Here is a 57671-nt window from a genome sequence, read left to right as displayed (position 1 = left end):
CAACCATAATAACGCACGCGGCCTTTTTTACCGTTCTGTTCCAGCCAGTCTTTCACAGCCGTTGCTGCGAGAAGCGCTGCGGAACCAAGCATATTATGGCCGCAGCCATGGCCGTGGCCTGTGCCCGGAATCGGACGAGGTTCAGCAATACCGGCTTCCTGTGACAGGCCCGGCAATGCATCATATTCACCGAGGATAGCGATAACAGGCCCGCCTTCACCGGCTTCACCGATCACGGCAGTCGGAATACCGGCCACATTTTCCGTGATTTTAAAACCCTGATCGCGCAGCATCTGTGTATGCTCGGCGCAGGATTTATATTCCGTATAGGCAATTTCCGGCATACCCCAGACGCGGTCGCTAAGTTCCTCGAACTCACGCTTTTTCGCATCAACCAGATCCCAGATCACCTCACCATTTTTCATGGTGTTCCTCCCGATTATCATGTCATTTGAATACAGTTTCAGGAGCGAGCCTCCACCCGCACCTGAAACCGTGTTGTCTTTACAGGTTTTCGTCGATGAAGCGTCCCAGCGCGTCAAACACTGTGTGGCGGTTTTCAATCCGTGCAAAACCATGGCCTTCATGCGCAATACGCAGAATTTCCACCGGCTTGCCCAAACCACGCAGGCAGGAATAAACCATCTCACTTTCGCAAGGCGTTACGCGTGGATCTTCCAGCCCGTGCACCACCATCAGCGGTGCCTGTATTGCTGCCATTTTATGAATTGGCGAGAAGCGCTCCAGCGCATCTTTCATCGTCGCCACATCACCATATTCCACTTCGCGCAGGACTTTACGCCACGGACCGGTGGTTTCCATCAAAGTCAGGAAATTGGCAATGCCGTAATATTCGACGCCGAGTTTCCACAAATCCGGATATTCAGTGAGAGCAGCCAGCACCATGAAACCGCCATAGGAACGGCCAAACACGCCGATACGGCTGCCATCAACATCCGCACGATTGCCGACGGCCAGACGCACCGCTTTAAGATCAGCCACGCTGTCCATACGCAATTCGCGGTCATCAAGATGCTGATAAGGGCGGCCATAGCCGGTGCTGCCGCGAATATTCGGCGCAATCACCATGATGCCGCGTGCCAGCATATATTGAATGTCAGCGCGGAAATCAGGCTTCCACTGGGCTTCAGGGCCGCCATGGACAATGATCATCACCGGATAGCCGCTCGCAGGCGCAGCAACAGTCGGCTGGTAGACAAAGTAAGGAACATCCAATCCGTCAAAGCTCGCAACACTGGTCACAGTCGGCTCAATAAAGTGCGGCAGAGCGGTTTTTGCCTTTGGCGCATCGGTCAGGCGGCTATAGGTGCCTGTAGCCACATCACAGCGCCAGATATCACCGGAGGTTGCCGCACCTTCCGCAGGCATCACCAGTGCCGCACCATCCTGTGTCCATGTCACAGATGCAATTACACAAGGCATCGGGGTTGGCAGAGATTTCTGCACTTGGCCCTGACGATCAATGATAACGATCTCGCTCCAGCCCTGACGGTTGAGCACCAGCGCCACGCTCTGCTGATCCGGCGCAATGGCCAGAGCTTCCACATCCTGTTTTTCAAAACCAGCAATTTCAACAAGTTCATTGCTGTCATAGGCTTTGAACATCACGCTGGAGTAGTCTCGTCCCTGATCGGAAATTAGCAAAATGCCGGAATCATCCTTGAGGAATTTCGCAGCCTGATAGGAAGCGCGTCCCTGATGCGGCAGCATATCTTCATAAGCACCAGTTGCCAGATCGAGACGGCAGAAATTCTGATCCGTCATAGCGCGGGTACAGTCATTGACCAGCAGCGCTGCACCATCCGGTGTGAAAGCTGCCGGAGTGCGCCAGCCGATGCCCTGATAGACACATTTGGCTTCACCTGTCGCGACCGTCATCACATAGAGATCCATGTGCGTGCGGTCACGGTAATTGGCGGAATAGGCAATCTGCGTGCCGGCCGGCGACCAGCAGCCCCAGCCATGCACCACGGTTGCATCCGTAGTTAGCTTACGCGGTTCGCCTTCCGCATTTTCAACCAGCCAGAACTGGTGACGCTCATCACCACCCCAATCGGTGCTGATCAGCAGGTCACGGCTTTTTGGATTGAAAGACAGCGTGCCGACAGGCTCCGGCAGATTGGTCAGCTGCTTCGCTTCGCCACCGGCCAGCGGCTTGATCCAGACCTGTGCGGTGCCGCTTGCATCGCTCAAAAATGCCAGCAATTCGCCATCCGGTGAGATGGCCGGTTTTACGGCTTTGCGGATCTCCGTATAGGAGGACATTGCAACGGCGGAAGGATCGGATTTCAGTGTATCAAACATGAAGCTGCCCGTTATTTTAAAAGAAGTTATGCGTGAACCGGTGCTTTGACGGCCTTAGCCAGACGCTCGGAAGCATCCGCAAGAGCGCCAGCCATAGGGCCGGTTGTCGACTGATGATTAGACAGAGTAACAATGGTGAAATTGGCTTCCGGCCATGCGGTTTTCAGCTTCCATGCTGTCACCATCGGGGTCACGGTATCATAACGCCCCTGCACAATTTCTGCAGGCAGATGGCGGATACGGTCGAGATTATCCAGCAGTGCATTGGCAGGCATGAAGGCACCGTTCATGCAATAATGCGTAAAAATACGAGAAACAGCTAAAGCCGCATCACTCTGCAACAATGTCGAGACGTGCTCGGCGCTTGGTTCCAAAGTCTGAGTGCGCGCAGAGAAACCGCGCAGGCTCTGTGCCGCTGCATGTTCTACCGCCGGATCACCGCAGGTCAGACGCTTATAATAGGCGCTCAAGAGATCGCCGCGTTCATCCTCTGGCACAAATTCTGCAAATTCCTGCCAGTAATCAGGAAAAATCGTTCGTGAACCGTGGAACCACCAGTCACTGTCTTCGCGATCACCAAGGAAAATCCCGTGAATGCAGAAACCGAGGCAGCGTTCAGGATGTGCCTGCCCATAGGCCAGTGACAGGCAGGAGCCCCACGAACCGCCGGCAACCAGCCAGCGCTCAATGCCAAAATGCTCGCGAATGCGTTCAATATCTTCAATCAGATGCTGCGTGGTATTTTCGCGCAATTCTGCAACAGGGGTCGATTGTCCGGCACCGCGCTGATCAAGTGTAATCACGCGATAGGTATCGAGATCAAAGCTGGCAATCTGCTTGGCCGATACACCGGCGCCCGGCCCGCCATGCAAAAATATCGCCGGAATCCCATTAGGGTTCCCATAATCATAAACCGCAATTTCATGAATATCGCTGACTTTCAGACGAAAGCTGTCACGCGCCTGACGCAACTCTGCCACGGCCCATCCTCCTGCTGCTGTTTATTGAAACAGCACTTCGTTCACCACTCTTGCGTCTGAATTGATTTGCCTCTTTGCGGCATTTATTTTTTAATTTCAGACGTGAAATTTATAGGCAGCGAACAGCTTTCAAGGCCAATGCAATTTCCGACTACCTATACCAAAACGGAATAGTTTTGTTCAACATCGCATAAAAATCCTCAAAACCACTCTTTTCGATAGCTATTCATCCGAAGAAAGCTATTGAAATTTATGGGGAAATAAAAAACTCCGGCATTGCTGCCGGAGTTTTCAATCAACCTGAAGTCTCAGATTTAGCGGAACAGGATCAGAGATTTTTCAAAGGTTGTCCACACACCCCAGAGTATCGGGATACCCACAGCGGCCCATGCAAGAGCAGCTTTGGCATCCAGCCCGCCTGTGCCGATGCCGAAGGAACCGCTCGGCCCTGTCGCTTCCGCTTTTGTGGCTGCTTGCAGTTTGGCAACTTCCGCATCCGACATGAACCATTTATCGCCCAGCGGTCTGATGAAGAAATTTGCAATCAGACCAAGCGCTAACATACCGGCCAGAATATACATCGTATAATCATAGACCTGCGCGCGCGGCACTCCGGCAGCAATCTGGAACTCACGAATATAATTCACCACAACCGGTCCGACGATCCCCGCCGTTGCCCATGCGGTCAGCAAGCGTCCGTGGATTGCACCCACAAATTGCGTGCCGAAAATATCCGCCAGATAGGCAGGCACAGTCGCAAAACCACCGCCATACATCGACAGGATGATACAGACCATTACCACAAACAGTGTGACCGAGCCCATATGCGCAGCTGTCGGCAACAGGGTGTAGAGAGCAATGCCAAGGGCGAAAAAGGTAAAGTAAGTCGCCTTACGGCCAAGACGATCAGACAGAGAAGCCCAGAAGAAACGCCCACCAATATTAAACAGCGAGATCAGACCGGTAAAACCGGCTGCAATCGCTGCAATCGCAGCCTTTTGCTCGGTGCTCAGTTCGGTAAATGTCAGTCCTGCCTCACCGATCAATTTGCCGCCGAAAATTTCCTGCAACATTGGCGATGCCATACCGATCACACCGATACCGGCAGACACATTCAGGCACAGCACTGCCCAGATCAGCCAGAACTGTGGGGTCTTATGCGCATCACGCAAATGCACATGACGGCTGGTAATCATCGCTTTTTTGGCCTGCGGTGCGACCCAGCCTTCCGGTTTCCAGCCTGCAGGCGGAATACGGTAGCCAAAGGCACCGCCCATCATGAATACGAAATAGCCTGCTGCCATCACCAGAAATGTCTGCCAGACACCAATGGAATCCGGTGTTTTAAAATGTTCCATCAGCAGGTCAGCCAATGGCGCACCAATCATAGCACCGCCACCAAAACCCATAATCGCCATGCCAGTCGCCATACCGCGGCGATCCGGAAACCATTTAATCAATGTCGAAACCGGTGAAATATAACCAAGGCCAAGGCCGATACCGCCAATGAAACCGGCACCGATCCACATCAGCCAGAGCTGATGGGTCATCACACCGATAGCGGCAATCACCATGCCGCCGCACCAGCAAAGTGCCGATACAAAACCTGCTTTACGCGGCCCTACACGCTCCAGCCAACCGCCCCAGATGGCAGCAGAACAGCCAAGCAGCACAAAAAACAGCGTATAAATCCAGCCGAGATCTGCCACACGCCAGTCGCAACTGGTGGTGAACAAGGCAGTTAAAAGGCTCATATCCGCACAGGCAGCGGCGGTTTCACCACCCAAAGCACGGCTCAGCGGCAGCCAGAACACGCTGAAACCATAGGCCATGCCGATACACAGATGTATCGCTAGCGCCGCCGGCGGCACCAGCCAGCGGTTAAATCCGGGTTTGGCGATAATCCGCTCGCGGTCGAGAATCCCCGGCCCGCTCAAACCTCCCAGGGTTTGATCTGTTGCACTCATGTCAAAATCCTCCCTTCTGCGAACGCGCCGCAGCCTGCCCATCTCCCGTGAGCATCCCTTAATTGTCAGAATGAAATTATTTAAATGCTGAATCATTTCAGCCGGATACTGGACTGTATCCGGCTGAAATTGCGTATTATGAGACCGGACGTTTAATCAGTGGCGCGGCCTCAAGCACCAGAGGATGCAGCCCCTCTCCGCCTGCATCAATCAGATTAAATAATTGCGTACGCATACGCGGCTCCCAGAACATATTGATATGTTTGGCGACACCCGCCGCCTGATCAATCTGCGTCTGCGAACTGAAAAATGTGGCAATCTGTGATGCCATCATCGGAATGCGGCTGTGATAAGTATGTTCACTCATAGCTTAGCTCACCGTATCCAAAGCTGTTTCAATATGGCGGCTGGCATCGGAATGTTCGCGATATTCCTGCTGCCATTGTGTCGGGCCATTGGATGCGCTGATCTGCACCGCAGTCACCTTATATTCTGGACAGTTGGTCGCCCAGTCCGAGAAATCAGTGGTCACCACATTGGCCTGTGTGGTCGGGTGGTGGAAGGTCGTATAGACCACACCCGGTGTCACACGGTCTGTAACCAGCGCCCGCAAGGTTGTTTCACCGGCACGGCTGGCAATTTTCACCCAGTCACCATCACGCAAACCACGCACTTCCGCATCATGCGGATGGATTTCCAGACGGTCTTCCGCATGCCATGCCACATTCTCGGTACGTCGGGTCTGTGCACCCACATTATATTGCGAGAGAATACGCCCTGTGGTGAGCAGCAGCGGGAAGCGCGGGCCCGAACGCTCATCGGTTGCCACATATTCCGTGCGCATAAATTTGCCTTTGCCGCGCACAAAATGGTCAATATGCATCACCGGCGTGCCGAGCGGTGCTTTGGCATTACATGGCCACTGCACGGAACCTTCACGTTCCAGCAGTTCATAGGACACATTGGCAAATGTCGGTGTGGTCAGGGCGATTTCGTCCATGATCTGCGACGGATGCGTATAGTTCCAGTTCAGCCCCATTGCACGGGCAAGATTTTGCGTCACTTCCCAGTCGGCATAGCCGTTGGTTGGTGTCATCACCTTGCGCACGCGGTTGATACGGCGTTCCGCATTGGTGAATGTGCCATCCTTTTCGAGGAAGGTCGAACCCGGCAGGAAAACATGGGCGAAATTGGCGGTCTCATTGAGGAACAGGTCCTGCACCACCACACATTCCATAGCCTCCAGTCCCGCGGCCACATGGCGGGTATCCGGATCGGACTGCAGAATATCCTCACCCTGAATATAAATGCCCTTGAAGGTGCCTTCTACCGCCGCATCCAGCATATTCGGAATACGCAGACCCGGCTCATCCTGAAGAATTACGCCCCAGATATTTTCATAAATCTCGCGGGTTGCGGGATCAGAGATATGACGATAGCCCGGCAATTCATGCGGGAATGAGCCCATATCGCAAGAACCCTGCACGTTATTCTGACCACGCAGCGGGTTCACACCCACGCCCTTGCGGCCGATATTACCGGTGACCATCGCAAGATTGGCAATCGCCATCACGGTCGTGGAACCCTGACTATGCTCGGTTACACCAAGACCGTAATAGATTGCACCATTGCCACCGGTTGCAAACAGACGGGCAGCGCCGCGTACTTCTTGCGCCGGAACACCGGTCAGCAGTTCCACAGCCTCAGGGCTGTATTGCGGCTGGGAGACGAATTCCACCCAATCGCGGAACTCTTCATTCTCGCAACGCTCACGAATGAAAGCATCATCCTGCAGACCTTCGGTTACAATCACATGCGCCAGCGCCGTCATGATTGCCACATTGGTACCCGGACGCAGTGCCAGATGATGTGCCGCCTCAATATGCGGTGAGCGCACCAGATCAATACGACGCGGATCAATCACAATCAGCTTGGCACCTTGGCGCAAACGCTTACGCAGACGCGAGCCGAACACCGGATGGCCATCGGTCGGATTGGCGCCGATCACCATCACCACATCAGTATGTTCAACACTGTCGAAATCCTGCGTCCCCGCAGAGGTACCGAAAGTCTGGTTCAGACCATAGCCGGTCGGCGAGTGGCAGACACGCGCACAGGTATCAACATTGTTATTGCCGAAACCCGCGCGGATCAGTTTCTGCACAAGGAAGGTTTCTTCATTGGTGCAGCGTGACGAGGTAATACCGCCGATGGAGTTGCGTCCGTACTGAGCCTGCAAGCGTTTAAACTCACTGGCCACACGGCCATAGGCTTCTTCCCATGACACTTCGCGCCAAGGGTCGGTGATCTTTTCACGGATCATCGGTTTAAGAATACGGTCTTTATGATGGGCGTAGCCGTAAGCAAAACGGCCTTTAACGCAGGAGTGGCCGCGGTTGGCCTTACCGTCTTTATACGGAACCATACGTACCAGTTCTTCACCGCGCATTTCCGCTTTGAAAGAACAGCCGACACCGCAATAAGCACAGGTCGTGACTTTGGAATGTTCAGGCTGACCGATTTCGATCACCGATTTTTCTGTCAGCGTCGCCGTCGGACAAGCCTGTACACAGGCACCGCAGGACACACATTCCGAGCCTAAGAAGCTCTCATGCATCCCCGGTGAGACGCGGGAATTGAAACCGCGTCCTTCAATGGTCAGCGCAAAAGTACCCTGCACTTCCTCACAGGCACGCACGCAGCGTGAGCAGACAATACATTTGGACGGATCATAGGTGAAATACGGATTGCTCTCGTCTTTCGGCATCCATTTTGCATTCAGCGCACCGTCATTGCGGCCTTGTTTGAAAACATGGTTCGCGCCGTCCTGACCGTAGCGCACATCACGCAAGCCCACAGCACCGGCCATATCCTGCAATTCGCAATCGCCATTGGCAGCGCAGGTCAGACAGTCCAGCGGATGATCGGAGATATAAAGCTCCATCACGCCTTTGCGCAAAGATTTCAGACGGCCGGTCTGGGTATGAACCACCTGCCCTTCCATCACCGGCGTGGTACAGGAAGACGGCGTGCCGTTACGGCCTTCAATTTCTACGAGGCACAGACGGCAGGAACCAAACGCATCCACCATATCGGTGGCGCAAAGCTTCGGAATGGCAATGCCGGCTTCCATCGAAGCCCGCATGATCGAGGTGCCTTCCGGCACAGTCACCTGATTGCCGTCGATGGTCAGGGTCACCATTTTTTCCGAGCGTGAAACAGGTGTGCCGTAATCGATTTCTTTAATTAAGCTCATCTTCTGTCACTCCTATTCCGCTGCCTGCACGAAAGTCTGGCTTTCAGGGCGCGGGCGAAAATCCTCTTCAAAATGCGTCAGGGCACTCATCACCGGATAAGGGGCAAAGCCGCCAAGCGCACAAAGGGAGCCGAATTTCATTGTCTGGCAAAGATCTGTCAGAATTTCGATCTGCGTATCGGGTTCTGAACCGGCTGCAATTCTGTCGATCACTTCAACACCGCGTGTCGAGCCGATGCGGCATGGGGTGCATTTCCCGCAGGATTCAATGGCACAGAATTCCATCGCAAAACGCGCCTGTTTCAGCATATCTGCCCGATCATCAAAGACCACCAGACCGGCATGACCGATCAGACCATCTTTGGCGGCAAAGGCTTCATAATCAAACGGTGTATCGAACAATGCGCGCGGGAAGTAAGCACCCAGCGGTCCGCCGACCTGAACCGCCTTAACCGGACGACCACTTGCGGTACCGCCGCCGATCTCATCGACAATCTCGCCCAGTGTCAGGCCGAAAGCGGTTTCAAACAACCCGCCATATTTAACATTACCGGCAATCTGCAGCGGAATTGTACCACGCGAGCGCCCCATACCAAAATCACGGTAATAGGCAGCGCCCTTGTCCATAATCACCGGAACAGAGGCCAGAGAGATCACATTATTGATGACGGTCGGTTTGCCGAACAGGCCTTTATGGGCAGGCAATGGCGGCTTGGCGCGCACCAGTCCACGCTTACCTTCAAGACTTTCCAGCAGAGCGGTTTCTTCACCGCAGACATAAGCACCGGCACCGGTGCGCACTTCCATATCAAAGGCGAAACGCGAGCCCATCACTGATGCGCCGAGCACACCGGCTTTGCGGGCAATCTCGACGGCCTGCTTCATCATCGCAATCGCATCCGGATATTCGGAACGCGTATAGAGATAGCCTTTGGTCGCACCCACTGCGATACCGGCAATCGCCATACCCTCAATGAGAACGAAAGGATCACCTTCCATAATCATACGGTCGGCAAAAGTACCGCTGTCACCCTCGTCCGCATTGCAGACAATATATTTACGCGCACCTTGCGCATCGTGAACGGTTTTCCATTTGATACCGGTCGGGAAACCGGCACCGCCACGGCCGCGCAAACCGGAATCCGTGACCTGCGCCACAATATCCGCAGGCTGCATCGCAATCGCGTTTTGCAGACCTTTCAAGCCGTCATGGGCGCGGTAATCATCCAGCGACAAAGGATCGGTCACACCGCAACGGGCGAAAGTCAGACGGGTTTGTTTTTTGAGAAACGGGATTTCTTCGGTCAGTCCCAGCGACAGTGGGTGGTCTTTGCCCTCAAGCAAGCCGCTGTCAAACAACGAGGCCACATCAGACACATCCACAGGGCCATAGGCAACGCGGCCTTTGCTCGTTGCCACTTCCACCAGCGGCTCCAGCCAGACCATGCCACGGGAGCCATTGCGTACGAGCTTGATGTCCAGACCGCGCTTTACGGCTTCACCGGCAATGGCATACGCCACTTCATCGGCACCAAGCGCCAGAGCGGCAGCGTCACATGGCACATAAATTGTTACACTCATGCCCGTGCCTCCGCAATTAATCGTTCTGCCTTGCCTTCATTCAGGCGACCGATCAGCCGGTCATCCACTTGCGCCGCAGGCGCACAGGCACACAGACCAAGACAATAAACCGCCTCAAGCGTGATTTTACCGTCGCCGGTTGTTTCACCCCAGCCGATACCGAGCAATTTTTGCACCGCTTCTGCCACACGGTCGCCGTCCATAGACTGGCAGGCCTCAGCGCGGCACAGCCGGATCACATGGCGACCGGTCGGCGATGCGCGAAAATCGTGATAAAAAGTCATAACGCCGTGCACTTCTGCGCGCGACAGGTTCAGTGCCTCGGCAATGAGTGTCAGTGTTTCCGCCGGTACATAGCCGAATTCTTCCTGTATGGCGTGCAAGACAGGAAGCAGCGGGCCCTCAATGGCTTTATACTCATTGATAACATCTATCGTGCGCCCGGCGACATCAGACTTTTGAGATGACGTGCCTGCGCTTCTGGTAAAAACTGAATCCGAGCCTGACATTGACGTCAAAGCCTCCCGCAAATTTATATTTCTGTTCCCCATCTTAGAACAGATCAAAACTGCGCCCCTGATTCAATAGGGTAAAACCGTCAGTCAATAGAAAAAATCTATCAAGTGAGCGGCATCATAATGCGCGACAATGCTCTTGCTTCATGCAGCAAAGCCGCAATCAGCGGCGTGTGCGGTTCACGCTGCGCAGCAATCAGCCCGACACTATGGCTGGCCTGCGGCTCAACAATCGGAATAGAGCGGATCGGCTCGCTAAAGCCCAGAATCTGGGAAAGATTGAGCGGCATAATGCTCGCCCATTTGCCGGTACGGATGTGAGAAAACAGCACAATCATGGAATTGGATTCCAGTGTCGGCTGCACGGTTACTCCCGCCTGCGCCAGATGCTGATTGATAATCCTGCGGTTCTGCATATCGCTTGTCAGCAGACAGAGCGGCAAACTGCCGACTTCCGCCCATGTGACATTTTCACGCTCCGAAAACCGGCTGCCGACCGAGGTAATCAGCTGATAGCTCTCACGATAAATCGGCACCGCTGTCACTTTTCCCAGCGGTTCATTGTCCAGATAGCTGATTCCGGCATCAATATCGAAATTCTCCAGCGCTGCCAGCACTTCAACAGAGGTGCGGGAAATGATCGTAAAAGTCACATCGGGATGCTTCTCGCGGAACGGCGTTGTCAGCTGCGAGACCATCGCCAGTGCGGTGGGAATTGCCGCTATCCGAATATGCCCGCCAAGGCCGAAACGCGCTGCCCGCATCTCTTCTTTCATCGTCCGCGCATCACCGACAATGCGCCGCGCCCATTCCAGCACACGCTGGCCTTCCGGTGTCAGCCCCTGAAAGCGCGACCCGCGCTGCACCAGCATCACCCCCAGCATATCTTCAAGCTGGCGGATACCGGCGGACAATGTCGGCTGGGTAATGCCGCAATCTTCTGCCGCTTTGCCGAAGTGTTTTTCCCGCGCAAGCGCAATGAAATATTCCAGCTTGTCGATCATGGTGTTCCCCGTTATTTTCTGCCCTGTTATATGCAATAATATAAGGGCGGTACAATCAACCGTTCCGGATTAGCCTGTTCATGCAGGCGGAGACAGCTTTTGGCCGAGACCCAGCCCCTTAAAAAACCGCGCTTGCATAAAAAGCTCATGATCTTGAGCGGCACTGCAATCGCTCTGGCTGTGACATGGGCCAGTCTGGAAATTCTCGACAAGGCTTTTCCGCCACCGCTGGAAGTTGTCAACCAGACATCCAAAGAAGTGATGGATCGCGACGGTAATCTATTGCGTGCCTTTGCTATTCCGTCCGGTCACTGGCGGCTCGCTACCACCCATAAAGATGTCGATCCGCAATTTATTGACATGCTGATTGCCTATGAGGATCAGCGTTTTCGCGACCATGGCGGTATTGATCCGCGTGCCATGGGGCGTGCAGCCATACAGCTTGCCAGCCACGGGCGCATTATCTCCGGCGGCTCCACTCTGTCGATGCAGGTTGCGCGCCTGATTGAACCGCGCACGGAGCGTTCCTTTATTGCCAAGTTCCGCCAGATGCTGCGCGCCGTGCAAATCGAGCGTCGCCTGTCGAAAGAAGAAATCCTTGATGCTTATCTGACGCTTGCGCCTTTTGGCGGCAATCTTGAAGGCATCCGTGCTGCGAGCCTTGCCTATTTCGGCAAGGAACCGCGCAGGCTCACAACCTCGGAAGCAGCTCTGCTGATTGCCCTGCCGCAATTGCCCGAGCGCCGCCGTCCCGACCGCTATCCTGATAATGCCCGTGCCGCCCGTGACCGTGTGCTGAACCGCTTGGCGGTCGTGTCGCTGATCGGTAATGATGAGGCAGACCGCGCCGCCCATCTGGCCATACCGAAACGCCGCTTGGCCATGCCTGCCCTTGCCCCGCATGTCAGTGAAACCGCATTGCGCAAAGACCCGCAAGTCAATGTGCATCATGTGACGCTCAAGCGTTCCGTGCAGCAGGCACTGGAAACCGTGGCAATGGATTCCGCCAAGCGCCTCGGCCCTAAAATCTCCGTCGCCATGGTCATGGCCGATGCGATCACTGGTGACATTATAGGTGAAGTCGGCTCTTCGGATTATTTCGACTCCAGCCGTTCCGGCTGGATTGATATGACCAATGTGCAGCGCTCCCCCGGCTCCGCGCTGAAACCCTTCATCTTCGGGCTGGCTTTTGAAGACGGTCTGGTGATGCAGGAAACCATTATCGAAGACCGGCCAACCAATTTCTCCGGCTATCGCCCGCGCAATTTTGATATGAGCTATCAGGGCGATGTGACGGTACGTGAGGCGCTGCAACTCTCGCTTAATGTACCGTCCGTGCGCCTGCTCGACAGTGTCGGTGCCACACGCCTCATGGTGCGGATGCACCGCGCCGACATTAAAACCACATTGCCACCGGGGGAAACACCGGGTCTGGCTATTGGTCTTGGCGGGCTTGGCATCAGCCTTAAAGATCTGGTGCAGCTTTACACCGGCCTTTCCAATCGCGGCAAAACTACCGTCATTTCCAATGGCGTGGATGACCGTATAAAAGATGACAAGAGCGCAACCTCCGGTGAGCCGCTGCTGCAACCCGCAGCCGCATGGCAGGTGGCTGATGTACTTGCGGGTGTTAAACCGCCGCTGGGGTCACTCCAGCGCGGCCTCGCCTATAAAACCGGCACCAGCTACGGCTATCGTGATGCATGGTCAGTTGGCTTTGACGGCCGCTATGTGCTGGGTGTCTGGGTTGGCCGTGCCGATAATGGTGCTGTTCCGGGGTTAAGTGGTTATGGCTCCGCCGCACCGATCCTGTTTGAAGCCTTTTCCAAATCCGGTGTCGGCTTTACCCCACTTGCAGCCCCACCGGTCGGTACAATGAGGCTGCGCCAATCCGAGCTGCCGGTATCGTTGCGGCGCTTTACACCCTATCTCGCACCACTAGTCAGTGCGTCCGTGCGGGAATCCGCACCGCAAATCCTGTTTCCGCCGGAAGGTGCACGGGTTGAACTGACCAACCAGCCTGACGGCACCACCGCACCGCTGGCATTGAAAATGCAGGGCGGCCGTGCACCGTTCATCTGGCTGGCCAATGGCAAGCCGCTGGATAAAGCCTCACGCAAGCGCTCCGGCCTCTGGCAACCCGATGGTGCAGGCTATTCCACACTGACCGTGATTGACGCGGTTGGCCGTGCCGCCAGCGTACGCGTCTTCATCGATTAAAACTAAGCCATATCCGCATATCACGCCCGTAATGCACTTCGCATTGCGGGCGTTTTTATGTGATGAATTTCGATTCCGCACAGCTGCAACTTATTACCAAACGCACAATGCTAAATATAAACATATATTTATCTGCGATAGTTTTATTCGTGATTTAGCAAAATTACGCAAAAATATTCTAATAAAACTTAATTCGTAGACGAAACTTCCTTGTTATCGCACACCATTCTGTGAAGAATATACTCACACAATCCGCCTGCCTCCGTTTGAGAGAAAACAGGTATGAGATTTGTGAGGCAAAACCATTAAGCGAGACACCGCTTAATGACCAAAATTATAAGGAAAACAGCAATGTCGTTGTCAGATATCGCCCGCGTCAAAACCTTAATTTCGCGCCGCACCGGCATGAAAATGATGCTGCTTTCCGCTGTTGCCATGAGCGTTGCATTTGCTGCACCTCTGTCGGTTCAGGCACAGGATACAACCATCAAAGTCGGCATCATGGGTGGTGAAGACGAAGATGTGTGGAAAGTTGTTGCTGAACAGGCTGCAAAAGAAGGCCTCAAAATCGAAACCGTCATTTTCAACGATTACACCCAGCCGAATGAAGCGCTGGAGCGTAAAGAGATTAATGCCAATGCGTTTCAGCATGAGCCATATCTGAATGAGCAGATCAAACAGCACGGTTACAAAATCTCCGTTGCCGGTTACACTGCCCTCTGGCCAATTGGTATTTATTCCCGCAAAGTTGAAAAGCTGGAAGATCTGAAAGAAGGCGCAATCGTCGGCGTTCCGAATGATCCGACCAATGAAGGCCGTGCCCTGCGCGTTCTCGAAAGCAAAGGTCTGATCAAACTCAATCCGGATGCAGGCATTCTTGCAACTCCGATTGATATTGTTGAGAACCCGAAGAAGCTTGAAATCAAAGAACTGGATGCCGGTGTTGTCGGTCTTTCCATTGATGATCTTGATGCAGCCATCGTCAACAATAACTGGGCAGCCAAATCCGGTCTTGATCCTGTGAAGGATGCTATCGGCTGGGAAGTAAAAGAAAACAATCCTTACCGCAACTTCATTGCCATCCGCACTGAAGACAAGGATGCAGCATGGGTGAAACCGCTTGTTGCAGCTTTCCAGAACGAGCCGGTGAAAGCAGAACTCGACCGTGCGTATAAGAGCACAGGTATTCCTGCCTGGGAATAAGAGCTGTCAAACCAAGCTTAAACCGCGCATAGTAACGGTCCGGATTTATCCGGACCGTTTTGCACTCTGAGCATTGCCATTTTGCTCCGTTATTATTGCCTCAATTTAAAGAAAGAGCTCGAGCAGTTTCATTTTAAATTAACTCTTTGAAAATGCTCTATCTACTTGTTTTTACGCGCATTTTTTCCGAAAACCGCTTCGCATTTTTCGGGATGCGCTCCAGAGGATAAAGTGAATACTTCAGTTCCAACAAAGAATATGCAGCAAAAGCTGCCTTCCGCATCCGGTCAGCCTCCCGTGACCGGTGACGAAGTTGTCAAACTTTCCAATATTAAACGTATGTTCGGCACTACACCTGCCGTGGATGATATTTCTCTCTCGGTTCAGCGCGGTGAAATTCTCGGTATTATCGGCCGCAGCGGCGCGGGCAAATCAACGCTCATCCGCTGCCTCAACGGTCTGGAACGGCCTGATAGCGGCTCGGTCATCATTGAAGGTCAGGAAATCACCGGTCTCACTGAAAGTCAGTTGCAGCCGGTGCGCCGCCGTATCGGCATGATTTTCCAGCACTTCAATCTGATGTCGGCCAAAACCGTGGCGCAGAATATTGCCCTGCCGCTCAAAATTGCCGGTATTGCCAAACCGGAACGTCAGAAAATCGTTGCTGAATTGCTGGAACTGGTCGGCCTGTCAGAGCGTGCACAGCATTATCCGGCACAGCTTTCCGGTGGTCAGAAGCAGCGTGTCGGCATTGCCCGTGCACTTGCAGCCAAACCGAGCCTGCTTTTGTCGGATGAGGCAACCTCCGCGCTTGATCCGGAAACCACCCAGTCCATTCTGGCACTGCTGAAAGACATCAATCAGAAACTCGGCCTGACCATTCTGCTGATTACCCATGAAATGGATGTTATCCGCAAGATCGCGGACCGTGTGATTGTGCTGGATCACGGGCATATTGCCGAAGAAGGCCCTGTCTGGGAAGTTTTTGCGCGTCCGAAAGCCGATACAACCAAAAGCCTTCTGAAAATGCTGACCCCTGCACTGCCTGAAAGCATTGCCGCACAGCTGACGCAGAACCCGCAATCAGCTTCAGAAGCGATTATCCGTCTGCGCATCTCCGGTGAATCTGCACGCAGACCACTGATCAATGATATTGCCGCCGCTTCCGGTCTCAATGCACGCCTCGTTCATGGCGGCATTGATACGATTCAGGGAGAACCGGTCGGCACATTATTCCTTGGCCTCCCCGCCCATGACCAGACAGCTTTGCAAAAGGCTGTGGGTTTTCTGAAGACAATTTGTGATGAAACGGAGGTTGCCGGATATGTTTCAGTTCCTGACACCCGCAATGCTTGATCTGCTCTGGCGCTCGTTAGGCGAAACTCTGATTATGACGGGTTTCTCCAGCTTCTTCACATTGCTCTTCGGCCTGCCGCTTGGTCTGTTGCTGATCCTGACAGACCGTAACGGCCTGCTTCAGAATATTCCGGTCAACCGTGTTATCGGCGCGGTCGTCAATGCGTTCCGCTCGGTACCGTTCATTATTCTGCTGGTTGCCCTCATCCCGTTCACACGCCTGATTATGGGCACTGCACTGGGCACATGGGCATCCATCGTGCCGCTGTCGATTGCCGCCATCCCTTATTATGCCCGTATGGCTGAAGTATCACTGCGTGAAGTTGACCACGGCCTGATTGAAGCTGCCCGCTCCATGGGTGCAAGCCGCTGGACGATCATTAAAGAAGTGCTGATACCGGAATCCATGCCGGGTCTGATCGCAGGCTTTACAGTTACCATCGTCACGCTGATCGGTGCATCCGCAATGGCCGGTGCGATTGGCGCAGGCGGTCTCGGCGACCTTGCTATCCGCTATGGCTATCAGCGTTTCAACTATCCGATCATGGCCGCTGTTGTTGCCGTTCTGATCGTGTTTGTCTGCCTGATCCAGTGGATCGGTGACAGGTTGGTACAAAAAGTCGATAAACGCGTCGTTAAACGCTAGAGCATTTCCAGCAAAAGTGCGCAGCGCCTTCGCAGGGAAATCAGTTCACTGGACTGATTTCCTTTCCTGCTTCGATGCGTAGGATAATGCGAGAAAATAAAATTTAGAGCGGTTCCGCTCTGAATAAAAAAGGCCGGTGAAAACCGGCCTTTTCTTTATCTCTTTGTCAAGTCAGCCGTGTTTCTCATGAACGCCGACTTCAACCGTATTACCGTCCGGATCAAAAACCAGAGCCGCGAAATAACCCATTTCCTTCGGCCCCTGATAGGACGGCGCACTGCTTTCCCGCCCGCCGGATCTGAGTGCAGCCTGATGAAAAGCCTCAACCTGCTCATGACTTTTGGCGCTGAATTTAAGGTGCAAATGCTGACCCGGCTGTGATGCAGAATCTGCACCATTTGCAGATTTTGCCGCAACAATCCGCAAGAATGGCAGAGGACTGCGGGCATTCCCGCTGACAAAAAACAAATTATCCGCCGTCTGCAACACCCTAAGCTCCAGTGCAGCCATGCTGCCGGAGTAAAACTGGTAGGATGCCGGAATATCCCGGCTCTCAAAGCCGATATGGTCGAATAAAGACATAGCCAATAATATAGAGAGCTTCAGAAATAAGAAAAGAGCCACCGGATACTGAATCCTGCGGCTCTTTAACTTGCTATGCTCTGTCTATTTAGGACTGAACAATTACCGTGTACGGCTCAGACCATCCTTGGCAGGCTTATATTGCGGATCAAGCTGCACCGCGCGGGCATAGGAAGCCGCAGCACGTTTCTTGTCACCGCGATGCTCATAGACCAGCGCCTGATTGGCCCAGCTTTCCGCAATCTTGTCATCCAGCCCGATAGCCGTATTGAAATCATCAAAGGCATTGTCATAATCGCCGAGCGCTGCATAGGAAATACCGCGGCCATTATAAGGCTCCGGCGCATTCGACTGCAGGGAAGCCGCAGCAGAGAAATCCTCAATCGCCTGTTTGTGCTGACCGCGCGCCTGATAGATCAGACCACGATTGTGGTAAGCGCGGCCATCGGTGGTATCCAGCTGAATTGCACGGTTGAAATCCGTCATCGCTTCGTCCAGACGTCCTGCCTGACGATAGACATTACCACGGCCGATATAGGCTGCATCATATTGCGGATTGATCTGAATGGCGCGGCCATAATCCTGCACAGCCGCCGCTTCATTCTTCAGATAACGCTGGATCAGCGCGCGATTGGCATAGGCCTGATAATAATTCGGATCGAGCTGGATCGCCGTATCAAAATCCTTCATCGCCTCGCGATAGCGCCCTGCTTTACCATAGGCTGAGCCGCGCACGTTGTAACTTTCAGGATTACGCGGATTGCTTTGAATAACAGTTGTCAGCGAACCGATATTCTCGCTGGATCCCTGCGCAAGATCAACCGGCGTAAGTATGGAATTGGAAGTACTCTGACAGCCCGCCAAAGCCAGAACTGCACAGGATGCTGCAACCAGCAAACCTTTATTCAAAGAAAGGCGCTGTTCACGCAAAGTCAATTTCACACTTGCCAAAGATCCCATTCGCGCACTCCTCAAAAGCAGTCTTGTGGCCTGAGATTCCGGCCTGTGCTCTGCACAGTATCTGACGGAAAATGGTAAGACTGCATATATTTTATGACATGCCAATGCACTCAGCCCATACAGAAAAAGGCGGAAGTGAATACTCACCCCACCTTAAAGCTGTTTTCCAGCGATGCAAACATATCTGTATGGTCAACTTTTACAATAAAGCTTCATATTACATCAGTTCTCAAAAACCGGCATAATAAGCCTGAAAAGCTGGCCTGAACGCAAAGCAAAACGCATGACCCTGAGATCATGCGCTGCTTAATCAGTATATCTGATCAGAAACGACGCAGCCTGTAGCCACGCGTTCAGTCTGATTAACCGGTCGCCAAGCGACCCGTTAATTAGCGGGCCGCTACGCGACTTGTTACTTAACGAGCCGCTACGCGGCCGCCGCCTACCAGACCTTCACGCTGTGCGCGCTTACGAGCCAGCTTGCGTGCACGGCGAACGGCTTCAGCCTTTTCGCGGGCGCGCTTTTCAGATGGCTTTTCATAATGACCGCGCATTTTCATTTCGCGGAAAATACCTTCACGCTGCATCTTTTTCTTAAGAGCGCGGAGAGCCTGATCAACATTATTATCGCGTACGAGTACCTGCACGTGTAATCCCGTTCCGTTTCGGTTAGATTTTTCAGTTTAGCCTGAAGGCACCGGTGAGCCCCGAAGAAAAAACAGTCTGGCAGTTCCGGTAAAGGAGCCGTCTTATGGCTGAGAAATCTTAAGACTTCGCAACGGCCTTCCGATGCAAATTCGAGTGCCGTTTAACAGTATCCGGCGCGATTGTCCACACAGAATCCGTAACACAGCGCCCGATCAGGCCTTATCAACCTCATTATTACAGTTTTAACCGTAAAAATCACGTTTTATTTGCATTTTTCTTTGCGGAGATTGCATTGGTTTTAATCTGCAAATGCAAAATTTACCCCGTATTTCACAGAGATTCTCTGTCGCTTTTTCCGCTAATTTTCATGCGGAATGAAGTGAGTCCTTCGCACTGACATCCCGCAGCGATGCGAGAGCTTTTCAGCAAACAAAAACCGCATGATACGCCAAAACCCGTCGCAAAATGGCAAAGTCAGTGTCGGCATATGGTTTAACTTTAAACCAACAGGCGGAAAAAATCTTCCGCGCCCAGATAAGGGGACATTATGCGTAAGTTTTCAGTATTTGCAGTTGCCCGAGAAGCACTGCGCGGAAATAAAGGTTGGGAGCCGCAATGGGCTTCACCGGAACCGCGCTCTCACTATGATGTGATTATTGTCGGCGGCGGCGGGCACGGTCTGGGTGCCGCCTATTATCTGGCCAAAGAACACGGCATCACCAATATTGCAGTGCTGGAAAAAGGCTGGATCGGCGGCGGCAATACCGGCCGTAACACCACTATCATCCGCTCCAACTATCTCTATGAAGAGAGCATGAATATCTATGAGCATTCGCTCAAGATGTGGGAGAACCTGTCACAGGATCTCAACTACAACGTGATGTTCTCGCCGCGTGGCGTGCTGATGCTGTCGCATAATATCCATGACAAGCAATCCTTCAGCCGTCACATCAATGCCAACCGCCTCTATGGCATCGACAATGAATGGCTGACACCGGAACAGGCCAAAGCCTATTGTCCGCCGCTGAATATTTCGCAAAATTCCCGCTATCCGATCAATGGCGCAGCCTTGCAACGCCGCGGCGGCGTTGCCCGTCACGATGCAGTGGCATGGGGCTATGCCCGCGCAGCTTCTGATCGCGGTGTGCATATTATCCAGAATTGCGAAGTGCTCGGCATTCGCCGTAATGCGGACGGCAGTGTCAGCGGTGTTGAGACCAATCGCGGCTTTATCGGCGCCAAGAAAATCGGTATTTCCGCTTCCGGTCACTCCTCGGTCATCATGAATATGGCTGATGTGCGCGTACCGTTGCAAAGCTCCCCGTTGCAGGCACTGGTTTCTGAACCGATGAAGCCGATTGTGCCATGCGTGGTCATGTCCAATGCGGTTCATGCCTATATTTCTCAGTCGGATAAGGGCGAGTTTGTTATCGGCGCCGGTACCGACCAGTATAATTCCTATTCGCAGACAGGCGGCTTGCAGATCATCACCCATACGCTGGATGCAATCTGTGAATTGTTCCCGATGTTCCGCCGCGTGAAAATGATGCGCCAATGGGGCGGTGTGACTGACAACACTGTTGATCGTGCACCGATCCAGAGCAAAACCCCTGTGCCGAACTTGTTCGTCAATGCAGGCTGGGGCACCGGCGGTTTCAAAGCGACACCGGGTTCCGCCCATCTGTTCGCCCATCTGATCGCCCGTGGCGAACCGCATCCGCTGGCCGCAGGCTTTACGCTTGATCGTTTCCGCACCGGTCGTCTGATCGACGAAGCTGCAGCTGCAGCCGTAGCCCACTAAGGATAATTATCATGCTTTTGATCCATTGCCCTTATTGCGGCGAAGACCGCTCGGAGCTGGAATTCCGCAGCGCTCATGATGCTCATATTGCCCGCCCGACCAATATAACCGAACTTTCGGACGAGGAATTCGTTGAGTTTCTCTATTGGCGCGACAATCCCAAAGGCGTAATTTTTGAACGCTGGCGGCATATTCACGGCTGCGGCCGCTTCTTCAATGCGGCACGCGACACTGTGAGCGACAAGTTCCTGCTCACCTATAAAGCCGGAGAGCCGAAACCGGATCTGAGCCAAATCGTACAGACGAAAAGTGTTGCGGCCAAGGAGAGTGGTAAATGAGCGGCTCAAAACGCATACCTGGCAAAGGCCGTCTGACCCCGGCGAAAACCGCCCGTTTCACCTTTGACGGCAAAACCTATACGGCATTGGCAGGTGATACTGTCGCTTCTGCACTGCTTGCCCATGATATTCATCTGATCGGGCGCTCATTCAAATATCACCGTCCGCGCGGCTTTCTGTCTGCAGGGCCGGAAGAGCCGAATGCATTACTGGATATTTCCCGCGACAAAGCCCATCGCCAACCGAACGTGCGGGCAACCGTGCAGGAAGTTTTCGACGGCATGCATTCGGAATCGCAGAACCGCTGGCCGTCTTTGTCTTTCGATATCGGCGCAGTGAATGATCTGTTTTCGCCTTTCTTCGGTGCAGGCTTCTATTACAAGACTTTCATGTGGCCGAGAAAGGCGTGGGAGAAGGTCTATGAGCCGATCATCCGCCGCGCCGCAGGTCTGGGCGTTACACCAACCGAACCTGACCCTGACCGTTATGCAGGCCGCTATGAGCATTGTGATGTGCTGGTTGTCGGCGCAGGCGTGACGGGTTTAAGTGCTGCGCTTGCTGCCGCACGCACCGGTGCCAAAGTCATCCTCTGCGATGAACAGCCGGAAGTTGGTGGTGCCCTGCACCACGAGAACGGCACCAAGATCAATGGTCAGGATGGTTTTGCATGGGCGCAGATCACTGCGGCTGAACTCAATGCAATGCCGAATGTGCGTGTCCTCACCCGCACCACGGCTTTCGGCTATTACAACCATAATTTCGTGGCTTTGGCTGAGCGTGTCACCGACCATGTTGCCTTGCCCGAGAAGAACACCGCGCGTGAGCGCCTGTGGCAGGTGCGTGCCAAACGCGTGATCCTCGCGAACGGTTCGATTGAACGGCATATGGTATTTGCCAATAATGACCGTCCGGGGGTTATGCTGGCTTCGGCTGCCCGCACCTATCTCAATCATTTCGGTGTGGCTGTCGGCTCACATGTCGGTGTCTTCACCGCCCATGACAGCGCCTATGAAGCCGCCTTTGATCTGAAAAATGCAGGCGTTGATATTCCGGTGATTGTCGATGCCCGTGCCCATCCGGGTGAAGCCGTACTGGCTGAAGCCCGCCGGTTGAATATTCCGGTTTTGACCAATCATTGTGTGCTGACTGTCGGCGGCAAGCTGCGGGTCAAATCCATGACTGTTGCCACCAATGGCGCGAAGTCAGGCCGCAAATATACCATTGATGCGCTGATCACCTCCTCCGGCTGGACACCATCGGTGCATCTGTTCTCGCAATCGCGCGGTAAGCTGCGCTTTGACGATGCCAAACAGCGCTTTCTGCCGGATGTTTACGCACAGGATTGCGTCTGCGTCGGCACCTGTAACGGCACCGACGATTTGCAGGCAGCCATTGATGAGGCCGTTGCAGCAGGCACATCTGCCGGTGTTGCAACCGGCGGCAAGGCATCAGCAACCACCACTGTCAGTGCAACAACAGCCTATAGCTGGAGCGGCGGCATGGTCGGCACCACAGCCGGTGCAGGCCCTGACAGCAATGTGAAGGCGTTTATCGACTTCCAGCATGATGTTTGCGCCAAGGATATCCGCAATGCCGTGCGTGAAGGTATGCACTCTATCGAACATATCAAGCGCTTCACCACCAATGGCATGGCATCCGATCAGGGTAAAATGTCCAACATGCACGGGCTGGCGATTGCCTCGGAAGCGCTCAACAAACCGATCCCGCAGGTCGGCCTCACCACTTTCCGCCAGCCTTATACACCGGTGACTTTCGGCACGCTCATTAACTCGTCCCGCGATCATCTGTTTGATCCGGCGCGCCAGACTGCGCTGCATCATTTTGAGGCTCAGAACGGCGCGGTTTATGAGGATGTCGGCAACTGGAAACGCGCATGGTATTATCCGCAGGCCGGTGAAACCATGCATGATGCGGTGTCCCGCGAGTGCAAAACTGTTCGCGAAGTCGCTGGTATTTTTGATGCTTCCACCTTGGGTAAGATCGAGGTTGTCGGACCTGATGCCGCTGAATTCCTCAATCTGATGTATACCAATGCATGGGATACGCTGAAACCGGGTCGCTGCCGCTACGGTATTATGACCGGTGAAGACGGTTTTGTGATGGATGATGGTGTGGTCGGCCGCATGGCGCATGACCGCTTCCACGTCACCACCACAACCGGCGGTGCGCCGCGTGTCCTCAACCATATGGAAGATTATCTCCAGACCGAGTTCCCGCATCTCAATGTCTGGCTGACCTCCACCACCGAACAATGGGCAGTGATTGCCGTTCAGGGGCCGAAAGCCCGTGAGATTATTGCGCCATTTGTTGAGGGCATTGACACTTCCAATGAAGCCTTCCCGCATATGAGTGTGGCAGAAGGTAAATTCTGCGGTGTACCGACCCGTCTGTTCCGCATGTCCTTTACCGGTGAGTTGGGCTTTGAAATCAATGTCCCCGCCGATTACGGTCAGTCCGTGCTGGAAGCCGTCTGGGAGCGTGCGAAGGCCATGGGCGCCTGCCTCTACGGCACGGAAACTATGCATGTTCTGCGTGCTGAAAAAGGCTATATCATTGTCGGTCAGGATACAGACGGCACTCTGACCCCGCATGATGCAGCGGTCGGCTGGGCTGTTTCCAAGAAGAAAACCGACTTTGTCGGTATCCGTGGTATGCGCCGTCCCGATCTGGTGGCGGAAGGCCGCAAACAACTGGTCGGCCTGCTGACCAAAAATCCGAACACCGTGCTGGAAGAAGGTGCGCAGATCGTTGCCGATCCGAACCAGCCGAAACCGATGAAAATGCTCGGTCACGTCACCTCTTCCTACTGGTCGTCCAATCTCGGCCGTTCCATTGCCATGGCTGTGGTGCATGATGGATTTAACCTGCACGGCAAGACCCTGTTCGTGCCGATGCCGGATCGTGTGATTGAAGTTGAAGTAACCGGCCCCGTCTTTATTGACGAAAAGGGAGAGCGCCTGCATGTCTAACTCCGAAGCAATCGCACAGCGCATCACAGTTCTGGGCAACCGCCGTGCCGGTAATGGTTCGGTGCAAATAACTCCGGCTGAACCGGCGGAGCGCATTTCGCTGCGCGCCCGCGCCAATGATGTTGCAGCCCTGTCCAAAGCCCTTGGTGTCACCCTGCCGCAAAAACCGAAACACAGCGCCACCAAGGACAAACGCTCGGCATTGTGGCTCGGCCCTGATGAATGGCTGGTAATTGATACCGGCGGGCAGTCGCCTTTTGCCGATCTGCAAGGTGTGGAGATTCTACACGCTGCAACGGATGTGTCGCACCGCAATATCGGCGTTATCATTTCCGGTGAAGGAGCTGAAGCGACAATCAATGCAGGCTGTCCGCAGGATTTGTCGCTGGCCGTTTTTCCGGTCGGCGCTGCTACCCGTACGATTTTCGGCAAGGCTGAGATTGTGCTGTGGCGCTTGTCTGAAACAGAATTCCGGCTGGAATGCTGGCGCTCTTTTGGCACCTATGTTTTCGGCTTGCTGAGCGAAGGGGCATTGGACGCGGCAGTCTGACGATAACCTCAACGTCCTGAAACTGTCATAATTACACTTTAAGCACCGCGTCTTCTAAAAGGCGCGGTACTTTTATTTTGAGCAAGCATAATAGCTTTAATGTGATTGTTCATTTACAGCAGACCGCACTAAAGCATCTTCTGCGCCGTATTGCCCTCTTCTGTTTTGACAAGCACCTTTTTCATGACCATTAAAAAACGTCTCATCATTAATTTCACAGGTTATGAAGGGCTGCACCCTAAGGCAGTGCGCGTGCGTCATCGCAAAATTATGAGCGATTTTGACAAGCTGTGGGGCACAAAAACCAGCCTGTCCCCGATGGTCGACGCAGATCACGGCAGCGGCACCATGCAGGTGACAGCCAAAGGCGAGAACTGGGAAACACAAAGCGAATTCTGCCAGTTCGGCACCGCAGATATTTTTGATGAATATGCAGCGCGCTCCCTGCCACACCGTCTGTTCACCGGCAGCCGCGCTTTTCTGAATATTCTCTTCACCGGCACCTTATGGCGCTATGGCCGCACCAGCTGGCGGTTTGTCATGTTTTTCATGTGGCCGTTTCTGATGGTGCTGGCCATGCTGGCCTTAACGCTCGGCATCACAGCAGCACCAGTACTGGCAGGCTTTTCCGCATTGCACATGCTTTGGTCGCTACCGCTGGCGCTTGGCATTTGCTACGGACTGATACGGGCACTGGATGAAAAACTTTTCATTTCCTATCTGCTCGACGACTGGTCAGCCGCCTATGACCGGATTTATGACAATAGTGCCAGCCTGCGCCAACGCAAACAGGTTTTTGCACAAATGCTGGCAAAAAAGCTGCGCAGCAGTGAGGCTGACGAAGTTATCATTATGGGGCATAGTCTCGGCACTGTACCGGCAATAGAAGCGCTGGCTGAAGTCTGGCGCAGCGAGCCGGAACTCCTGCGCAAACAGCCGGTCTCTTTGCTTGCTGCCGGCTCCTGTTTGCTGATGATTGCCCTGCATCCGCGCGCAAAAGCCTTGCGCGAAGACGTGCGTGTATTAATGAACGACAGTCCGGTTTTCTGGGCGGAATTTCAGGCGCTGACGGATATCATCCATTTTTATAATTCAGAACCTGCCAAAGCACTGAAAATTCAGACGAACAATCCGCCGCTGATCCAGCATATCCGGTTCAAACATATTCACTCCCCTGTCCGTTACAAACAGGCCAAGGGCAATTTCTTCAAAATGCATTTGCTGTTTATTTCCGGCAGCCAGAAGAAAAATGCCTATGATATCGGCATGTTCCTGCACGGGCCTTTTGCGCTCAAAACCCTGCTGACCGATTACCCCGATCAGCCTGCACCGCTGGATACATTACACTAAAACGGCACTGCCTCGTTTCTGGCCAGAACGGGCTGCAAATGGTGTTCTTCGAGAACCGAAACGGAGCGTACTAAAGTACGTGGGTATCGGAAGCGCAGAAAAACGCCATTTGCAGCCCGTTCTGGCCGGAAACTTCACTCAGCAGGTGGGACGACAGCGATGGTCAGCCACCGCGCAGTGAGAGCCGGTTTGACCATACCTTCCACTTCCAGTGTCACATCATAATGATTGACCACACGACCGGAAGGACGGATATCAGCATCAGCCAGTTTGAAGCGGGCGCGGACGCGGGTTCCGGTTTTAACCGGCGACATAAACCGTACACTGTCAAAACCGTAATTGATGCCCATGGTTGCGCCCTGCAGCATCGGCAGTGCTTCAAAAGCCAAAGTCGAGAGCAATGAAAGCGTCAGAAAACCATGGGCGATTGTGCCGCCGAAAGGTGTTTCTGCCGCACGTACCGGATCGACATGGATATATTGATGATCATCCGTTGCATCCGCAAACTGGTTGATCATTTCCTGTGTCACCACCCGCCACTCGGAGCAGCCGATTTCCGTGCCGATCGCTTCACGCAGCTGATCCAGAGTGATCGCATCTTTCATTGCTATAGACCTTTATGATGGATTCGCACTTTCAGAGAATGTTATTCTCTATCTCTTTCCAGCTGCTATAAACCGCTTTTGCACCTTTTTCCAAAAGCTTTTCCGTGTGTCCGGCATAAGTATGTCCGCCGCCGGTATAACCGATTGCTGTCATACCTGCGGCAACAGCCCCCTCCACACCAAATGGTGAATCCTCAAACACCACACAACGTGCCGGATCAGCACCGAATTTCTCTGCGGCAAACAGGAACAAGTCAGGTGCAGGCTTACCGCGTTTGACCATTGTGGATGAATACAGAGCGCCATCAAAAGCATTAATCAGACCGGTTTTTTCCAGACTGAAAGCAATACGCTGCGGCGAAGACGATGAGGCCACACAACTGCGGGTCTTCAGGCGCTCCAGCACACCGGCAATGCCGTCACAAGGTTGCAAGGCTTCAGAAAACACCCGATGTGTTTCCGGCCAGATATCATCTTGCGCTGCATCCGGCAGATAATGACCGGTCAGATCGCCGATCAGGCGAATAATATCCGCCTGTTTCATTCCCACGCCTTTGGCTACCGTACCGTCAGGAATCGGCATATTATGACGGGCATAAACATTATGAAAAGCCAGCGCAGCCAGCGGTTCGCTGTCGACCAGCACACCGTCACAGTCAAAAATCACGAGATCCCAGTTATTATTGGTTACGCTGTCCAGCACTTTAAACTCCTGCTCTGTCATGCCGCACGGATGCAGCCCCTTAGTAATTGATATTTAATCTAGTCTTTTATAACTATCATTATCAGGCGGGTTATTCTCCCGCAAAACACTATCTCCGGAGAACAAACATGGCCACCAATGTCGCACTCACCGGCTTAGCTCGTGATATGAAAGCCCGCGCCGATACCGGTAAACCCATCCGCATCGGCCTGATCGGCTGCGGAGAAATGGGCACCGATATTGTGACCCGTGTCGCCCATATGCCCGGCATTGAAATCGGCGCGATTTCGGAAACCAATCCGCAGCGCGCTCTCAAAGCCGCCGAGATCGCTTATGGTGAACAAGGCCATGCGCGTGAGACCGGAACCGGTTCTGATCTGAGCCTTGCGCTCGAAGCTCATAAAATTGCTGTTACCGATAATGCAGACCTCATTCTCAATAATGACCTGATTGACGTGGTGATTGATGCAACCGGTATTCCTGCTGTTGGCGCGGAAATCGGTCTGCGTGCCATGGAGCACGGCAAACATCTCGTAATGATGAATGTTGAAGCTGATGTGACAATCGGCGCTTATCTGAAGAGTGAGGCTGACCGCCTTGGCGTTGTCTATTCGCTCGGTGCCGGTGATGAGCCTTCCGCTTGTATGGAGCTGATCGAATTTGTGACCGCGATGGGGCATCCGATTGTTGCCGCCGGTAAGGGTAAAAACAATCCGCTCAATATTGATGCGATCCCTGATAATTATATCGAGGAAGCCACGCGCCGGAATATGAATGTGCGCCTGCTGGTGGAGTTCGTTGACGGTTCCAAAACCATGGTGGAAATGGCGGCTATCGCCAATGCCACCGGTCTGGTACCGGATAAAGCCGGTATGCACGGCCCTGCCGCAACACTCGACCAGCTCTCCTCAACGCTCATCCCTGAGAAAGACGGCGGCGTGCTCTCCCGTGTGGGCGTTGTCGATTATACCATCGGCAAAGGCGTGGCTCCGGGTGTATTCGTGGTTGCGGACATGTCCCATCCGCGTATTTCAGAGCGCATGGAAGATCTGAAAATGGGTAAAGGCCCGTATTTCACCTTCCATCGTCCGTACCACCTGACCTCGCTGGAAGTGCCCCTCACCTGCGCCCGTGCAGTGCTCTATGGCAAAGCCGACATGGTGCCGCTGAGCAAACCGACCGCGGAAGTTGCAGCCGTTGCCAAGAAAGATATGGCAGTCGGCGAAACCCTCGATGCGATCGGTGAATATTGCTACCGCGCATGGATCATGACCGCCGGCGAAGCCCGCGCAGCCAAAGCCATTCCATGCGGAATGCTGACCGGCGCCAAAGTACTGAAGCCAATCAAAAAAGGTGAACTGATCACCTATAACAATGCGGCTCTGCCTGCCGGCTCCCGCCTAGCAGAACTGCGTGCCCGTCAGGACAAACTGGTTTACGGACAATAAGCCAAGGGCAACGGAATCTCTTATGCAGCAAAGCGCGCTAACCTGCTGACAGGCTGTGTTTTTGCCCGAAAAGGCGTAAGAAAGTCAGCATTAAATATTGCTCAAATCACAATAAAAAAGGCGGCTCAAAAGCCGCCTTTTCTTTTATCTGCCGAAGTGCACCGGTTTAATCCAGCGCTTTGACGATATTTTCGACCATCTTCTTTGCATCAGCAAACAGCATCATGGTGTTGTCACGGAAGAACAATTCATTCTCCACGCCCGCATAGCCGGAACCCATGCCGCGCTTGATAAACAGCACCGTTCCGGCCTTATCCACATCAAGAATAGGCATACCGAAAATCGGTGACTGCGGGTCTGTTTTCGCTGCCGGATTGGTCACGTCATTCGCACCGATTACGAAAGCCACATCGGCCTGCGCAAATTCGGAGTTGATATCTTCCAGCTCGAAGACTTCATCATAAGGCACATTGGCTTCCGCCAACAGCACGTTCATATGTCCCGGCATACGACCCGCCACCGGATGAATGGCATATTTAACTTCTACGCCCTCTTCCTTCAGCTTGTCGGCCATTTCACGCAGCGCATGCTGTGCCTGTGCTACCGCCATACCATAACCCGGTACGATGATGACTTTGGCGGCATTCTTCATGATGAAAGCCGCATCATCTGCCGAGCCCTGTTTGACCGGACGCTGCTCAACTTCGCCAGCCGCACCGCCAGCAGATGTGTCGCCGCCGAAACCACCAAGGATCACAGAAATGAACGAGCGGTTCATGCCCTTACACATGATATAGGACAGGATCGCACCGGAAGAACCGACCAGCGCACCGGTGATAATCAGTGCCAGATTGCCCAGCGTAAAGCCGATACCTGCCGCTGCCCAACCGGAATAGGAGTTGAGCATAGACACAACCACCGGCATATCCGCGCCGCCGATCGGGATAATGATCAGCACACCGAACAGCAGGGACAGCAGCACAATCGCCCAGAACACCAGATGGCTTTCGGTAATCGCCAGCACGATCACCAGAACGACGATGCCGATAAACAGTGCCGCATTGATGATATGCCGTGACGGCAGCATGATCGGCTTACCCGACATACGACCATCCAGCTTGAGATAGGCAATGATCGAGCCGGTAAAGGTAATGGCACCAATGGCCACGCCAAGCGACATTTCCACCAATGCCTGTGCGTGGATTGACCCCACTTCACCGATACCGAAAGAATGCGGTGAGTAGAGAGCCGCAGCGGCCACCATCACGGCCGCAAGACCAACCAGCGAGTGGAAGAATGCCACCAGCTGCGGCATTGCCGTCATGGCAATACGCTTGGCCACAACGGCACCGATACCGCCACCGATTGCCAGCCCAAGCACAATCAGCGCCAGTCCGCCAAAAGACGGTTGCGCCAATATCAACGTGGTGACAATGGCAATGCCCATACCGAGCATACCGTAAAAATTACCCTGACGGCTGGTTGTCGGATGGGAAAGACCGCGCAGCGCCAGAATGAATAACACGCCGGAAACGAGATAAAGAAAGGCTGCCAGATTAACGCTCATGTTTCAGCCCCTCACTTGTCTTTTTTCTTATACATGGCGAGCATGCGCTGGGTGACGAGAAAGCCCCCGAAAATATTCACGCTTGCCAGCACCAGAGCGATAAAGCCGAAGCCGGTTGCCCAGCCGGAAAGGGAAAGACCGACAGCCAGCAATGCACCGACGACAATCACCGAAGAAATCGCATTGGTCACCGCCATCAAAGGTGTGTGCAAAGCAGGCGTTACCGACCAGACAACGTAATAACCGACAAAAATCGACAGCACGAAAATCGCCAGCTGAAATACAAAAGGATCAATCACACCGCCACTCGCGGCATGCACAGCATTGCTGATCGAGTCTGAGCTCCCCAGACCTTCCGCAGCCTGACGCAGGTTTTCAACCGCCTTGTCGAGACCACCCAGCGCCTCTTTCAAAGAATCCGCACTCATGCCTCATCCCCCTTATTTCCGGCTTCATTTACGGTTTTCTTGCTTGCACCCGTTTTGGTTGCCGGTTTTGCAGCAGCCGGTTTTTTCGGAGCAGCTTTTTTAACCGGAGCCTTCTTCACGGCAGGCTTTGGCGCGGCTTCAGCCTTATTATCAACAGCAACCGGTGCTGCTTTCGCATCAGCAAAAGCCGGATGCACGATGGCGCCCTGATGGGTCAGCACCGTTGCTTTCACCAATTCATCTTCAAGATTGATAGCAACCTGTTTGGTGTCTTTGTCGACCAGCGTTTCAAGGAAAGCGAACAGATTGCGCGCATAAAGCTGTGACGCAGAAGCAGCGATGCGACCGGCCGTATTCATATGACCGATAATTTTCACGCCGTCTTTTTCAACAACCTGTCCCGCTACCGCACCTTCCACATTGCCGCCACGCTCAACAGCCAGATCAATCAGCACCGAGCCAGGTTTCATGCTGGCAACCATCGCCGCACTCACCAGACGCGGCGCAGCACGCCCCGGAATAAGCGCTGTGGTAATCACAATATCCTGCTTGGCAATATGGTCAGCAACCAGCGCTGCCTGCTTTGCCTGATAGTCTTTCGACATTTCCTTGGCATAGCCACCGGCAGTCTCGGCCGCTTTGAACTCGTCATCCTCTACAGCGACAAATTTAGCACCGAGCGATGCCACCTGTTCCTTGGCAGCAGGACGCACATCCGTCGCCGTCACCACAGCCCCGAGACGACGCGCGGTCGCAATGGCCTGAAGACCGGCAACCCCTGCCCCCATCACAAAAACTTTGGCTGCTGGTACTGTGCCGGCAGCGGTCATCATCATCGGCATGGCACGGCCATATTCCGCAGCGGCATCAATCACCGCCTGATAGCCTGCAAGATTGGCCTGCGATGACAACACATCCATCACCTGCGCACGGGTAATGCGCGGCATAAATTCCATGGTAAATGCAGTCAGCCCTGCCTGCGCAATGGCCGCCACACTGTCCTCATGGCCATAAGGATCAAGCATCGCGATCAGCACGGCACCGGTTTTGTAATTTTTCAGTTCAGCGGATGAAGGACGGCGAAGTTTAAGAATAATATCCGCGGTTTTAATATCGGCGGTCTTACCGATCTGCGCACCGGCATCGGCAAAAGCCTGATCCGTAATACGCGACGCAATACCTGCACCGCTTTCCACGATTATCTTAAATCCGTAACCGATCAGCTTTTTCACGGTTTCCGGCGTTGCCGCCACCCGTGTTTCACTCGGATCAGTTTCAACGGGAATGAATATTACCTGAGACAAAACTGCCCTCACTTTCCCTATCCCCAAAACTCACAAAATCCGCACCGGTCTCCTCCGGAACAACATTTTGGACGGGCGCAGTAAATCACGGAAAAAGCAGGCTGCAATACTCTTTATGCAAAAAATTTCTTATGTGATCGAAAATACGCAATTATGGAGAGATTTTTGCTCTGAACAGGGCGCAAAAAATTATACCGCCAAAATGGCGGTATAATTTATGGATTCCATGCCGTTCTGAAATGAAATTTTTCAGTCTGCTTCTGACAGGTCTCAGGCAAAGAAAACTGCCGCTGCCATAATCAGCGCGAACAGAATAACACCCGAGAACCAGCCGGCAGCAAAAAATGCAAATGCCATCGCGATCATCAAAGCGGAAAGCACAATCGTTCCCCATTTTACCAAAAAGGTAAAACCATGATAGGTGCGCTCATGCTCAGGATAATCCATCTCTGCGCCAAGCTCTGCAGGACCGTGCTGAATTTCTGCCATTTCTTTCTCCCTCCCCAAAGATATCTTCCTTTGCGGCCGTCTTCCGGTTCAGAAATCTTATCTGGCCACAGTTGACACAGTTCTGAAGCAATAGGCAAGCTTCACTTCATCGCCAATGTTGCGACAATCTGCTGCAAGCCGATGCCATTTGCAGCCAAGTCGGGCGACTTTTAGATCAGATACTTAGATCCCCAGTCCGGTATATTTAGCCGTCGGTAGAATAGTCAGCGGAACATTGCCTGCACGAACATCGGCAAACATATTGCGCCGCTCATGAGCCTGAGATTTAAAAAACGGAAACCGCACGGCAACCGCGTCACGGATTGAGCTGACCGCCGCAGCGCCTAAGCCCACCTGAATACCATAGCCTTCATGATCGCGCGGGTCTGCCAGCATTTGCGAGCCAAAGATGCGCTTATAGAAAGCCATATGCTCCGGCTTGACTGCGGCAAGACAAAAGCTTGCATTGAAATATTCTGACGCCATCGCGGCAATGCGCAATGTCAGATAGGGAATGGCGGGAAATTCAGCGAGATAAGCAGGATCCGCAGCAAAACGTGTGGGATCGACAAAACTCATATTATTATCGAGCATCGGCCCCAGAATATCGGGAAATAATTTGGCGCTGGTACCGATGCGATGCTCTGCCGTAATGTGATGAACACGGAGCGTACTGACCAGAATACCGTCTATATAGACACCATACACATAGGCCTGATGATCGCGGTCGACTTCATCAATAATGGTACCAAGAAAATTGTCGTCCATGACATTGCGCGTCATATAGGAACGATAACGCAGCCGGCCGACCTCTTCCAGATCTTCCGCGTGTATAACCCGCCGGTATTCCACTCGATCCAGAAACTCCAGCATGTGCCGGGCAAAGTTCGAAAGGACTGGTGCTTTCGCAACCGGTTGAGAGACCGTCATCTATAATGTCCGCCACCAATAAACTAAAGCTCTGGTGCAGCCGTTTCATGAATATGCCACGCTTCATATTCCGTAAAATATACGGGAATACACCTCCTATTTTAAACCCGCCCCCTATAAGCAAAATCTAAAATAAAGCGTAATTTCAAAGCACTAACCATTCCGGCAGATGTCTTATGTCCGGAACATAATATATTCAGGAAACAGCAATAGCCCTCACGGGCATCACCTTGCATATCTGCCCGCTGATTTGAGGAAACAAATATGCTGGTAACCATTTCTCTTTATGTGTGACAAAAAGCAAGGGTCCAGACCGGCACAATTAATCTTTTTTATATTTGCCGCGAAATGAATGCATCGCCGGAGACAAATATCACCGGCATATTCTCAGGAAGAACCGCTGATCAGGAAGGAAGTTCGTCCGCCTGCGCGGCCTCTGCATGGTTATTCGACATCACGGAGAGCGAGCGCCCGAGCTGCGCACTGATCTCATCGGCACTCAGTGGTGCGCCGAGCAAAAAGCCCTGTACCAGATCTGCACCGCCGGTTCCGCGAATCAGTTTCAGCTGCTCCTCAGTTTCCACGCCCTCAATGGTAACGCCGAAACCAAGCTCATGAGACAGCTGTGTCACACCGCGCAAAAGCATAAAGGCCCGTCTGTCCGTCACGATATCGCGGACAAAAGAACGATCAACTTTGACCTTTGTCAGCGGCAATGTGTTCAGATAGCTGAGACTGGAATAACCGGTACCGAAGTCATCAAGAGCAATGTTAATGCCTGAATTTTTCAGCCGCTGCAGCATTTCGCAGGTTTTGACGCGGTCGCTGATAATTGCACTTTCCGTCACTTCAACTTCAAGCAGGTAAGACGGCAATTGCGCTTTCTGCAAAGCATCAACAACCATATCGACAATGCCGGAATTTTTCAGATCAATGGCAGAGAGATTGACCGACACGCCGATCTTATGCCCCCAGCCCGCACAATCCTGACAGGCACGGTTCAGCATGAACTGCGTGAGTTCCGTAATAATCCCCATCTCTTCGGCAAGCGGAATATAGTCCGCAGGACCGATAGGCCCGAATTTCGGATGATGCCAGCGGGACAGCGCCTCAACCGCCACAATACGCAGAGAATTCAGGCTGACAATCGGCTGATAGACAACTGTCAGACTGCCTGCATTGATTGCCTCTCGCAGATCATTTTTAAGCTTCTGCCGTGAGCGATATTTTGTATCCATTGCCTCTACGAAAGCAACCCAGCGGTCATGTTCGCTGCTTTTGGCCTCATAAAGCGCCAGATCGGCATTCACATGCAGGCCACGAAGATCGACATTCTTCATAATATCAACCGCCACACCGGCGCTGATATCCAGATAGATCTGCTGGGATGCAAATTCATAAACACCGCTCAGATAGGCCGTGACCTCATCCATAACAGTATTAATATGCGAGCGGTCTTTAATACCCTGAATGAACAGAACAAATTCATCGCCGCCAAAGCGCGATGCCACAAAACGCTCGGCATCAAGCTGGCCGAGACGCTCCGCAAACTGCCGTAACAGCTCATCACCGGTGTGATGACCATATGAATCATTCACATGCTTGAAGTGGTTAAGATCAATGACAGCAAGCGCAACGAGGTCGTCAGGCTTATTGCCTGCGGTCAGTGCGCGAACCAGCGTTTCAAAATAGAAACGGTTCGGCAATCCTGTCAGCCCGTCATAGCGCGCCATATGCTGGATCTGCGCTTCGGCCTCAATACGTCCTGTCACATCATCAAAAATCAGCACCGCTCCCTCTTCGCGACGCTGATTACACATCACCTCGATGTAGCGATTATTGCCGAAATGAAACACATCGCGCTGACGGCGGCCTTCCAGCAACTCGTCAATCCGCATACGCACATTGTCCAGCTCATCACGCGGAAACAATCCGTGCTTGCTGCAATAGCGCAGAACGACTTCAAACGGACGGTTCAGAAGGCTGATATTTTGCGAGATATTCAGCATATCCCGCACCTGCTTATTGACCACAGCAATTGATGCACGGCCATCCAGCATCACCAGCCCCTGAGGCATATTATTCAACGCCGTATCAAAGCGGCTTACAACGGTGCTGAGGCGGCGCTCATTCATCACGGCCGCAAACAAGGACTGTCGCAGACCATTGGCCATTTGAATATTGCTGAGAAAATACGGCACCAGCAATGCGCCGATAATCACATGATAGATGCTGTCGACCAGAATAAACCCGAACAACACCGGCACCAGAGCGCATACCGACATCATGACAACGGCATTGCGCGACGCATAATTACGGCCGACAATTGAAACAACGGAGGCAAGAAGAATAGACAGGCTGGCCAGTTCGGCAAACGGATCATCGATCACATAGGTGCTGTAAAAACAAAGCAGCCCGAGGATCAGACAAATTGCACAGGCACCCAAAAGATAGTGCATTTCCCAGCGATTGATTTTGTCGTGGGTGAGTCTGCTGAAATCCGCCCTGTCAAACACATGCATATCATACATGCGGATACTGGTAGTCAGCGCAAACAGGCCGGAGAAGATAACAAAGACAATGTCGCCGGTTTTAAAATAAATAACCATGCAGGCCAGCATATGTGCGGCCAGTCCGAACCAAAGTGTTTCCCGGTTGCCATAAAGCGCTCTGACAAATGACAGGCGAACGTCCACCGGAATGTTGGTCTTAAATAACCATGTCATTTGTCACTGCTCCCCCTCGCCGGGGAAGAATGACAAAAATACTTTAAAAATAAGTTTCAAATTTTTCTACTTCTGAGTGTTTTTACATTAAAATCAATGCCATAGGTTGCTACCCCCTTTGATAGGATTATTATCGCCGGGAACTATAAAAATATATTTAAAAATTATGATATTCGTAAGTTCTGCAATAAAGATATATCCCGCAAACACAGCGCTTTCAGCCCGCGCAATCAGACTGTCCGCTGATCCCGCCTGAAAATCAATCCGCCAACAGTCGCAGATTTCACCCCTGCAGGCTGTGTCCGCCATCAACCGTGATGGTTGTACCCGTCATATAACCGCCCGCATTGGAAGCAAGCAGCAACAATGCGCCTTCCAGATCACCATTTTCTCCAAGCCGGCGCATCGGGTTCTTCGCCTTAAGATAATTACTTGCCGGTCCTGTCATAAGCTCCTGATTAATCCCTGTCGGAAACCAGCCCGGAGCAATGGCATTCACGCGAATATTATGTGCTGCCCATTCAAGTGCCAGAGCCCGCGTCATCTGCGCCAAGGCTGCCTTAGACATGGAATAAGCAACAGCGCCTTTCTGCGGCATATTTTTCAGAATACTGGTGGTGTTGATGATCGCACCGGCAATTTTGGCCTCAATCATCCGTCGTGCAGCTTCCTGCGCGACATTGAACGCCCCGACAACATTAACCGCGAAAACCTGCTCCATCATCTCGGCGGTTGTTTTCAAAGCACTCGCTTTGCAGGCAATACCGGCATTGTTAAACACCACACTGACCGTACCGAAATGCTTCTCCGCTTCGTCAAAGGCGGCAGCAATATCCGCACTGTCGGCAACATCGGCACAAATGTGTAAAATATCCGGCTTTACAGTCTCGCAATCAGCACAGGAGGTCACAGGATGGCTGCGCGCGATGGACACAACTTTTGCACCATGTGCAGCAAGTGTGTGCACCATATGATGCCCCAGCCCTGACGAACCGCCTGTCACCGCAATAACTTTATCTTTGACAGAAAATATATTCGGATGATTTGCGGACATCGCCCTCTCAATCAATTACTTTGCCGTCATACACAGCGCAAAATTTTACAATAATTATTCCCAATCACGCCGCTTTACAGTAGACAAATTCAGGCCGCTGAAAACTGACAATCCGGACGGTATTCCCGCTCTTATTTTGCATTTTTCCGGCTCTTACAGAAACGCTGCCTCACTGCATACTCGTAAAACTAACCAACTGCCTGCGACTGCGCAACCACGACAAGGCCTGTTTATCATGCAAAAATCCCGCCCTCTGATTGCTGTCACATCTGACATTCGTGATATTGACGGCAATAACTGGCACGCAACACCTTCGGAATATATTACAGCGCTTGCTGAAGTCGCTCAGGTCACACCGCTTCTGGTGCCGAATATCCGTGACAAGGTTGACCACGACGCCCTGTTCGCGGCGGTGCACGGTCTGCTCATCACCGGTTCCCGTTCCAATGTGCATCCGGAGCATTACGGACAGGAAGCCACAGAACAGCACGGCCCGTTTGATCCGGACCGCGATGCGACCACCCTGCCTTTGATCCGCGCTGCACTGGAACGGGGTATTCCCGTGCTTGGCATCTGCCGTGGTTTGCAGGAAATGAATGTCGCGCTTGGCGGTTCGCTGGCCAATGATATTCAGGAACTCAACGGCAAGAACGATCACCGCGCACCGGTTTCCACAATTCGTGATGAGCGCTATGCGATTTCGCATCCGCTGGAGATTGCTGAAAACTCATGCCTTGCTGCGATTCTGGAAAGCACTGCAGTTAACACCAATTCTGTGCACCGGCAGGCGATTGACCGCCTTTCTGACAAGCTTGAGCCGCAAGCCGTAGCCGAAGACGGTACGATTGAAGCAGTTGTTGTGAAGGACGCACAGGATTTTGCGCTCGCAGTGCAATGGCATCCTGAATATTGGGTGCGCTCCGATGCACCTTCAGCCAAAATCTTTCAGGCATTCGGTGATGCTGTGCGCAAACATGCCGGCAAAGCAGAGTAAAAAATATACAGTGTTACAGATCGCGGTTCTGAAACCCGCGATCTGTATTTCAGAACCGGTATTTCAATCCGCCGCTTAAAGAAAAAGACTGGAATTTCATTCCGGCTCCGTCCGGAAAATATTCCACGACCTCTCCGCTGGTCAGATTATACATTGTTGTATCAGCAGTTTTGTTGAAATAGCGCTCATAATTACCGGCGAGGAAAAATGACGTCTGCGCAGTATAGGCATATTCTGTACGCGCACCGACGGACATGAATGCCAGGCCATCATATTTCTCAGTAAAACGCAGGTTCCGCCGCCAATGATGATCTTCATCTCTGGATTTAAAGGCCAAACCACCCCTTGCCTGCACTGAGAACGTCCACTGTTCAAAGCTCTTACTTGCTTCCAGCCCTAAAAATGCTGTCGGATAATTCTGTTCATAACTGATAGTGCGTTCACCATCAGGAATATCACCGGCATCATCACGAAATTCATTCCGACTATAAATATAGCTGCCGCCATAGGCATCCCATTTCACATTGGTATATTTAAAGCCGCCATGCAGATTAAGCAGCGCTGTTTCATTGACGCGGAAATCATGCCCCAGCGCCAGATCAGCCGTTATATAGCGGTTAAGCTGTGTATCAGGATGGATTGAGCGATGTGACCACGCATCGGAGCCATAACCGGCTGGCGGGTCCATCAGCCAGTCATAATCTTTCATCCGGTTATTGCCGCTGAAACCGACCATCACATTGCCTGCCAGCGTCCAGTCATTATCAAATACGGCTTTGGCAGTTGCGGTCAGAACCGGAGCATCCGTCTTCCAGATCAGATGGCTGATCTTCTTGCCGGTATTATTATAAACCAGCTCGTCTCCTTGCAGATGGATGTAACCAATTCCGCCCAGAAAAGAAAAATCGGGATTGCTGATCCGTATATCTGTGACTTGCGTGGGATTTAAATCTGCGGCACCGGCCGGCAAAACTGCAATTAACAAAAACTGACTGCAAATAACTGCTGATACAGACTTCACAACACGCCCCCGCCTATGAATACAGAGCGTATTTAGAATATAATTTTACAAAATTTCAAATACTAAAATACTGAAACCTGCCTGTTTATGCGTATCAGGCAGGTTTACTTGTCGACTGACGGATATGTAATTCCGGTTTGATCAGCGGCTGATCGCTATGCATTTCAACACCATTGAGCTGATCCAGCAGAGCACGCGCTGCCTGACGACCAACTTCGCGCTGACCGTTCCAGACGGTTGTCAGTGCCGGTGTAGCAATTGCCGCCTCTTCCAGATCATCATAACCGGTCACAGAAATATCTTCACCCGGCACCAGACCGGCACGGGCAATACCATTCATCAGACCAATAGCGACCAGATCATTCCAGCACACAGCTGCCGTCGGCTTGTCTTTCAGTGATAAAAATTGCGGTGCCACTTCAAAGCCGCCCTGTTTGGTGCGCGGCCCCGGAATACGCCATTCCGGCTTCACAGTCAGTCCGGCTTTTTCCATCGCATTGACATAACCCTGATAGCGGTCGCGACCTGTAGAGGTCTGATCCGTGCCGCCGATCATCGCAATGCGGGTATGTCCGAGTGAAATCAGATGATTGGTCGCAAGACTGATGCCATAGGCATCATCGCCGCGAAACACCGGCACATCTGCACCTTCCACATTACGGGCGATCAGCACCACCGGCAGACCGTTATTTTCTGCCAGTTCAATATCTTCCGCAGGCGTACCGATGGCCGGAGACATGATTACGCCGTCTGCGCCGAGCTGCAAAAGCGTGTCCACAAATGTGCGCTGCTTTTCCAGCTGATCATAATGATTGCTGAGAATGAAAGTCTGGCGGGAGCGATCCAGTTCCGTTTCAATAGAGCGCAGAATTTCCGCAAAAAACGGGTTCATAATATCATGAACCACAACACCGATAATGCCGGAGCGCGATGTGCGCAGCGATGCGGCACGACGGTTATAAATATAGCCGATGGCGCGGGCATGTTCCTTGATACGGTCGCGGGTCTGATCCGCCACCAGAGGACTGTCACGCAAAGCCAGAGAAACCGTGGCCGTTGACACGCCAAGCGCATCAGCAATGGTTGAAAGTTTGATCTTCTGGGCCAAAAGCCGTCCGCCCCTTATTCAACAATCATATTCACCGGAACCGGCAGTTCTGCGGTATAGTTATCTTCAGTAATCTTAGTTAATCAATATCTAGAATATAGTTTAACAAATAGCGAGACAGTTTTTAGCAACTTATCCGGCAAATTATTCAATACGGAACACAGAGCCGCCCTCACCTGCATTGTTCCGTTTTAATCGGCATCATCATCAGCCAGATCATCCGCCGTATCGGCTTCATCACTGGCAGCAGTACGCAACGGGCGACCGGCAGCAACAGCATTCAGATTATTTTCCATCCGCGACAGCAATTTCAGCAGAACTTTCCGTTCTTTCTTTTCAAAACCGCGCAGACAGTCTTTTTCAGTTTTACGCACCAGCTTTTCAATCACACGGATAACATCATGCCCCTGATCGGTCAGAAACACATGAGTCTGGCGCTGATCGCTTTCCGATGCCTGTTTGGTAACAAAACCCTGTGCCTGCAAACGGCTGATCGTTTTTGTCACTGTCGGGGGACGCACGCCCAGACGCTGCGCCAGAATACCGGGCGGCAGGCCGTCTTCTTCGGCAAGTTTCAGCAAAACCGCATCCTGCCCCGCATATAATCCGTGTTCCAGCAGCCGTGTGGCTAATATCGTGCGCATCATCCGCGCATTGTGCTGTAACGGCTGAAGAATAGCAGTTTTGCCTGACTTGCTCATATGCACCCTACCTGTCCGTTTATCATTTCATAAACAACCTAATTGAAGGCGTTATGACTGACAAGCAGCAGTCTGGCCGCAGCTGCAAGTCAGGACAACGGGCATAAAGGCGTATTTAGAATAGCCGCAGCCACACTCACCCGTTATGATGCCTCTCACTTGCACATATCAGAGGAGAAATATTTTGCCGGAGATCACCCAGCACGCCAGTTCCGCCCTTTCTGACAGAGTGCCGCAAACCAGCGAGGCTCTCGTAACTGAGCCGCTGCAGGACACTATTCCTGAAAATCTCATTGCTGTCTTACCGCTGGGTGCCCATGAGCAACACGGACTTCATCTGCCTTTTGAGACAGACACAATCATCGCCGAAGGCATAGCTGCCCGTCTGGCAGAAAATCTGCCGGGGCATATTACCGCGCGCTTTCTGACAACTGAGCCGGTTGGCTATTCTGTTGAACATATGGATGTGGAAGGCAGCCGCACGCTGGCTTTTTCTGAAGCAGTGAACCGCTGGATCGGCATCGGCGAAAATCTCTGTGCCGCCAATATCCGCAAGCTGGTTATCCTCAATGCCCATGGCGGCAACTCCCCTTTGGCAACCATTGTCGCCACAGAATTGCGCGCACGTTTAGGCATGCTGGCCGTGGCAACCCACTGGACAAGGTTCGGCATACCGGAAGATCTCATCAGTGCAGAACAAAAGCACCTTGATATCCATGCAGGCTATATCGAAACTTCTGTTATGCTGGCCTTGGCACCGGAGCTTGTGCAGATGGATAAGGCGCAGAATTACATCAATGAACAGGTAAAATTCATTGAAGAGTTTCAGTATTTGCGTGCCTATGGCCCGCACGCTTTTGGCTGGATGATGAGCGATCTGAACAAGCAGGGTGCCGCAGGCAATGCTTTACGTGCCAATGCGCAAGATGGCGAAAAAATCATCGCTCATGCAGTGAGCGGCCTGACCGGACTGATGGATGATGTCCACCGGTTTGATATCTCGGTCTTTGGGCAATCGCCTGCACTCTGAAAACTGAGAACAATCGCACCGAGGTGATTGCTCTATATAACTAGTCTGTTCTATAGAATTACGGTTTCGCAATTCTTATATGCACAAAGATTTCAACACACAGACCGTTTCGGCTCCCGGCATCACCTGTCCGATCCGGTAAAAATTCTGACAATGAAGAGGCACTCTACCCATGAGCGATAGCCCTGTAGCAGATCAGGTTGCGACTGGCGCAACCACACTCCCTAAAATTCCGGTTACCGTGCTGACCGGCTATCTCGGCTCCGGCAAGACCACCCTGCTCAACCGTATTCTCAGCGAAAACCACGGCAAACGCTATGCTGTCATCGTCAATGAGTTCGGTGAAATCGGCATTGATAATGATCTCATCGTCGAGTCCGACGAAGAGATCTATGAAATGAACAATGGCTGCATTTGCTGCACCGTGCGCGGCGACCTGATCCGCGTGGTTGAAGGTCTGATGCGCCGTCCGGGCCGTTTCGACGCGATCATTGTGGAAACCACCGGCCTTGCCGATCCGGTGCCGGTTGCCCAGACATTCTTCATGGATGATGATGTGCGCGCCAAAACCCAGCTTGATGCTGTGGTCGCCCTTGTTGATGCCAAACATCTGCCGTTACGTCTGAAAGACAGTAAAGAAGCCGAAGACCAGATCGCTTTTGCCGATGTGGTTCTGCTCAACAAGACCGATCTGGTTAATGCGCAGGAACTTAGCCATGTCGAAGCGACTATCCGTGCCATCAATCCGCATGCGATTATTCACCGTACCCAGCGCGCAGAAATTGATCTGACGAAAGTTCTCGATCGCGGTGCTTTTGATCTCCAGCGTGCGCTGGAAAATGATCCGCATTTCCTCGATCATGATCATCCGGATCATGTTTGCGGCCCTGACTGCGATCACGACCATGGGCACGATCATCATCACCATGACCACGGACACGACCATCATGGTCATCACCACCATCATGATCACGACCATAGCTGCGGCCCAGATTGTAATCATGACCATGGGCATGACCACGGCCATGCTTCAGCGATCCACGATGTAACGGTTATGTCCGTATCCTTGCGCACCGGCGAGCTGGATGCTGCTAAATTCTTCCCGTGGATTCAGAATGTAACGCAGGTTCAGGGGCCGGATATTCTGCGCCTCAAAGGTATCATCGCTTTTGCCGGTGACGATGACCGCTATGTGGTACAGGGCGTGCATATGATTATCGAAGGCGATCACCAGCGTCCTTGGAAACCGGACGAAAAGCGCGAAAGCCGTCTGGTCTTTATCGGTCGTAATCTGAATGAGCAGGCACTGCGTTCCGGCTTCGAGAAATGTAAATAACCATGCCGACGATTGCCCCTATTGATCTGGGAAGCCACTGCCTGAAAGCCGGCTTCCTCAATGATAATGCCTATTATGCACTGGCCGATGGTACACTTCATTGGCTGGATGAAGCGCATAAAACTGTCACTATGCATGACGGTTTGCTCTGCGTTGCACCAACAGCTGACAATAAAGCCCTGATCACCGGCGGTGAAGACGGACGCATCTGTCAGACTGACGAAAAAGGCAATGTGCAGGAACTGGCTGTTCTGCCGCGCAAATGGATCACTGCGGTTGCCAGTGGCCCTCATGGTGCAGTGGCCTATGCTTCCGGCCGTACCGCATGGGTGCGTGAAGCCAATGGCAAAACCACCGAATTTGCCCATGAGCGCAGTGTTGAAGGCGTTGCCTTCGCACCCAAAGGTCTTCGCCTCGCCATTGCCCGTTATAATGGCGCGACATTGCATTGGGCAGGCACTGCCGGCAAACCGGTTGATCTGGAATGGAAAGGCGCACATACCGGCGTGGTCTTTTCGCCGGACGGTCGTTTTCTGATCACCACTATGCAGGAAAATGCGCTGCATGGCTGGCGTCTGGAAGATAACCGCAATATGCGCATGACCGGTTATCCGGCCAAGGTCAAAGACTGGTCATGGAGCCCTAAAGGCAAATGGCTGGCCACTTCCGGCGCTCCTGCGGCAATCATCTGGCCATTCGCAGGCAAAGACGGTCCGATGGGCAAAGCTCCGCTGGAACTTGGCCTGCGTGGTGACACAATGGTTACAGCTGTTGCCTGTCATCCGGTCGAAGATATTGTCGCTGTCGGCTATCAGGACGGAATGGTACTGCTCTGCCGCTTTGCTGATCAGAAAGAAGTGCTGCTGCGTCGTCCGGGTAAAGGCGCCATCAGCTCAATGGGCTGGGATAAAAACGGTACGCGCCTCGCCTATGGTGCGGAAACCGGTGATTGCGGCCTGATTAATATTCAGTGGTAATACCAGAAAAAAGCGGCTTCAGAGCATTTCCAGCAAAAGTGCGCAGCGCCTCCGCAGGGAAATCAGTTCACCGGACTGATTTCTTTTCCTGCTACGATGCGTTGGATAATGCGTAAAATAAAAAGAAAGAGCCGTTCCAGCAACTCGTTTAAACTGGAACGGCTCTAAGCCGCTTTTTTCATTACTTCTTCGATTGTTCCAGTGCCTGCTCACTCTGAGTGGCCGGTTCCTGTGCTTCCGGCAGGGCTTTCAATTTATCCGTTTTGTCTTTGGTCTTTGTCGTCACAGCCTGCGACATTGCAGGTGCGCCATCCGGCCCCTGCCCCGAGAGCCAGGCAGTCACCAGCGACACATCTTTCGCACCGATCATATGACCGGCCTTCACCACGCGCGCATCCACTTTGGCACCGCTGGTACGCAACAAATCCGAGAGTGCAGGCGCAAAAGGCGCATACATCTTGTCATCAGCACCGGTCACAACCAGCACCTTAGCTTTACTCAGATTAGCTGCCGGTGTCTGATCCAGCACCGGCATAGAGCGCATCAGAACAGCTTTTTTCACCAGATCAGGATGCAGTATCATCGTGGCGGCCAGCAGATTGGCACCATTGGAATAGCCGACAAAAGTGGTACGGCTCAAATCAATCTGATCGTCTTCAGAGAGTTTGGTCAGGAAACTGACAAAAGCATCCGCTTCATTACGCACATCTTTCTGGTCGAATTTTACCGGCGTAATGCGGGCATACCAGCGTGTGCGGCCTTCCTGCAAAACCCGTCCGCGGATACCGAGCAGCGTGGCACGCGGCCAGACTTCCTGCGCAAACGGCACAAGACTGGTTTCATTACCGCCGGAGCCATGCAGCAGGACAATCGTTTCACCGCTGCCGTTTTCCGGCTTGGTAAAGTGATAAACAAATTTCTGACTGCGGGAAATTGCCTCTTTTACCACCTTGCTCACATCTTTCGCTGCTTCAGCAGCATCCGCTTTAGGATTACGCATGGTCAGCCCCGCGCCTGTGGCCGGTGTCATTATATCTGATTTCTTCATAAATGCCGCATTACCGGAAGCTGTTTCAGCACGGGACGGCGTCTCCTGCGCAAGCACAGCCTGCGGCAGAAACGAGATCAGCATAGCTGCCACAGTGGCAGAAGCGGAGAAAGAGAATAATTTGTTTACCATAGGAGAAGTTTTGCCGGACAAATATTAAAATAATCTAACAAGTCGGTAAATTGATGCATTGCGTGCCTGTAAAGGCGCATTTTACGGAGAGTTGCAATTCTGGCAAGCTCAAAACAGGCCACTCTCTAAATCTCAATCGCGGCGAAAACATGCCATCAATAATTATTTTAACTTCATGCCGCATAATAAAAATCTTCAACAGATATTCCGCCTCATCAGCAATACCGGAACCAAATGACATATAAACCAGCTCTGGTCTTCTTAGCACTTCTGGCTCAGGCTTTTTTCAGTCTGGTTCTGATTATCATCACCGTCTGGGGCAGTCTTGCACTCCATTATCAGCTGACAGAATCGCGCCTGCTCACTTATGCTGCAATCGGCATATGGGTGCTGGTAGCGTTGGCTGCACTCAGCACACTCTGGTTCACCGACCTGCAACATTATCGCAGAGCCGCATTTATCAGCTTTGCAATCCTGTTCGCAATTTTGCTGATCTGGTGGCACGGCATCAAGCCATCGCTGAACCGCGACTGGGCACCGGAAGTCGCACAAACAGTCACCGCCGAGTATAATGGCGATATGGTGCGGCTCGATCATATCCGTGATTTTGACTGGCGCACGGAAAAGGATTTTACCGTTAACTGGAAAAGTGCCGATTATGATCTGAGCCAGATTAAAAGCGTTGACCTGTTCTTGTCCTATTGGGCAGGGCCTGCGATTGCCCACACATTGGTCAGCTTCGGATTTGAAGACGGGAGACAGGTCGTTTTCTCCGCAGAAATCCGTAAAAAACGCGGACAGGCTTTCTCTGAAATCGGCGGGTTCTTCAAAGATTTTGAACTGGCAATGATCGCGGCAGAAGAAAGCGACATTATCTATCTGCGCACCAATGTGCGTGGTGAGCATGTCTATCGCTATCACGTGGATATTGAACCGGAACAGGCACGGCAGCTTTTCAGACTATATACCGATACAGCCAATCGCCTGAGCAAAGAAGCCGGTTTCTATAATACACTGACCGCCAATTGCACGACGGTTGTCTTTGACATGGCACGAATTCTCGACCCGTCGATCGCACTTGATTATCGCGTGCTGCTCTCCGGTTATCTGCCTGAATATATGTTTGAAAAACAACTGATTGTAACGGCTGAGACCAATACGCAATCGATGCGTCTCAATGCGGATATCAGTGAGCAGGCAAAGGGCAGCCGCGAAGGTTATTCACAACGTATCCGCACTATGGCCATGCCTCAGCCGGCAGCTGCACAATAAAATATCCGGTGCCGCATCATTATAATGCGGCACCGGAAACAAATTAATCGAGAGCAGCAGTAACGATGAACTCTACTTTGTAGCCCGGAGTTGCCAGATGGGCAGAACCGGTTGCGCGTGCCGGTGTGTTCGCAGGATCAACCCATGATTCCCAAACCGCGTTCATTTCTGCGAAATCTTTCATGTCATCCAGCCAGATAATGGTCTGGAGGATTTTGGATTTGTCGGTACCGGCAACAGCCAGCAGACGATCAACTTCAGCCAGTGCAGTTTTGCACTGTTCAGTCACGCTTGCATTTTCTGTACCAACCTGACCGGCCAGATAAACAGTGTTGCCATGGACAACCGCACCGCTCATACGCTTGCCGGATTCGAAACGCTTAACAGACATAGTTCTTCCTCTCATTGTAAATTCGATAAAGCCTTATAAGCATCAAAGCGCGCCAAGACTATTTGTCAGGGTCAAGAAAACGGAAAACAGCACATATTTTTTCGGAATAATGTGAGCAATCCTTATGCTGACCGAATATTCCGCTCCATTCTTGACTCAAAACCTGCCTGCATCTATAAGCCGCCCCACGTTCAGATATTTTTTGCAAGGTCGTTCATCGACCGCGTCTGAACCAGCTCCTGTTAAAAAACAGATTTAAGAAGGGCCGCACACCGCGGTATTAAACAAATGAAGCGCACATATCAGCCATCTAAACTCGTCCGCAAGCGTCGTCACGGTTTCCGTTCGCGCATGGCTACTCCAGGCGGTCGTAAAGTTATTGCAGCCCGCCGCGCACGCGGTCGCGGCAAGCTTTCTGCATAATTGTTGCTCCGCGTAGAGCGGTGACACAACAAGCAAATAAGCAGACCAAAACACTCCGCCTTCGCAAGAGAGCGGAGTTTTTGGCTGTTCGCAGCGGGGAAAAGCGTCGTGGCAAATATTTCCTTCTGGAAGTAAAACAACGCGATGAGGCAACCAGCAAACAGGCAAAAACCGGTGAAAACCCGCGTGTCGGCTTCACGGTTACCAAGAAAAACGGCAATGCGGTTATCCGCAACAGAATCCGCCGCCGCCTGAAAGCCGCCGCTGCACTCAATGAGGCCGCAATGGCTCCGCAAACTGATTATGTTATTGTTGCACGCAGGGAAGCGTTAAACGCCCCCTTCAGCGCACTGACCAGAGAGCTCTCAAAGCGGTTTAAATGACCGTTTCTCAAAATAGGCCTGAATTATATCGTCTCAGCGTTCGCTTTTCTGAATGGCTCGTATTATAAGGCAGGCACTTAACTCTGACAGGTATGGGGCATATTCTGCACAGCGCTCTGTCAGCCAGCATATTATACGCTAGGACAGCGCAGCGGTTTTGCGCACTTAGCTGTAATGAACTGACAGGAACCAGGACCCGTCAATGGAAAAAAATCGTAACTTCTTTCTCACCATTGGCCTGTCGATTCTGATTCTCACGCTCTGGCAGGTATTCTATCTGGGGCCAAAGACTGAGGCTCAGAGAGAACAGGCACGGATTGAAGCGCAGAATACTCAGAATGCGCAGGCAACATCCGCCAATGGTGCAACATCTGCCAATATCCCGCAGGGCAATGCGCCTCAGGCTGGTATTCCGGGTCAGACAGCAGAGGCTCAGGGAGCAAAACCTGTTACCCGTGAAGCAGCGCTGACTCAGAGCAAGCGTATCAGCATTGATACACCGCGCGTCAGCGGTTCGATCAATACTGTCGGCGCCCGCCTCGATGATCTTTTCCTGAAGGATTATCGCGAAACCGTTGATCCGAAATCCCCTGAAATTGAACTGCTTGCGCCTTCAGGCGTGAAAAAGGGCTATTTCGCTGAACTCGGCTTCTCCGGCAATGATGCAATCGGCACTGTTCCGGGTCCTGCAACCGAGTGGAATATTGAAGGCAATGACAAGCTCACCCCTTCAACACCGGTAACCCTGACCTATGCCAATGAAAAAGGTATCCAGTTCAAGCGTGTGATCTCCGTGGACGAGAACTATATGTTCGCCGTTGAGGATACGATCACAAACCCGACTGATGCGGCCGTTTCGCTCAGCTCCTATGGCCGCGTAACCCGTTTTGAAAAGCCTGAACATGCCAGCGGCACCTATGTGCTGCATGAAGGTCTGATCGGCGTTGTCGGCGATCAGGGTCTGCAGGAAATTTCCTATTCCAAGATCGAAGACAACAAGAACATGCCGCTTGCCAAAGCAACAGGCGGCTGGCTTGGCATTACCGACAAATATTGGGCTGCGACACTGATTCCGCCGCAGAACGAAAGCTTTGAAGCACGCTTCTCTTACTTCACTGACGGCACACCACGTTATCAGGCTGACTTCCTCAGCGCGCCTGTAACCATTGCCGCCGGTCAGAACACCGTCATCAAGAACCATGTTTTTGCCGGTGCTAAAGAAGTTGCCAAGATCAAAGAATATGAAGAAAAACTCGGCATCAAGCAGTTCGAACTGCTGATCGACTGGGGCTGGTTCTACTTCATCACCAAGCCGATGTTCTACCTCATCGACTGGATCTATAAATTCTCCGGCAATTTCGGTGTCGCTATTCTGGTGGTTACCGTTCTGCTGAAAGCCCTGTTCTTCCCGCTGGCCAACAAATCGTACAAGTCGATGGCCCGCATGAAGATGATGCAGCCTGCGATGCTGGAAATCCGCGAAAAATATGCGGATGACAAAGTTAAGCAGCAGCAGGAAATGATGCAGCTTTACAAGCGCGAGAAGATTAACCCGCTGGCCGGTTGCTGGCCGGTGCTGGTGCAGATTCCTGTATTCTTCGCGCTCTATAAGGTTCTCTATGTCACCATCGAAATGCGTCATGCGCCGTTCTTTGGCTGGATTCATGACCTTGCTGCGCCGGATCCGACATCGCTGTTCAACCTGTTTGGTCTGCTGCCTTGGGATGTCCCTGCATTCCTGATGATCGGCGTATGGCCGTTGATTATGGGTGTCACCATGTTCCTGCAGATGCGCATGAACCCGACACCGCCGGATCCGACACAGGCTGCGATCTTCACATGGATGCCGATTATCTTCACATTCATGCTGGCTGCATTCCCTGCAGGTCTGGTTATCTACTGGGCATGGAACAACACATTGTCCATTCTCCAGCAGGGCATGATCATGAAACGTCAGGGTGCCAAGATCGAACTTTTTGACAACCTGAAAGGTATGTTCAAAAAGAAAGAACCTGCGGCACCGGCGAAAACCGATAAGCCTGCCAAGAAATAAAACAAACAGAAAAGCCCCCTTTACGGGGGCTTTTTTATATCTGAAGCGCATTGATGGTTGACAAAAGCCACTGAAAGCTCAATGCCATAAAGAACAGTGTTATGTTGCAATGACACGGATATAAGCCACAGGAAGAATTGAGTGACCGAAGCAGAACTGGCCGTCGCAAAAGAAGCAGAGAAATATGCAGCACTTGTTGCCGAGGGTAAGGCTCTCTTCAACAAGCGATGGATTTTTATCCGCGGCGTGCCGTCCATGAAATTTCTGCCGCCGGAAGGCCCTGTTGAAATCGCTTTCGCCGGCCGCTCCAATGTCGGCAAATCCTCGCTGATTAATGCGATTGTCGGCCAGAACGGCTTGGCACGCACATCCAACACACCGGGTCGCACGCAGGAACTCAACTATTTCGTGCCGGATGGCTATTCCGGTGAAAATGGTGACCTGCCGCCATTGGCACTCGTTGATATGCCGGGCTACGGCTTTGCCGAAGCGCCGAAATCCATGGTCGATGCATGGACACGGCTGGTGTTTGATTATTTGCGCGGCCGTACCACGCTGAAGCGCGTTTATGTGCTGATTGACGCCCGTCACGGCATTAAAAAGAATGATGCTGATGTGCTGGATCTATTGGATAAAGCCGCCGTCTCCTATCAGATCATTCTCACCAAGATCGACAAGATCAAGGAAGCAGGCGTGCCACGCCTGATGGCAGAAACACAGAAAGCGATTGCGCGCCGTCCGGCCGCTTTCCCGCAGATTCTGGCCACATCTTCCGAAAAAGCCATCGGCTTTGATGCAGTGCGCGCTGCGATTGCTCTGCTGACCAAGGAATAGGAACCACGCAAAGTGGTTTCTTTATCACTCACATAACCCTTCATGCCGTGGAGTGCTCCATGACCGCGACAAGCCCTGAAATCCAAGCACAACTCCTCTCAGCCGCCCTGCCCTTCATGCAGCGCTATGAGAATAAAACAGTCGTCGTTAAATATGGCGGTCATGCCATGGGCGATGCAGCATTGGGCAAGGCCTTTGCCCGCGATATCGCGCTGCTCAAACAATCCGGCATCAACCCGATTGTTGTTCATGGCGGCGGCCCGCAGATTGCTGCAATGCTTGGCAAGCTTGGCATTGAATCCCGCTTTGAAGGTGGCTTGCGCGTTACCGATGAAAAAACGGTTGAAGTGGTTGAGATGGTTCTCGCCGGTTCAATCAACAAAGAAATCGTGGCGATGATTAATGCCGAAGGCGAATGGGCAATCGGCCTGTGCGGCAAAGACGGCAATATGGTTTTCGCTGAGAAAGCGCATAAGACTTATCGTGATCCGGACTCCAATATTGAGCGTGTGCTTGATCTGGGCTTTGTCGGGGAACCGGTAGAAGTGGATCGCACATTGCTTGATCTGCTTGCACGCTCCGCCGTTATTCCGGTGATTGCGCCGGTTGCACCGGGTCGTGACGGCAATACTTACAATATCAATGCAGACACCTTTGCTGGTGCAATTGCCGGTGCGCTAAGCGCAACACGTCTGCTGTTTCTCACCGATGTACCGGGTGTTCTGGATAAGAACAAAAACCTGATCAAGGAATTGTCGGTTGCAGATGCACTGGCACTGATTGAAGACGGCACCATTTCCGGCGGTATGATCCCGAAAGTGGAAACCTGCATTGAAGCCATTAACCGTGGCGTTGAAGGCGTGGTTATTCTCAACGGTAAAACCCCGCATTCAGTTTTGCTGGAATTGTTTACGGAGCATGGTGCCGGCACGTTGATCGTGCCGTAACGACAAGACCCTATAAAAAATCCCGCAGTTTGCGGGATTTTTCTTTGAGCATTTCCAGCAAAAGTGGGAACCGGTTTTGCGTAGGATAATGCGCGAAAAAATGTCTTATTGCCATAATAATAAGAACAGAATGCCGGTAACAATCAGTATACATCCGGCAACTTCCATGCGGTTGATCCGTTCCTTGAAAATGAACACTGCCGAGATGAAAGTAAAAATTAGTTCGATCTGCCCGAGAGCACGGACATAGGCCACCTGCTGCAAAGCCATGGCTGTAAACCAGCCCATTGATCCCAGCACGCTCGACAGGCCAACCAGCGATGATGAGCGCCATGATTTCAGCACCAGAACAATTTCGTTCTTGTCCTTAATCAGCATCCACACCAGCATAAACACCGTCTGGAATGTCGTTACACAAGCAAGTGTCACAGCCGCCTGCATAATCGGGTTTGGGCCATCAAGCGACAGTGCGGCGGAGCGATAAGCCACGGCGGAAATACCGAACACACCACCCGAAGCAATACCGATCAAAGCTGTACGGCTGACCAGCGCTTTAAACAAATTGCCCCAGCTCAGCGGCATCCGCGCGACTGAAATCAGCATCACGCCCAGCACGCCAACAATAATTGCCAGCACGGCACCGGTCGTCAGGCGCTCGCCCAGCAGGATCAGACCAAAGATTGCGGCCTGTACAGGCTCGGTTTTGGAATAGGCCGTCCCCACTGCAAAGTTGCGCAGGGTAAACAAATAAACCAGCATGATAGTGGCGAAGATCTGCGCCAGCCCGCCGACAACACTCCAGAACAGGAATGCACCATTAAGCTGCGGCAAAGCAAAACCAGCAAAGAAATGCAGTCCCAGCACATAAAGAATGGCAACAGGAAACCCATAGCCAAAGCGCACAAAGCTTGCGCCTCTGGTGCCGAGCTTGCCTTGCAGTTTCTTTTGCAGTGTCGTGCGCACATTCTGCATAAAGGCAGCGGCAATTGTAATCGGTATCCAGAGTTCCATGATTATGCAGTGCTTTTCTGTTTTGTAGAAATATATCAGCTCTGTTTGCCCTGCCCCGCCGCTAAATACAAGCCACCTGTCTCAGGCTCTGTTACCCAGCAAAATAAAGGCTGATCTTTACAAAACTTCGTGGCATAACACCTGCATGACCAATTTACCTGAACCGCGCCACTTCGCCCATGTCACGGACTGGGTGTTTGATATGGATAATACGCTCTACCCGCATGACACTAATCTGTTCTCGCAGATTGATGTGCGGATGACATCTTATGTCTCAGAACTGCTGCAGCTGCCACGCGATGAGGCGCGCAAGGTTCAGAAGCGGTTCTATCAGGAATATGGCACCACCCTGAAAGGGCTGATGGAATGTCACAAGATTGACCCTGACGACTTTCTCGCCAAAGTGCATGACATTGACTATACGTGGCTGAAACCCGATCCGCTTCTGGGTGAAGCCATTGCCCGCCTGCCCGGCCGCAAATTTATCTATACCAATGGCGATCGCAAACATGCAGAAAATGCGGCAGCACAGCTTGGTATTCTCGACCGTTTCGACGATATTTTCGACATTGTTGCCGCACAGCTGGTGCCGAAGCCGGAGCGTGCACCTTATGAGCTGTTTTACAAACAATGCGGTATCAATCCGCAAAAAGCAGCAATGTTTGAAGATCTGGCACGCAATCTCACAGTGCCAAAATCCACCGGCATGCGCACAGTTCTGATTGTGCCGAATAATTTTGAACCGGATTTCAGTGAGATTTGGGAAAGCGATCCCGCCTTTACTGACAGCGTGGATTTTGTCACGGATAATCTGACAGAGTTTCTGACTGCGCTGCACCCGTAAATGCATCAACCCGTGCACAGCAAACGCCGCTTCACTTCACTGGAAGCTGTGATCGATGCAGCCGCACACCGGCTGCTCGATCAGTTGCCACAACATGGTCTCTCCGGTGCACTGGTTGAGTTTCTGGTTTTCGGGCTGAAACAGGCATGGGCATGCCTGTTCGGCGGCGTCATGCTCGGGCTGATTATTCTCAGCAAATATCTCTGGGCAGACGGCTCTGCCCTGCCGCAACTGATCACACGCTATGATTTCCTGTTTCTGTCAGCCATCACCATTCAGTTGCTGATGCTGTTGTGCCGTTTGGAAACCTTACGGGAAGCAAAAGTCATCCTGATTTTCCATATTGTCGGCACCGCAATGGAAATCTTCAAAACCCATATGGGGTCGTGGATTTATCCGGAAGAAAACCTGTTCCGTATCGGCGGCGTGCCGCTGTTTTCCGGCTTTATGTATGCGGCAGTAGGCTCCTATATGGCGCGGATCAACCGGATTTTTGACATCAGACTGGCAAACTATCCGCCATTACCGCTGACTTTTGCACTCGCCACCGGCATTTATATTAATTTCTTCAGCCATCATTATTTACCAGATATGCGCTGGCTGCTTTTTGCAGTCACCGCACTGATGTTCTGGCGCACCAGCATGCATTACCGCGTGTTCCGTTTTCGCCATCGTATGCCACTGCTGCTGGCGTTCTTCCTGACTTCCCTGTTTATCTGGATTGCTGAAAATATCGGTACATGGTCACGCGTCTGGCTCTATCCGGGGCAGCATGACCAATGGGTGCCGGTCTCACTGTCGAAGCTCGGCGCATGGTATCTGCTGATGATTATCTCTGTTGTACTGGTGACCGTTATTCATCCGCCGAAACAGCCGGACGACAGATAATAAAAAACGCCGGTGCGTTCACACCGGCGTTTCAATTTCTCATTATCAGCACTTACAGATCGTAGTGATCTTTCACGACATTCCATGCCTCATCGGCCGTATCCACATAATGAAACAGCTCCAGATCTTCCGGCGAAATTGTGCCCTGCTCGGAGAGATACGGAATATTGATCGCCTTCGTCCAGAACTCTTTGCCGAACAGCACCAGCGGCACACGCTCCATACGGCCGGTCTGCATCAGGGTCAGCGTCTCAAACAGCTCATCCATGGTACCAAAACCACCCGGAAAGACGGCAAAAGCCTTGGCACGGAACAGGAAATGCATCTTGCGCAATGCGAAATAGTGGAAGTTGAAGCACAACTCCGGCGTGACATAGGCGTTCGGCGCCTGCTCATGCGGGAGCACAATGTTCAAACCGATAGACGGCGCACCAATATCAGCGGCACCACGATTGCCCGCTTCCATTACACCCGGCCCGCCACCGGTCACAACCACAAATTCGCGATAATAGGTTGAAGCCGAGTATTCCGAACAACGGCGGGCAAATTCACGCGCTTCTTCGTAATAGACGGAATTAGCTTCAAGGTTCTTTTTCTGAACTTCGTTTTTCGCAGCCCATGCCTCGCCGCCCGGCTCAGGAATACGCGCGCCACCGAACAGTACGACAGTCGACTTGATGCCGCGCTCTTCCATAATCATTTCCGGCTTCAGCAGCTCAAGCTGCAGACGGATCGGGCGCAGTTCCCGCTTGGTCATAAATTCCGCATCACTGAATGCCAGCTTATAGGCAGGCGCACGCGTTTGCGGTGTATCCGGCACCGCAGCGACGCGCTTAACAGTTTCACCGGAATTGCTGAAAGGTGTCCAGCCATCTTTCTCAAGCGGATTCATGCAATATCATCCTGTTGTGGCAGCGACATCAATTATAAAAAAGCAAGCCACTGTTCGTGTTTCCATATTGAGTGTCTGAATCAAAAATCGTCAGGCCGAGACGAAAAGGGTGATTTCGAGAACCGGAACGGAGCGTACCTATTGTACGTGAGTACCGGAAGCCCAGAAATTGCCCTTTGCAGGCCGGCATGGCGACTTTTAGATCAGATACTGAGGCATATAGTGCAAAAGCGGCAATGCCAAGATTGACCATGCTTTGAGCATAGCCTAATCATTTGCCGAAAATATTCCGTAATCTGTATATTTCGTCAGGCATTTCGTCTGAATGACGAAATAAATGCGATTTAATTCCGTTTCAACACCTCAGGAGCAGTAATATGTCCCAGCCTGATCTGTCAGCTCTCGAAAAAATTATCACAAAAGCTTTTGATGAGCGTGACACAGTCTCGGTATCTACCACCGGAGAAATCCGTGATGCCGTCGCACAATCCCTCTTGCTGCTCGATCAGGGAAAAGTACGTGTTGCCGAAAAACAGGCAGACGGTAACTGGACAGTCAATCAGTGGCTGAAAAAAGCAGTGCTGCTTTCCTTCCGTCTTAACCCGATGGAAATCATCAAAGGTGGTCCGGGCGCATCCGTCTGGTGGGACAAAGTCGCTTCCAAGTTTGACGGCTGGGGTGCAGATGAGTTTACACAGGCCGGTTTCCGCGCCGTGCCAAACTGCGTTGTACGTCATTCCGCTTATATTGCACCAAATGCCATTCTGATGCCGTCTTTTGTTAATCTCGGCGCTTATGTCGGTGAAGGCACGATGGTTGATACATGGGCAACAGTCGGCTCCTGCGCTCAGATCGGCAAGAATGTGCATTTGTCCGGCGGCGTCGGCATCGGCGGCGTGCTTGAGCCATTGCAGGCTGAACCAACCATCATCGAAGACAATTGCTTTATCGGTGCCCGTTCGGAAGTGGTGGAAGGTTGCATCATCCGCGAAGGTTCAGTGCTTGGTATGGGTGTCTATATCGGCAAATCCACCAAAATCGTCGATCGTGCCACCGGCGAAGTCTTCTACGGCGAAGTACCACCTTACTCAGTTGTTGTTGCCGGTACTATGCCGGGCAAACCACTGCCAAATGGCGAAGCAGGCCCGAGCCTTTATTGCGCGGTTATCGTAAAGCGCGTTGATGAGAAGACCCGCTCAAAAACTTCAATCAATGATCTGCTGCGCGATTAAAAGCAGCCTTTCAAAAACAACAAAAAGCGGCGGGCCTCAAGCCCGCCGCTTTTGTTTGCACTACCGTCAATTAACGACGGGTGCTTGCAGGCGAATGATCGTCAAAGCCGTTAGCGGAACCGTCACTATAGGTTTCGGTCTGTGTGCTGGTTACAGTCGGAGTCGCAGTTACAAATGTCTGGTCAGCACCATAAAGATTGTCTGGAATACCGGCATTTGGATTTTCAGCAAAAGCAGCACCGGCAGTCAGAGCAAGAGCGGCAACAGTCAAAGCAATCTTTTTCATTTTCATATTCCTTTTATAGGCCGGTCATTTTCAACGGATCAGTTGGGAGGTCTGTTCATCAGACGTTGAAATCCGGCTGTCATTCATAATGTTGATATTATGCGGAGGAGGTACCGGCTAAATTAGCCGTTATAGCTGGATGGTGAATTATCACCGAAACCGTGAGCCGAACCGTCTGTAAAGGTTTCAGCCTGCGTGCTTTTCACGGTTGAAGTGGTAATCACAGGTGTCTTGTCATTGCTGTACAGATCATCAGGAATGCCAACATTTGGATTTTCAGCAAAAGCAGCACCGGCAGTCAGAGCAAGAGCGGCAACAGTCAAAGCAATCTTTTTCATTTTC

The 57671-nt window shown here is 52.3% G+C and carries 51 protein-coding genes and 2 pseudogenes (1 of these 53 only partly in view); 23 read left to right on the top strand and 30 right to left on the bottom strand.

Going from position 1 to position 57671, the window contains the following annotated elements:
* The 9 genes from JNC80_RS15000 to JNC80_RS14960 form a co-directional block, all read right to left on the bottom strand.
* Positions 1-425: the start of a M20 family metallopeptidase gene (locus tag JNC80_RS15000; protein WP_376710752.1), read on the bottom strand. 1000 nt of this gene lie to the left of the window's left edge; the window shows 425 of its 1425 coding nt (coding positions 1-425); it begins with the start codon at positions 423-425; the stop codon falls past the left edge of the window.
* A gap of 79 nt (positions 426-504) precedes the next feature.
* On the bottom strand, positions 505-2325 hold the full coding sequence (locus JNC80_RS14995; RefSeq protein WP_376710751.1) for a S9 family peptidase: 1821 nt from the start codon (positions 2323-2325) through the stop codon (positions 505-507).
* Between the two features lie 26 nt (positions 2326-2351).
* Positions 2352-3305, bottom strand: a complete 954-nt coding sequence (gene pip / locus JNC80_RS14990; RefSeq protein WP_376710750.1) for a prolyl aminopeptidase — start codon at positions 3303-3305, stop codon at positions 2352-2354.
* A gap of 314 nt (positions 3306-3619) precedes the next feature.
* Positions 3620-5272 carry an OFA family MFS transporter gene (locus JNC80_RS14985; protein WP_376710749.1) on the bottom strand — a complete coding sequence of 551 codons (1653 nt, stop codon included), beginning with the start codon at positions 5270-5272 and terminating at the stop codon, positions 3620-3622.
* 136 nt (positions 5273-5408) lie between these two features.
* Positions 5409-5639: a formate dehydrogenase subunit delta gene (locus JNC80_RS14980; protein ID WP_022712526.1), complete on the bottom strand. Its 231-nt coding sequence runs from the start codon at positions 5637-5639 to the stop codon at positions 5409-5411.
* Positions 5640-5642: 3 nt separating this feature from the next.
* Positions 5643-8528 carry a formate dehydrogenase subunit alpha gene (fdhF, locus tag JNC80_RS14975; RefSeq protein WP_376710748.1) on the bottom strand — a complete coding sequence of 962 codons (2886 nt, stop codon included), beginning with the start codon at positions 8526-8528 and terminating at the stop codon, positions 5643-5645.
* Positions 8529-8540: 12 nt separating this feature from the next.
* Positions 8541-10109 carry a formate dehydrogenase beta subunit gene (locus JNC80_RS14970; protein ID WP_376710747.1) on the bottom strand — a complete coding sequence of 523 codons (1569 nt, stop codon included), beginning with the start codon at positions 10107-10109 and terminating at the stop codon, positions 8541-8543.
* Positions 10106-10618, bottom strand: coding sequence for a formate dehydrogenase subunit gamma (locus tag JNC80_RS14965; RefSeq protein ID WP_376710746.1), 513 nt, complete (start codon positions 10616-10618; stop codon positions 10106-10108). Before JNC80_RS14965 ends, JNC80_RS14970 begins: the two co-directional genes overlap by 4 nt.
* 110 nt (positions 10619-10728) lie before the next feature.
* Complete coding sequence (locus tag JNC80_RS14960) at positions 10729-11628, bottom strand: LysR family transcriptional regulator (protein WP_022712521.1); 900 nt, start codon at positions 11626-11628, stop codon at positions 10729-10731.
* 147 nt (positions 11629-11775) lie between these two features.
* On the opposite strand from JNC80_RS14960, the gene pbpC reads away from it, so the two are divergent.
* From pbpC to JNC80_RS14940, 4 genes are all read left to right on the top strand, one after another.
* Entirely contained in the window at positions 11776-13848 is a 2073-nt protein-coding gene (pbpC, locus tag JNC80_RS14955) for a penicillin-binding protein 1C (RefSeq protein WP_376710809.1), read from the top strand.
* Between the two features lie 351 nt (positions 13849-14199).
* On the top strand, positions 14200-15051 hold the full coding sequence (locus JNC80_RS14950; protein ID WP_376710745.1) for a MetQ/NlpA family ABC transporter substrate-binding protein: 852 nt from the start codon (positions 14200-14202) through the stop codon (positions 15049-15051).
* Between the two features lie 258 nt (positions 15052-15309).
* Positions 15310-16407, top strand: a complete 1098-nt coding sequence (locus tag JNC80_RS14945; RefSeq protein ID WP_376710808.1) for a methionine ABC transporter ATP-binding protein — start codon at positions 15310-15312, stop codon at positions 16405-16407.
* Positions 16388-17053 carry a methionine ABC transporter permease gene (locus tag JNC80_RS14940; RefSeq protein WP_122092538.1) on the top strand — a complete coding sequence of 222 codons (666 nt, stop codon included), beginning with the start codon at positions 16388-16390 and terminating at the stop codon, positions 17051-17053. Before JNC80_RS14945 ends, JNC80_RS14940 begins: the two co-directional genes overlap by 20 nt.
* A 171-nt stretch (positions 17054-17224) precedes the next feature.
* Here JNC80_RS14940 and JNC80_RS14935 read toward each other — a convergent pair whose 3' ends face one another.
* From JNC80_RS14935 to rpsU, 3 genes and pseudogenes are all read right to left on the bottom strand, one after another.
* Positions 17225-17635 carry a VOC family protein gene (locus JNC80_RS14935; RefSeq protein ID WP_075657162.1) on the bottom strand — a complete coding sequence of 137 codons (411 nt, stop codon included), beginning with the start codon at positions 17633-17635 and terminating at the stop codon, positions 17225-17227.
* A 102-nt stretch (positions 17636-17737) separates the two neighbouring features.
* Positions 17738-18535: pseudogene (locus JNC80_RS14930) on the bottom strand (tetratricopeptide repeat protein); the annotation flags it as partial.
* Positions 18536-19011: 476 nt separating this feature from the next.
* Positions 19012-19242: a 30S ribosomal protein S21 gene (gene rpsU, locus JNC80_RS14925; protein WP_022712514.1), complete on the bottom strand. Its 231-nt coding sequence runs from the start codon at positions 19240-19242 to the stop codon at positions 19012-19014.
* Positions 19243-19790: 548 nt separating this feature from the next.
* On the opposite strand from rpsU, the gene JNC80_RS14920 reads away from it, so the two are divergent.
* The 5 genes from JNC80_RS14920 to JNC80_RS14900 all read left to right on the top strand — a co-directional run bounded on the left by JNC80_RS14920 (position 19791) and on the right by JNC80_RS14900 (position 26272).
* The gene (locus JNC80_RS14920) at positions 19791-21044 is read left to right on the top strand and encodes a sarcosine oxidase subunit beta family protein (protein WP_376710744.1); all 1254 of its coding nucleotides are present in this window, start codon (positions 19791-19793) and stop codon (positions 21042-21044) included.
* Between the two features lie 11 nt (positions 21045-21055).
* Complete coding sequence (locus tag JNC80_RS14915; RefSeq protein ID WP_022712512.1) at positions 21056-21382, top strand: sarcosine oxidase subunit delta; 327 nt, start codon at positions 21056-21058, stop codon at positions 21380-21382.
* Positions 21379-24372, top strand: coding sequence for a sarcosine oxidase subunit alpha (locus tag JNC80_RS14910; RefSeq protein WP_376710743.1), 2994 nt, complete (start codon positions 21379-21381; stop codon positions 24370-24372). Before JNC80_RS14915 ends, JNC80_RS14910 begins: the two co-directional genes overlap by 4 nt.
* Entirely contained in the window at positions 24365-24922 is a 558-nt protein-coding gene (locus tag JNC80_RS14905; protein WP_376710742.1) for a sarcosine oxidase subunit gamma, read from the top strand. The genes JNC80_RS14910 and JNC80_RS14905 overlap by 8 nt, the downstream gene beginning before the upstream one ends.
* A gap of 183 nt (positions 24923-25105) precedes the next feature.
* Positions 25106-26272: an alpha/beta hydrolase gene (locus tag JNC80_RS14900; RefSeq protein WP_376710741.1), complete on the top strand. Its 1167-nt coding sequence runs from the start codon at positions 25106-25108 to the stop codon at positions 26270-26272.
* A gap of 134 nt (positions 26273-26406) precedes the next feature.
* Here JNC80_RS14900 and JNC80_RS14895 read toward each other — a convergent pair whose 3' ends face one another.
* Entirely contained in the window at positions 26407-26877 is a 471-nt protein-coding gene (locus JNC80_RS14895) for a MaoC family dehydratase (protein WP_022712508.1), read from the bottom strand.
* A 31-nt stretch (positions 26878-26908) separates the two neighbouring features.
* The gene (locus JNC80_RS14890) at positions 26909-27577 is read right to left on the bottom strand and encodes an HAD family hydrolase (protein WP_028234005.1); all 669 of its coding nucleotides are present in this window, start codon (positions 27575-27577) and stop codon (positions 26909-26911) included.
* A gap of 131 nt (positions 27578-27708) precedes the next feature.
* Here JNC80_RS14890 and JNC80_RS14885 point away from each other — a divergent pair, with 131 nt between their 5' ends.
* Positions 27709-29028: an NAD(P)H-dependent oxidoreductase gene (locus JNC80_RS14885; protein WP_376710740.1), complete on the top strand. Its 1320-nt coding sequence runs from the start codon at positions 27709-27711 to the stop codon at positions 29026-29028.
* Positions 29029-29194: 166 nt separating this feature from the next.
* On the opposite strand, the gene JNC80_RS14880 is transcribed toward JNC80_RS14885, so the two are convergent.
* The 7 genes from JNC80_RS14880 to JNC80_RS14850 form a co-directional block, all read right to left on the bottom strand.
* On the bottom strand, positions 29195-30595 hold the full coding sequence (locus JNC80_RS14880) for an NAD(P)(+) transhydrogenase (Re/Si-specific) subunit beta (RefSeq protein ID WP_151160098.1): 1401 nt from the start codon (positions 30593-30595) through the stop codon (positions 29195-29197).
* Positions 30596-30606: 11 nt separating this feature from the next.
* Positions 30607-31023, bottom strand: a complete 417-nt coding sequence (locus JNC80_RS14875; RefSeq protein ID WP_116088865.1) for an NAD(P) transhydrogenase subunit alpha part 2 — start codon at positions 31021-31023, stop codon at positions 30607-30609.
* Positions 31020-32327, bottom strand: coding sequence for a Re/Si-specific NAD(P)(+) transhydrogenase subunit alpha (locus JNC80_RS14870; RefSeq protein WP_376710739.1), 1308 nt, complete (start codon positions 32325-32327; stop codon positions 31020-31022). Before JNC80_RS14870 ends, JNC80_RS14875 begins: the two co-directional genes overlap by 4 nt.
* Positions 32328-32597: 270 nt before the next feature.
* On the bottom strand, positions 32598-32816 hold the full coding sequence (locus JNC80_RS14865) for an aa3-type cytochrome c oxidase subunit IV (protein ID WP_022712501.1): 219 nt from the start codon (positions 32814-32816) through the stop codon (positions 32598-32600).
* Positions 32817-32999: 183 nt separating this feature from the next.
* Positions 33000-33746: an N-acyl amino acid synthase FeeM domain-containing protein gene (locus JNC80_RS14860; protein WP_022712500.1), complete on the bottom strand. Its 747-nt coding sequence runs from the start codon at positions 33744-33746 to the stop codon at positions 33000-33002.
* Positions 33747-34150: 404 nt separating this feature from the next.
* The gene (locus tag JNC80_RS14855; protein WP_213598863.1) at positions 34151-36472 is read right to left on the bottom strand and encodes a putative bifunctional diguanylate cyclase/phosphodiesterase; all 2322 of its coding nucleotides are present in this window, start codon (positions 36470-36472) and stop codon (positions 34151-34153) included.
* A 283-nt stretch (positions 36473-36755) separates the two neighbouring features.
* Positions 36756-37526 (bottom strand): SDR family NAD(P)-dependent oxidoreductase, encoded by a 771-nt coding sequence (locus tag JNC80_RS14850; RefSeq protein ID WP_116088869.1) that lies wholly within the window; start codon positions 37524-37526, stop codon positions 36756-36758.
* A gap of 235 nt (positions 37527-37761) precedes the next feature.
* On the opposite strand from JNC80_RS14850, the gene JNC80_RS14845 reads away from it, so the two are divergent.
* Positions 37762-38520 (top strand): gamma-glutamyl-gamma-aminobutyrate hydrolase family protein, encoded by a 759-nt coding sequence (locus tag JNC80_RS14845; RefSeq protein ID WP_022712496.1) that lies wholly within the window; start codon positions 37762-37764, stop codon positions 38518-38520.
* 49 nt (positions 38521-38569) lie between these two features.
* On the opposite strand, the gene JNC80_RS14840 is transcribed toward JNC80_RS14845, so the two are convergent.
* The 3 genes from JNC80_RS14840 to JNC80_RS14830 form a co-directional block, all read right to left on the bottom strand.
* Positions 38570-39541 (bottom strand): omptin family outer membrane protease, encoded by a 972-nt coding sequence (locus JNC80_RS14840; RefSeq protein ID WP_376710738.1) that lies wholly within the window; start codon positions 39539-39541, stop codon positions 38570-38572.
* Positions 39542-39635: 94 nt separating this feature from the next.
* Positions 39636-40649, bottom strand: a complete 1014-nt coding sequence (locus JNC80_RS14835) for a LacI family DNA-binding transcriptional regulator (protein ID WP_028234002.1) — start codon at positions 40647-40649, stop codon at positions 39636-39638.
* A 191-nt stretch (positions 40650-40840) separates the two neighbouring features.
* Positions 40841-41350 carry a MarR family winged helix-turn-helix transcriptional regulator gene (locus JNC80_RS14830; protein WP_075657041.1) on the bottom strand — a complete coding sequence of 170 codons (510 nt, stop codon included), beginning with the start codon at positions 41348-41350 and terminating at the stop codon, positions 40841-40843.
* A 265-nt stretch (positions 41351-41615) separates the two neighbouring features.
* On the opposite strand from JNC80_RS14830, the gene JNC80_RS14825 reads away from it, so the two are divergent.
* From JNC80_RS14825 to JNC80_RS14815, 3 genes are all read left to right on the top strand, one after another.
* On the top strand, positions 41616-42380 hold the full coding sequence (locus JNC80_RS14825; protein WP_376710807.1) for a creatininase family protein: 765 nt from the start codon (positions 41616-41618) through the stop codon (positions 42378-42380).
* Positions 42381-42552: 172 nt separating this feature from the next.
* Positions 42553-43716, top strand: coding sequence for a CobW family GTP-binding protein (locus JNC80_RS14820; protein WP_022712491.1), 1164 nt, complete (start codon positions 42553-42555; stop codon positions 43714-43716).
* Between the two features lie 2 nt (positions 43717-43718).
* Positions 43719-44693, top strand: a complete 975-nt coding sequence (locus tag JNC80_RS14815) for a WD40 repeat domain-containing protein (protein WP_376710737.1) — start codon at positions 43719-43721, stop codon at positions 44691-44693.
* 292 nt (positions 44694-44985) lie between these two features.
* Here JNC80_RS14815 and JNC80_RS14810 read toward each other — a convergent pair.
* A pseudogene (locus JNC80_RS14810) lies at positions 44986-45873 on the bottom strand (alpha/beta hydrolase); the annotation flags it as partial.
* 234 nt (positions 45874-46107) lie between these two features.
* Here JNC80_RS14810 and JNC80_RS14805 point away from each other — a divergent pair.
* Positions 46108-47145, top strand: a complete 1038-nt coding sequence (locus JNC80_RS14805) for an Lnb N-terminal periplasmic domain-containing protein (protein WP_376710736.1) — start codon at positions 46108-46110, stop codon at positions 47143-47145.
* 43 nt (positions 47146-47188) lie between these two features.
* On the opposite strand, the gene JNC80_RS14800 is transcribed toward JNC80_RS14805, so the two are convergent.
* Complete coding sequence (locus tag JNC80_RS14800; protein ID WP_116088876.1) at positions 47189-47536, bottom strand: RidA family protein; 348 nt, start codon at positions 47534-47536, stop codon at positions 47189-47191.
* Positions 47537-47824: 288 nt separating this feature from the next.
* Between JNC80_RS14800 and rpmH the strand changes: the two genes are divergently transcribed.
* From rpmH to argB, 5 genes are all read left to right on the top strand, one after another.
* The gene (rpmH, locus tag JNC80_RS14795) at positions 47825-47959 is read left to right on the top strand and encodes a 50S ribosomal protein L34 (RefSeq protein WP_022712486.1); all 135 of its coding nucleotides are present in this window, start codon (positions 47825-47827) and stop codon (positions 47957-47959) included.
* 80 nt (positions 47960-48039) lie between these two features.
* A complete protein-coding gene (gene rnpA / locus JNC80_RS14790) occupies positions 48040-48342 on the top strand; it encodes a ribonuclease P protein component (RefSeq protein ID WP_051139099.1) in 303 nt (100 codons plus the stop codon).
* Positions 48343-48544: 202 nt separating this feature from the next.
* Entirely contained in the window at positions 48545-50395 is a 1851-nt protein-coding gene (yidC, locus tag JNC80_RS14785; RefSeq protein ID WP_213598882.1) for a membrane protein insertase YidC, read from the top strand.
* Positions 50396-50536: 141 nt separating this feature from the next.
* Complete coding sequence (yihA, locus tag JNC80_RS14780) at positions 50537-51229, top strand: ribosome biogenesis GTP-binding protein YihA/YsxC (RefSeq protein ID WP_022712484.1); 693 nt, start codon at positions 50537-50539, stop codon at positions 51227-51229.
* Between the two features lie 59 nt (positions 51230-51288).
* The gene (gene argB / locus JNC80_RS14775; RefSeq protein ID WP_376710735.1) at positions 51289-52176 is read left to right on the top strand and encodes an acetylglutamate kinase; all 888 of its coding nucleotides are present in this window, start codon (positions 51289-51291) and stop codon (positions 52174-52176) included.
* Positions 52177-52281: 105 nt separating this feature from the next.
* Here argB and JNC80_RS14770 read toward each other — a convergent pair whose 3' ends face one another.
* Positions 52282-53187 carry an EamA family transporter gene (locus JNC80_RS14770; RefSeq protein ID WP_220160195.1) on the bottom strand — a complete coding sequence of 302 codons (906 nt, stop codon included), beginning with the start codon at positions 53185-53187 and terminating at the stop codon, positions 52282-52284.
* Positions 53188-53332: 145 nt separating this feature from the next.
* Between JNC80_RS14770 and JNC80_RS14765 the strand changes: the two genes are divergently transcribed.
* A complete protein-coding gene (locus tag JNC80_RS14765; RefSeq protein WP_022712481.1) occupies positions 53333-54031 on the top strand; it encodes a pyrimidine 5'-nucleotidase in 699 nt (232 codons plus the stop codon).
* 12 nt (positions 54032-54043) lie between these two features.
* Positions 54044-54919 carry a DUF817 domain-containing protein gene (locus JNC80_RS14760; protein ID WP_376710734.1) on the top strand — a complete coding sequence of 292 codons (876 nt, stop codon included), beginning with the start codon at positions 54044-54046 and terminating at the stop codon, positions 54917-54919.
* Between the two features lie 52 nt (positions 54920-54971).
* Here JNC80_RS14760 and JNC80_RS14755 read toward each other — a convergent pair whose 3' ends face one another.
* On the bottom strand, positions 54972-55811 hold the full coding sequence (locus JNC80_RS14755) for an LOG family protein (protein ID WP_022712479.1): 840 nt from the start codon (positions 55809-55811) through the stop codon (positions 54972-54974).
* A gap of 377 nt (positions 55812-56188) precedes the next feature.
* On the opposite strand from JNC80_RS14755, the gene dapD reads away from it, so the two are divergent.
* Entirely contained in the window at positions 56189-57043 is an 855-nt protein-coding gene (dapD, locus tag JNC80_RS14750; protein WP_376710733.1) for a 2,3,4,5-tetrahydropyridine-2,6-dicarboxylate N-succinyltransferase, read from the top strand.
* A 70-nt stretch (positions 57044-57113) separates the two neighbouring features.
* Here dapD and JNC80_RS14745 read toward each other — a convergent pair whose 3' ends face one another.
* Together JNC80_RS14745 and JNC80_RS14740 are read right to left on the bottom strand one after the other, a co-directional pair.
* Positions 57114-57329, bottom strand: a complete 216-nt coding sequence (locus tag JNC80_RS14745) for a hypothetical protein (RefSeq protein WP_116088882.1) — start codon at positions 57327-57329, stop codon at positions 57114-57116.
* Between the two features lie 122 nt (positions 57330-57451).
* A complete protein-coding gene (locus JNC80_RS14740) occupies positions 57452-57667 on the bottom strand; it encodes a hypothetical protein (protein WP_022712476.1) in 216 nt (71 codons plus the stop codon).
* Positions 57668-57671 lie beyond the last annotated feature (4 nt).

It is taken from the genome of Pseudochrobactrum lubricantis, assembly GCF_041929865.1.
GTDB classification, from domain to species: domain Bacteria; phylum Pseudomonadota; class Alphaproteobacteria; order Rhizobiales; family Rhizobiaceae; genus Pseudochrobactrum; species Pseudochrobactrum saccharolyticum.
The sequence above is the reverse complement of the archived record's forward strand: the minus strand, read 5'-3'. Positions and strand labels throughout refer to the sequence as shown.

What these genes read in the sequence shown, in the direction of transcription:
- JNC80_RS14995 (WP_376710751.1), bottom strand. Translation starts at nt 2,325, where the DNA reads ATGTTTGATACACTGAAATCCGATCCTTCCGCCGTTGCAATGTCCTCC.
- JNC80_RS14985 (WP_376710749.1), bottom strand. Translation starts at nt 5,272, where the DNA reads ATGAGTGCAACAGATCAAACCCTGGGAGGTTTGAGCGGGCCGGGGATT.
- JNC80_RS14980 (WP_022712526.1), bottom strand. Translation starts at nt 5,639, where the DNA reads ATGAGTGAACATACTTATCACAGCCGCATTCCGATGATGGCATCACAG.
- fdhF (WP_376710748.1), bottom strand. Translation starts at nt 8,528, where the DNA reads ATGAGCTTAATTAAAGAAATCGATTACGGCACACCTGTTTCACGCTCG.
- JNC80_RS14970 (WP_376710747.1), bottom strand. Translation starts at nt 10,109, where the DNA reads ATGAGTGTAACAATTTATGTGCCATGTGACGCTGCCGCTCTGGCGCTT.
- JNC80_RS14965 (WP_376710746.1), bottom strand. Translation starts at nt 10,618, where the DNA reads ATGTCAGGCTCGGATTCAGTTTTTACCAGAAGCGCAGGCACGTCATCT.
- JNC80_RS14960 (WP_022712521.1), bottom strand. Translation starts at nt 11,628, where the DNA reads ATGATCGACAAGCTGGAATATTTCATTGCGCTTGCGCGGGAAAAACAC.
- pbpC (WP_376710809.1), top strand. Translation starts at nt 11,776, where the DNA reads ATGATCTTGAGCGGCACTGCAATCGCTCTGGCTGTGACATGGGCCAGT.
- JNC80_RS14950 (WP_376710745.1), top strand. Translation starts at nt 14,200, where the DNA reads ATGTCGTTGTCAGATATCGCCCGCGTCAAAACCTTAATTTCGCGCCGC.
- JNC80_RS14945 (WP_376710808.1), top strand. Translation starts at nt 15,310, where the DNA reads ATGCAGCAAAAGCTGCCTTCCGCATCCGGTCAGCCTCCCGTGACCGGT.
- JNC80_RS14935 (WP_075657162.1), bottom strand. Translation starts at nt 17,635, where the DNA reads ATGTCTTTATTCGACCATATCGGCTTTGAGAGCCGGGATATTCCGGCA.
- JNC80_RS14920 (WP_376710744.1), top strand. Translation starts at nt 19,791, where the DNA reads ATGCGTAAGTTTTCAGTATTTGCAGTTGCCCGAGAAGCACTGCGCGGA.
- JNC80_RS14915 (WP_022712512.1), top strand. Translation starts at nt 21,056, where the DNA reads ATGCTTTTGATCCATTGCCCTTATTGCGGCGAAGACCGCTCGGAGCTG.
- JNC80_RS14910 (WP_376710743.1), top strand. Translation starts at nt 21,379, where the DNA reads ATGAGCGGCTCAAAACGCATACCTGGCAAAGGCCGTCTGACCCCGGCG.
- JNC80_RS14905 (WP_376710742.1), top strand. Translation starts at nt 24,365, where the DNA reads ATGTCTAACTCCGAAGCAATCGCACAGCGCATCACAGTTCTGGGCAAC.
- JNC80_RS14900 (WP_376710741.1), top strand. Translation starts at nt 25,106, where the DNA reads ATGACCATTAAAAAACGTCTCATCATTAATTTCACAGGTTATGAAGGG.
- JNC80_RS14895 (WP_022712508.1), bottom strand. Translation starts at nt 26,877, where the DNA reads ATGAAAGATGCGATCACTCTGGATCAGCTGCGTGAAGCGATCGGCACG.
- JNC80_RS14885 (WP_376710740.1), top strand. Translation starts at nt 27,709, where the DNA reads ATGGCCACCAATGTCGCACTCACCGGCTTAGCTCGTGATATGAAAGCC.
- JNC80_RS14880 (WP_151160098.1), bottom strand. Translation starts at nt 30,595, where the DNA reads ATGAGCGTTAATCTGGCAGCCTTTCTTTATCTCGTTTCCGGCGTGTTA.
- JNC80_RS14875 (WP_116088865.1), bottom strand. Translation starts at nt 31,023, where the DNA reads ATGAGTGCGGATTCTTTGAAAGAGGCGCTGGGTGGTCTCGACAAGGCG.
- JNC80_RS14865 (WP_022712501.1), bottom strand. Translation starts at nt 32,816, where the DNA reads ATGGCAGAAATTCAGCACGGTCCTGCAGAGCTTGGCGCAGAGATGGAT.
- JNC80_RS14860 (WP_022712500.1), bottom strand. Translation starts at nt 33,746, where the DNA reads ATGACGGTCTCTCAACCGGTTGCGAAAGCACCAGTCCTTTCGAACTTT.
- JNC80_RS14855 (WP_213598863.1), bottom strand. Translation starts at nt 36,472, where the DNA reads ATGACATGGTTATTTAAGACCAACATTCCGGTGGACGTTCGCCTGTCA.
- JNC80_RS14850 (WP_116088869.1), bottom strand. Translation starts at nt 37,526, where the DNA reads ATGTCCGCAAATCATCCGAATATATTTTCTGTCAAAGATAAAGTTATT.
- JNC80_RS14845 (WP_022712496.1), top strand. Translation starts at nt 37,762, where the DNA reads ATGCAAAAATCCCGCCCTCTGATTGCTGTCACATCTGACATTCGTGAT.
- JNC80_RS14830 (WP_075657041.1), bottom strand. Translation starts at nt 41,350, where the DNA reads ATGAGCAAGTCAGGCAAAACTGCTATTCTTCAGCCGTTACAGCACAAT.
- JNC80_RS14820 (WP_022712491.1), top strand. Translation starts at nt 42,553, where the DNA reads ATGAGCGATAGCCCTGTAGCAGATCAGGTTGCGACTGGCGCAACCACA.
- JNC80_RS14815 (WP_376710737.1), top strand. Translation starts at nt 43,719, where the DNA reads ATGCCGACGATTGCCCCTATTGATCTGGGAAGCCACTGCCTGAAAGCC.
- JNC80_RS14805 (WP_376710736.1), top strand. Translation starts at nt 46,108, where the DNA reads ATGACATATAAACCAGCTCTGGTCTTCTTAGCACTTCTGGCTCAGGCT.
- JNC80_RS14800 (WP_116088876.1), bottom strand. Translation starts at nt 47,536, where the DNA reads ATGTCTGTTAAGCGTTTCGAATCCGGCAAGCGTATGAGCGGTGCGGTT.
- rpmH (WP_022712486.1), top strand. Translation starts at nt 47,825, where the DNA reads ATGAAGCGCACATATCAGCCATCTAAACTCGTCCGCAAGCGTCGTCAC.
- yidC (WP_213598882.1), top strand. Translation starts at nt 48,545, where the DNA reads ATGGAAAAAAATCGTAACTTCTTTCTCACCATTGGCCTGTCGATTCTG.
- argB (WP_376710735.1), top strand. Translation starts at nt 51,289, where the DNA reads ATGACCGCGACAAGCCCTGAAATCCAAGCACAACTCCTCTCAGCCGCC.
- JNC80_RS14770 (WP_220160195.1), bottom strand. Translation starts at nt 53,187, where the DNA reads ATGGAACTCTGGATACCGATTACAATTGCCGCTGCCTTTATGCAGAAT.
- JNC80_RS14765 (WP_022712481.1), top strand. Translation starts at nt 53,333, where the DNA reads ATGACCAATTTACCTGAACCGCGCCACTTCGCCCATGTCACGGACTGG.
- JNC80_RS14755 (WP_022712479.1), bottom strand. Translation starts at nt 55,811, where the DNA reads ATGAATCCGCTTGAGAAAGATGGCTGGACACCTTTCAGCAATTCCGGT.
- dapD (WP_376710733.1), top strand. Translation starts at nt 56,189, where the DNA reads ATGTCCCAGCCTGATCTGTCAGCTCTCGAAAAAATTATCACAAAAGCT.
- JNC80_RS14745 (WP_116088882.1), bottom strand. Translation starts at nt 57,329, where the DNA reads ATGAAAAAGATTGCTTTGACTGTTGCCGCTCTTGCTCTGACTGCCGGT.
- JNC80_RS14740 (WP_022712476.1), bottom strand. Translation starts at nt 57,667, where the DNA reads ATGAAAAAGATTGCTTTGACTGTTGCCGCTCTTGCTCTGACTGCCGGT.